The following is a 57,671-nucleotide window of genomic DNA, read 5'->3' on the forward strand; positions in this document are numbered from 1 at the left end:
CGGCTTCTTGGCCTCTTTCAGCTTCTCTTTGTCTTGGATCAGCGACAGGTCTTCCGGAGGCGGAAATCCGGCCGGCTTTTCAGTCCCGAAATCGAAATCGATCACGGGATCAACGCGAGTGTAGACCAGATCGTCTTTCGCGCGACGACGACTCTTGTAATAGGTTCCGGTCAGGCCATGCTCCTGACCCGCATCGTTGGTTCCCCGGAAGATCGCCAGCAGATCCGCGACGGCCTGCTGATGCTGCCGGACGGTGAGTCGCGACAGTTCGACGGTCGCCGGGCGATTCCGTTCCTGTGCGAGGACCGAATAAAACGCCCCGTGAATGAAGCTGGCCACCTGTTCCGCGTCGGGACCAACGCAGGCGCCGGGATCATCTTCCGGCATCGTCTTTTCGATCAGCGTCTTCAGCTCGCCCAGTGAACGATCGCCGCGGAGGGGGCGGGGATAATCGGTGGTCCCGTTTCCGTCAGCTCCATGACAGCGGCTGCAGTGTTCCGCATAAAGCTTGGCGCCGGGATGCGTGTCGGCAGCGGACGCGCTGCAGGTCAACAGGAGCAGCAGGGCCAGGGTCTGGAGACCACTCGCAAGCACGGCTCTCAGTCGATCGGGTCTGACCGGTTGCATGGTCAACTCCGGAGGGACAACACGCGGGGCTTCGTCGGAGTGTGAGGCGTACCAACGAGGCGGGAAGGTGGGAAACGCGATCAGGATTGTAAGGTCGGGGTCAGTGGCAGGTCAAATTCAGTTCCCCGTGGGCGACCGTGAGGCGGGGCCTCATGCCGGAATGGAATGCCGCAGTCTCGGCAGAACCGGAATATTCGCTGAGGGAGAAAGCGATTTCCTGGATGGTTTCCGGTGTGAATCTGGCACGGGAACTGGCGTGTCAGGCGTCGGCGTCCGCAGCACCGTTGGAGTCAGTGGAGACGGGCCGACCGGGGACCGGCTTGTAATTCAGTGCGGCCCGGGTAAGTTCAGGTAACGTTTTTGCTTGGGCGCTCTTTCGTCGTGTCAAACACATTCGGAGAGAAGAGATGAAAACGGTTGCGAGGGCGGTGGTGTTGGGGTTGGGGCTGGCACTGGTCTGTCAGATCTCACAGTTGACTGCGGCTGATAACGATGCGGCCGCTCCTTCGGCCGCTGCTGCGAACGGTGTTCGCAAAGGTCCGTTGCCGGCCAACTTCGGCAAGCTGGGGATCAGCGACGATCAGCGCACCAAGATCTATGCGATTCAGGATGTGTACGATGCGCGCATCGAGTCGCTGAAGAAAGAGATTCAGAAGCTGGAAGACGAGCGGTCGCAGAAGATCGAACAGGTCCTGACCGCCGGTCAAAAGCAGCGGCTGAAAGAGCTGCGCGCCGCCAAGACCAAAAAGGATGCCACGTAGGCGTCGTTCTGCAACAGCTGAGAGGACCGCTGGGCTTGCGGCTCCGCGCACTGGGGATGTGGAGCGCAGTCCATCACTGCGCGCGTGACGGCGAGCGGAATGCGCGCAGAGGGCTTTTTCCCGTCCCCGCGCAGCCCGCGTTTCTTAGGCTGAAAGTCTGACATCCGCGCTGCGCGAATGGAGCAATCGAAAGTCGAAATGCTCTATTTCTGTTCCTTCCGACCCGGCTTCGCAGTGCGGGGATCATCCGGCCACGAGTGTTTCGGGTAGCGCCGGGCCAGTTCTTTTTTCACGACGGGATACGTGTTCGTCCAGAAACTGGAAAGATCGTCGGTCACCTGCTGCGGTCGCATGTTCGGCGCGAGGAGGTGCATCAGCACCGTCACTCGTCCGCCGGCAATCCGTGGAGTCTGTTCCAGTCCGAAGATCTCCTGAATCTTGACCGCCAGCACAGGGGGGCGACCTTCTTCATAGTGAAACGGAATGCTCCGGCCACTGGGAGCCCGCCACTGGAGCGGAGCCTCCCGGTCGAGAATCTGTTGCTGCGACCAGTCCAGTAACTGTCGCAGTTCCTCGACCCAGTCTGCTTTTTTCAACTCCGCGAATGAGCGGCAGCGCTGGCAGAGTTGTCGGAGAATCACTTCCAGTTCCGGTTGAGTCGCCTGCGGCAGTCCCAGCTCGGGCATCCACTGCGCGAGACTGCGAAGCCGCGCCAGAAAGCCCGTGACTTCGGGAGTCTGGGAAGGGAAGATCTGGTCCCATTCCTTGAGAGCTTCGCGAAACAGCAGTTCCGCCGGTTCGGAATTGTCGGGAAGTGCCGCCGGGGTCTCTGACAGGATGAGATCTTCAAAGTATTCGCGTCGACGGGCCACGACCTGTCGGGTGCTCGGATGGAAAAAGACTTCCACGCTGGCACGCAGCGCGTTCTGCGGCAGCCAATCCGGCTCCACTGCCGATGCCTGACGGACTAGGGCATCGGTTTGCCCGGCATCGACATCCACGCAAAGAAAGAGCGCTCCTTGTCGCACTTCCGAGGCCGGGGCCAGCTTCACTCCTCGCCCGCCGACCATCAGTCCTTTCTCGCTGCCGACATCACGTCGACGGGCCACACGGTCCGGAAAGGCTCGAACCAGCGACCGCAGCAGCGCTTCCTCCGCGTCGATGGCCGTTTCTGTGGATTCCTGAAAGAGTTCCTGAATCAACCGGGTCAACTGGTCCCGCGACTGCTGAATCATCCGCGCCGACTGACGATTGAGGGTGCCGAAAGGAAATTCCGTTTCTCCTTTCTGTTCCGCAGCCATCAACGCCAGCAACCGGTCGAGAACATCAGACCGGGAATGCTGCCGCTGGTGACTGGGAGTGAGTCGAGGGGGGCCCTGCCGCGACTGGAAGAATGGATTCCGTTCCGACAGCAGCGCTGCCAGCCACGCCCCCTCGCGAGGAACTCCCAGCCGTCGGCTTTCGAGCAGCAGTCGAGCCAGGCGGGGATGAACCGGTAACTCGCACATCGTCCGACCGAGGGCGGTCACTTCGTTCTGTTCATTGAGTGCATCGAGTCGACGCAGGAGCAGCTCGGCCTGTGTCACGGCATCGGCACGAGGCGGTTCCAGCCAGGGAAACTGCAGCACCTCGTGCTCTCCCCACGTTTTGAGCTGCAGAACCGGACCGGCCAGGTCGACGCGACGAATCTCAGGATCGGTGAAGGGGGGCCGATGCCGCTGGGCCACTTCGTCCCACAGCCGCAGACAGATTCCGGGCTGAGTGCGGCCTGCCCGCCCGGCACGCTGATCTGCGGAGGCCTGCGAGATCGGTTCCAGTTCCAGTCGATCGAGTCCGGCCTGCGGGTCGAAGCGCATCACGCGGGCCATGCCGGTGTCGACGACGGCGGTAATGCCGGGAATGGTGATCGAGGTTTCAGCGACGTTTGTCGCCAGCACGATCTTCCGGCTCGCGTTCCAGTTCAGAACACGATCCTGTTCTTCCGCGGGCATGTCTCCGTAGAGCAGGAACAGCTCCGCTTCATTCTTCCTCGCGAACGCTTCGAGCTCGCGTGCCGTTCGGTGAATCTCTCCGACTCCCGGCAGAAAGACGAGAACATCCCCGGTCGTCTTCCCGAACATCAGCTGCGCCCCCTCCGCAGCCACTTCCGGCAACGGACGAGTGTCCCGTTGTTTTAAATACCGGATCTCGACCGGATACGATTTTCCGAGACTCTCGACCGCAGCGGCATCCTGCAGGTAGGCGACGAGTGGCGCGGGGTCGAGTGTCGCGGACATCACCACGATTTTCAGGTCGGGGCGAACGGTCTGCTGGATCCGACGCACCATGCCGAGAGCCAGATCGCTATCCAGATTCCGCTCATGAAACTCGTCGAACACCACAATCTGGATGCCGTCGAGAAAGGGATCGCGCTGCAGGCGGTTCAACAGGATGCCTTCCGTGACGACCAGCATCCGGGTCTCGCGCGAGGACCTTGCGTCGAAGCGGACTTGATAGCCGACTTCCCGGCCGAGCGTGGCCCGCTGTTCTACCGCGATGCGCCGCGCGGTGCTGCGAGCGGCCAGCCGACGGGGCTGCAACATCACGATCTGCCCGTTTCCTGCCAGTCCGGCCTGCAGGAGTGCCGGGGGGACGCGTGTTGTTTTTCCGGCACCGGTTGGCGCTCGCAGAACGGCGCTGCTCTGCTGTTTCAGCCCGGTGATCAACTCCGGAAGAACATCATCGATGGGGAGCGGATCAGGATGAGTCATTGCGGAAGGGGGGACGAATTCGAAGTTCAGAAAAGTGGGAGCGGTCGTGGATTGTTGCCGGTTCCGGCGGGGATTGTAGCGGGGGGCGGGGTCTCCGACAGGTGCGTGTGCCCTGTCGGGAGGTGGACGCGAAAGATCGTGGGGAAGAGGGCGGTTTGATTTCGAAGTGCTTTGCTGGCAGTGAGCTGGGGGCGGTCCGAAGCAGGCGAAAAAATATCCAGGAGCCTTGTCCGCTGCCGGGGCCGTCGCCGTTCAGTCTTCCGGAATGAATGCCTGCTCGCGGGGGACACCAGCAAGAAGTGTCCGGCGGGAGCGGGTCGCGGGCGAGTTTGCTCCAGGGAGTCTGGCCCCTCCGGAATGGGCCGCGAAATCGAGAGGTTAATGATGATTCGGCTGAAGAACCTTCTGGCAGCTTTCGCGATTGGTTCGTTGGTGGTCGGAGGAACAGCACAGGCCCAGTTCAACGCTCCGCGGTTCAAATCTCCTTCGGCCCCAGCGATGAATCGCTCCCAGTTCGGTGGTGGTCCGCGGATCGATGGCCGCGCTGCCGGGAACGCCGTGGGCGGACATTATGGGGGAGAGCGGGGGGCCAGGGTTGGTCAGACGGTGGGGGGCGGCATGCCTTCCATCAAGCGGGAAGTGATGGATGGCCGGAACATCGGCGGGGCTGTGGGGCGTTACTATGGCGGGGAACAGGGGGCGCAGCATGGTCGGACGATTGGCGGAGGAATGCCGGCCATTCGCAAGCAGTACGGAGATGGCCGCAACGTCGGTGAAATGGTCGGCCGCCACTATGGAGGAGAATGGGGAGGCGATGCCGGCCGGGTGGTGGGGGGCGGGATGCCTGCCCTGAAAGATGGCCGGAATATCGGCGGTCTCATTGGCGGTTACTACGGAGGACGTGAAGGGGCTCACAACGGCCGCGTGATCGGGGGCGGCATGCCCGCCATCAAGCGGGAACTGGGTGATGGCCGGAACGTCGGCGGGATGATCGGCGGTTACTATGGTGGTCAGCAGGGGGCACAGGCGGGTCGGATCATCGGCGGAGGACTGCCGGCTCTGAAGGATGGTCGGAACATTGGCACCCTCGTGGGAGGCTACTACGGAGGGGCCACCGGTGCCGAAGCGGGGCGGATTATCGGTGGGGGCATGCCCGCCCTCAAGGATGGTCGCAACGCCGGTTCGCTGGCGGGTGGAGCTGTCGGGGGTTACTTCGGTGGTCCAGCGGGTGCGGCCGCCGGTTCAAAAATCGGCCGCACGATCGGCGGCGGCATGCCGGCGATCAAGCGGGATACGGGACTCGACAACGTGAAAGCCCCCAAGATTTCGGCCCCGAAAGTGAGCATGCCCAAAGTCGACGTGCCGAAGGTCTCCGTTCCCAAAGTGAATTTGCCAAAGGTGGAGGCTCCCAAGGTGAGCCTGCCGAAGCCGAAGCTGCCCAAGTGGTAGGCCGGTAAGGAATGAGTCGGATGCGGCAAAACGCCCGGAGTCGTCAGCGACTGCCGGGTGTTTTTGCGTTGAGAAAGGAGTGCATGTCCTCTCTCCCCCTTCCCGTCAGGGCTCTTCACTCTCCGGAGCAGTCAGCGGGAGAAGTGAGGCCTCAAGCACCCGTTGCCTGCGGACCTTGCGGACCAGAATCCGCAGTGAGCCGGTAGTGAGGATCTCTCCGCCGGAGGGAGGATGTCCCAGCTGTTCGATGATCCAGCTGCTGAGATTTCTGGGAGTCGGCTTTGCATCCGCGGGAGCGAGTTCCGTTTCGGTCAACTCCTGCACCCGCAGCAGCGAGACTCCTCCCCCCATGACCCAGCCGTCGCCGGACTGGACTGCGTAGGCCGGGAGCAGATCCCACTCATCCTGAATGTCACCGATCAGCTCTTCGAGAATGTCTTCGAGTGTGATCAGTCCCACGATTTTCCCGTGTGCATTTTCCAGCAGCGCAATGTGAGAATACTCGTGCATCAGACGTTCGAGCACGGTCGAGATCGCCAGATCTTCCGGCAGCCGGACCAGCTTGCGGATGATCCCGCGCAACGACGAGGTTTGCGGACTCAACCGGACGAGCGCCACGATATCCTTGAAGGTGGCATACCCCATGATCGCCTGCGGATCGCCCGGTCGTTCCGTCACGGGGAAGCGGGTGTGCATATCCAGGTGGGCTTTGATCAGGCAATCCGCCATCGAGTCGCTGACATTCAGCATGCTGATATGTTCCGCAGGGAGCATGATCTCGCGCACGGGTCGACTCGACAGCCGGACTGCGCCGAGAATGATGCGTTCCTCACGGGGGCCAATCAGACGGGCGGTCCGGGCCAGACTGGCGACCGCCCGCAGCTCCTGCAGTTCCGTCGCCTCGGAACGCATGTCGTATCCCTGAGCCCGTTGCAGCCGCTCCGCGAGCTTCATGACGAGGCCGGCAGAGGTCTCCAGCAGCCAGACCGCCGGCCAGATCAGCCGGGCAAACCCCTGCATGACGGGGGAAAGAGTCAGGCAGACGAGTTCCTTATTACGGATCGCGAAGAGCTTGGGGACCAGTTCCCCGACGACGATCGTGAAGGCCGTCAGCGGAACGGCGACGCACGCGAGTGCCAGCGCATCAGCCAGACCGTGAGAGAGCCCCAGATTTTCAAAGAGTGGGGCGACCCGTTCCTCGGCACCGGCACCGCTGGTGGCGGCGGCAATGACTCCCACCAGAGTAATCCCCAGCTGAACGACCGCCAGACTTCCCTCGAGGTCGGTCTTCATCGCGCTGGCCGCTTTGGCTCCCCAGCGCTGTGCCTGTTCGAGTGACTTCAGCCGGGTGATCGAAACGGAGGCGAGTGCAATTTCGTAGCTGGCGAAAATCGCGTTGATTGCCACCATCAGAATGACAACCAGAATTTCAAAACCGAAAATGCGGACTTCTCCTGCTGTGACCAGTGAGTATGACCGGCGGCGGGCTGGAGCGTCGCTCGCTCCGGGCAACCGGATTCCCGATCTTCAGGGAAACATTCTCGTCCCGCAACGGTTCCGGCTGCGGAAATCGAACTTTCAGAGTCGCGGCAGTCGGTGCTGTTCGCCGGCGAAAGCACCTTCTGGTGGCCCGGATTGCGGTGCACAACTTGTGTCAGAACAGCGTCTTATGGATTGTTCCGCAGAGAGGTTTCCGCCAAGTCACGCTCTGCAGGACGAGGAAAATTCCGGGTTTTCGGAAGGGCTGGCACGAGGGAGTTTCGACTCTGATTCGACCAGTCCAATCCACTCGCAGCGGACGTTGTTTTCAATCGGGAAGCGCACTCGCGTGCAGGGAAAGCGCAGCCTCGTTCAGTCGAGGTCGCGACGGGCCCGCTGATACCGGGGCTGTCCGTGCCAGCCCAGCTTGCGATGGAGCACGCTGTAGAAATTGTGTCCCTGCAGTCGCACGAGCTGAAACGCGACCGGGGCTTTGCGGATGGTGACCTCATCACCCGGTTCAAAGGGAACGCGAATCTGACCATCGATGACGAGCATGACTCCCGGCGGAGGATCGATGGCGGTCAGCAGATAGTCGGAGTCGGCCCGGTCGATGATCGGCCGGATGGTGAGGGTGTGCGGACAGATGGGGGTCACGACGAACGCCTTCAGGTCCTGCCGCAGGATCGGTCCGCCGGCGGAGAGGTTGTGAGCCGTCGATCCGACCGGGGTGCTGACAATCAGTCCATCGCCGCTGAAGGTGGTGACCACTTCACCGTTGATCGACAGCATGACGTCGAACAGCGACAGTGACCCTCCGGCCAGTATCGCGGTTTCATTCAGTCCCAGATAAGTGGTGCTCGCGCCGCTCGCTTTCTTGTGCACGCATTCGAACATCAGGTGCGAGACAATCTCGTACTGACGGCTTTCCAGCTGCGGCATCAGCGTCTTGAATTCATCAGGCGAGAGGTCTGCCAGAAATCCGAGCCGTCCGAGATTCAGCCCCAGAATGGGCCGCTGCCGATGGCCGAACATCCGGCAGGCCCGCAGAATGGCTCCATCGCCACCGAGCACGACCGCCATGTCAGCGTCGGCACAATCCGAGCAGTCCTCATCGGTCCGCAGAATATCGACGATCTCGATCGCGGGACGTTCATCCAGAAACGCTTTCAGATCCTGCAACGCGGTCTGGACGCGGGCATTCGAATCGCGGGCGATCAACAGCAGTCGAAGTGGGTTCTGAGACATGGCGACATCTTATCGTCAGCCTCCATCCGGAACAAATTGACTGCCGGGATTTCCCCGATCGTCATCACCGCTCCCCGCAGCCGCGAAGGACCGACAAGCCTCAATCGGGAATGCCGACCGGCTTCTTCTGGAAATACCACCATTCCGCCAGCAGCAGACCAAAGGCCACGAAGGCAAACTTCGGCCACAACGGCTTGTCTTCCTGCAGGCGTTTCTCCTCCGCAGCGACCGACAGCTCGTTGAACTGGATTCTGTCGACACTGGCCAATGAGGTTTCACCAGGATTCAGCAGCGAGGCTCCGATCTTCTCCAGGGCATGTCCCCCGGAGTCAATCTCATACATGCCGACCTGCGCAGCCTCAATTCCGAGTAACTCTCCCTGATCGTTGGCTGTGCGGGTTTCCTTTGTTCCATTTGGAAAGCGGACCTGATACTCCCCCTTGGGGGTCACCGGGATCGGCGGGAGCACGCCGGTCGTGACCGACTGCAGTTCGCCGATCGAAGCGAGTTGCATCGCTTCCTTCAGCAGATTGGCGATCAGCACTGGAAAGCCGACCCGATACGGGAGGGTCGACCGATCGGGGTGAAACAGGAGATAGTACGTCAGTCGCGAGCCTTCCCGCTTGCGCAGAATGGCGGGAGCTTCGCTGCCAAACGCCAGCAGATCGAACCCCTGTTTTTCCAGATCGGAATTGGGGAGATCGGCACGTTTCTTGATCAAATTGGAGATCAGTACGTTCTTGAGCTGCACATGCTGCAACAGCGGAGCTTCACGCTGCCAGTCGATGATTTCGTCCGCTCCTTCTTCAATCTTCAGGCTTCCCGCGAGATCACGGGGGATCACCCCCAGCATCAGGCGGAGTGGCGATTCCCGGGACTCATCCTCAGCCTGATCGGAGATCAGCATGTCAAAGACCGAGGATGTCGGGGTCTTCCCCGGGGCGGGCTCCAGCCGGATTCCTTCCGTGGCTTCGAGGGCATGCCGAAAGACGGTGAGCGATTCCGGACAGTAGACCACCAGCTCCCGTCCCGGTGGCAGATTGAGCCAGGCCTGATTGTCGGAGGCGAGTGAGTCCAGCCCCTGTGGCTTCAGTGTCGCCACGAGTCGACTCGCCGAAGTTGCCGGCACTTGAAACGCGAGTCGCTGAGATTCTCCTGGTGACACAATGACATGTTCTTCGCCGACCACTTCGCCATTGGATGTCAGCGTGACGTCACCTTCCGAGCTGCCATGTACGGAACCATCGATACGGAGAAACACATTCCATTGGTCCACGGAAGCCCGGCGGGCATTGAAGGCGGTGATCCCCAGGTTGCGGCCTGCGGGAGGCGTCGGCAGAAAATCGACTCCCAGCGAGAGATCGATATCGACCTGTGCCTCCGGTTGACCGGTCACCGGGTTGGGACGGGTCGGCAGATTGCCGTCTGTATACAGGCGGACCCGCTGGATCGGCTGGGTCCGGGACAACGCCTGACAGAGCCGCAGTCCATCTTCCACACGGCCGGGGGCATCTTCCACCCGCAGATCATTGAGTGTCTGATGCAGCAGCGGCTTGTTGTCTGTGAATTCGGTGAGCCGACGGGTCGTGGCCCCGATGGCAATCAATGTCAGCTGCTGGCCGGGGAGCAGCCCGTCCACAACCCGCCGGATTTCTTCCCGGGCGAGATCGAGCCGCGATTTTCCATTCTCGTCCACGGCGGCCATGCTCGCGGAACAGTCAATGAGAATCGGAAGGTACAGCTGATCTTCGGCATTCCCCGGGACGAAGGGCTGCATGGCTGCCAGCGCGACCGCCGACAGCAACAGAATCTGCAGGAACAGCAGGATGTTGCGTTTGAACTTCTGGAAGGGGGAATTGACCCGTTGGTCGTTGATGACCCGACGCCAGAGCGCCAGCGACGACACCTCCACCCGACTGCGACGCAGTTTGAGGAAGTAGAAGATGATCAGCGGCACCAGCAGCAGAAACAACCACGCTCCGGAAGGAGCGAAGAAGTGCGGGAACCAGGCTGACAATGTCAAAGGCATTTCAGAACCTGCAGGGACGCGGTAGGGAAAACATGGGATCGAACCTCATCAGCGGACCCAGCCGCGACGCACAAACTGATCGAACAGAACATTCTTCAAATCACTGTCGCTCGACAGCGACAGGAAGCGGCCGGCACGTTTGCGGCATTCTCCCGCCAGAGATTCCTCCAACCCGAGGCGATGCTGGTGATACAGGCCGAGCAGCTCTCCCACTGAGGAAACGTCGAGTGTCTGACTGGTTTCAGAATCGACAAACCGCAGGTCGCCGGTCAGCTCCGGATTGATTTCCGTCGGTCCGAGAATCTGGATGCCGTGAATCTCCAGCCCGGCTCCATGCAGCAGGTTGAAGGACCGGCCGATGTCCCCGAAGGTCAGAAAGTCCGAGATCACAATGGCGATTCCCTTACCCCGGTGATGCGCCAGCACGTTTTCAATCGATTGCTCGATCGGAACGTCACCTCCCGGCTGCAGATTCTCCAGAAAGGCGAAGAACCGCTTCAGGCTGGCCCGGCCGCTGCAGGGTCGCAGCAGCGGAGCGTCACCCGATTTGCGAGCGCAGGGGAACACGCTGATCTTTTCGACATTCATCAGCCCCATCACTCCCAGCGCGGCTGCCAGTTGTCGCGCCAGTTCGAACTTCCCTTCCGACTGCATGGAGCTGGAGGTGTCGAGAATGATCGGAACGTGCATCTCCTCTTCATGCGCGTACAGCTTGAGATAGGGCTGATTCAGTCGCGAGAAGATGTTCCAGTCGACATAGCGCATGTCATCGCCCGGAACATAGTCCCGGAAGTCGGAGAACTCGAGACTCGTTCCCCCTTTGCCCGAGAGATGTTCACCCCGCATGCGGTTGGTGCGGCGCCGCTGCGGATTGAGCCGCAACCGCTCAGCGCGGGCCAGCACATCGTTCGGGAGCAGCCTCGTAAATTGTGTTACCGCGACAGACATCTCGTTACCTGTTTCACGTCATCCGGTTCGCAAGGGGCAAAGCCGACTCTCCCTGTCTTACGCCGCCTGTTCCGGCAGAACCTTCACGCACTCCTCGATCAGCTTGCCGACCTCGATGTTCTCCGCCTGCCCGTCGTAGTTGAGCAGGGCACGATGCTTGAGGACTTCGTCAGCGAAGTGACGAATGTCGGCAAACGAAACGTGAGCCCGTCCCTGACTCAGAGCTCGCACGCGGGCAGCGCGGATCAACGCCTGGGCTGCGCGAGGCGAAGCTCCCCAGCGGATAAACCGCTTGACGCCCTCGGGAGAAAACTCGGTCTCCGGATGTGTCGCCAGCACCAGTCGGCAGGCGAAATCGCGAATCGGTTCGGCGACGACGACCTTCGCCAGCACGCTGCGCAGATGCATGATCCGTGGACCATCGAGCACCTTGGCCACCGTGACCTGCTGCCGGAGGATCGTCCGGTTCACAATTTCATTGAGCTCTGTCCGGGTGACGAACGGAACATCGATCTTGAAGAGAAAGCGGTCCAGCTGCGCTTCGGGGAGGGGATAAGTTCCCTCCTGCTCCAGCGGGTTCTGTGTCGCCATGACGAAGAACGGCTGTTGCAATGTGTACTGCGTTCCGGCGGTGGTGACGGTTCCTTCCTGCATCGTTTCCAGCAGGGCCGACTGGGTCTTGGGGGTGGCCCGGTTGATTTCGTCCGCCAGCAGCAGCTGGGTGAAGATTGGACCTTTGCGGAACTCGAAGTGATAGCGTCCATGGGAGTCCGACTGCATGATGTTGGTGCCGATGATATCGGCGGGCATCAGGTCGGGAGTGAACTGGATCCGGCGAAACTCGAGGTCGAGCACCTGCGACATCGCCTTGATCAGTTCGGTTTTCCCGAGTCCCGGGACCCCTTCCAGCAGCACGTTTCCCCCGCAGAAGATCGCGGTGAGCGCAGCTTCGATCACCCGTTCCTGACCGACAATCACCTTGCCGATCTCGCTGCGCACGAGATTGAACGTTTCACGAAAGTCATCGGCTTCCGCCTGCAAGGCTTCAAGTTGAGGTTCGCTCATGGCGGTTGGTCCTGATCGAGGGAAAGTGCTGATCCATGCCTGCCGGGAACGGTCACAGCGACCGGCCGGATTATTTTTCTTCTTCGCGTTTTCGTTTGGCCCGCAGCAGCCGACTGGTCATCGACTCCTCTTCGCCGTCTGATGCCGGGGGTTTGGGAGTTGAGGGGGGAGTGATCGTCCGAGCCGTCGGTGCCGGTGGGGCGGTGCGTGGCGGAGGCACCCCCGTGGCGGGAGTCAACGGTGGTCCATCAGCCCGTTTGAGAGTGCTGCTGACCTGTTGCTTACGGGCCAGCAACGCTCCCATCGTGCTGCCGCTGTCTTCTTTCTTTCCCAAGCCGAGCTTCTGCCGGATGACCGACCAGTCGATCTGCACTCGGCGGACCGCCACGTCCAGCGGAATCAGACAGGCCAGAGCGATCAGGAACCAGTCGAAGATCGGACGTGAACTCTGCTTCGGCTGGCGACGATTGAAGATGTCCGCAGCGGTCGAACCGGCTGTGAGTTCTTCTCCCCCCGTCGACTGCTGGATCTGACGGAGGTTGCTCCAGTTGGACGTGAACTTCAGAAACTCGGGCGAGTAAGCCACGACAAACCCACCCAGCACCCGGTCTTCCCGTTCGCCCGCCTTGCCGATCGCCGTCACCTGATAGCGTCCTTCATCGGTGACCGGAAAGGTCCCCTGATAGCGTCGCGGTCCCACCTGCTTGAGCGGAATCGATTTCTGCATGTTCCGGGGACCGCTGACCTGCGCCACCACATCCAGGAACTGCTCCTGGGGGGCGAAATCTTCAACCGTGATTGTCCCTTCCCCCCCGGAGTTGTAGGTCCACATGCGGAGTTGTCCGGCCCGACGGACCCGCGAGACCCGGGACATCAGTTGTTTCACAAAGGCGCGATACTGATCCCAGCGGACCCAGTCGCGGGCCCACTGATTCGAGAGTGATGACGTAAAGGCGGCTGTCGTCCCCAGCCCATATCGCCAGATTGCCAGCACGGGATCTTTCTCATCCATTTCTTTTTCATTCAGGACGGTAAACAGCACATTCTCCGTCAGCGCATTCTCTTTGAGCGTTGTCAGCACCAGCCCATGCAGGGGGGGCATCGCTTCGATTCCTTCCAGGATCACCGACGGATAGCCGACCTCGGGCCGCAGTTCCTGCTCCTGAATCATGCTGCGCTTCAGGGTCTTGGCTTCCTTGATGAAGATGGAGGGCAGCTCATTCGGATCGGCGGGGAAGTAGTAGCGGCCCCCGGTGGCGTTCGCGATGCTGCGGAGCAGGCCGACCTCCTGCCCCCCATGCGGAAAGATGGCGACGGTCGAAATGCTGATCATGCTCTTTACATAGGAATTGAGCAGCGCGGGGGGTGGAGGACTGGGGTCTCCGTCCGAAATGACAATCAGATGCTTGGTGGCGGCATCGCTGTTGAGGAGTCCCTCGTAGGCCATCTGCATCGTCGCGCCGAAGCCGGGCATGTCGCCGATGGAAGCGGCGTTGATCTGCGGCACCAGCCTGTCGTATTCCCCCGCCGGTGTGAGCCGGAAGATCCATTGTTCCGGCGGACCGTAAGCGATCAGGCCGACCTCATCCTGTGCTCCCAGCACTTTGATCGCCTGCTTTGTGATCCGCTTGGCCCACGTGTTCCCTTCGGGGAACTCGCAGGTATGGAGAATGATGGCGAGCGCCCCTTTGGGAAGAATTTTCTTCTTGGTGATGTCCATCGTGACCGGCAGCATCTCTTCCACCACTGTCCGGTGATATCCCCCCGGGCCGAAACTGTTGCGGCCTCCGACCATGAGGAACCCGGTTCCCTGATTGAAGACCGCATCACGAATCGCAGCCAGCACGGTCGGGTCGACAAACGCATCCTGTCCGACATTCGCAAAGATGATGCAGTCATAGGGCAGATAGGAGAGGGGATCGTTCGGGCAGTCGAGGGCGTCCAGGAAGTCGACCGAAAGATCTCCCTCTGAGAGTGCCCGCGCCAGCTGCGCGAAGTCGCGATCATCTTCCCGGAACGGGTCGCGGACGATCAGGACCTTGCCTTCGCCTTCCACATAAATATAGCCGACCGCCCTGTTGTTCTCGGCACGGCCGTCGGTTCCCTCTTCGGGAATCAGTTCCGCCTGATACTCGTAATACCCCGCCCCCCGTAGGAAGATCGGGATATCGATCCGGTTCTTCCCCTCTTTGAATTCGATGTCGAAGGGCTTGTCGGCGACCGGCTTGCCGTTCTCGGTCAGCTGGAGCTTCGCCTTGCCCGCTTTCAGCGAATTCAGCACGATCGAGGCTTCGTACGTCTCGCCGATTTTGACCGTCTGCGGCAGTTCCATCCGCTCCAGCCAGACTTCATTCTCATAGTGATACGTGACCGGCAGGATATCGACGGCAATGCCCCGCGACTGCAGCTGGGCAATCACCGGTTTCAGATTGCCCGCCGTCTCCGAGCCATCGCTGATCAGCACGATTCGTCCCCGGGTTTCTTCGGGCAGAATGGCTGCTCCCAGCGCGAGGGCCTGTTCCAGATTGGTGGCGTCGCGGTCGATGCGGGAGTTGAGATAGATCGTCCCCTCGGGCGAATTCTCATCCAGCGGGAACGATTGTTCGGGGGGGAGTTCCACGGCCGCCGAGCTGCCGAAGATCACCAGCCCCGCCTCATCTTTTTCCGGCTTGTCGACCACGGTTCGACTGACGAATTTCAACGCTTCGTTGACCTGATCGGGATGGATCGACGCCGACATGTCGACCGCGTAGACCACCGACAGGGTGTCACTCGTCCGCACCGCTCGCGGTTCCGCCAGCAGCATCGCAAACAGTCCGAGCAGCGAGAGTCGGACCACCAGTGCCTGCGCTGCCCGGCGACGATTCAAGCCACTCCAGCCGTTCAGGGACATCCACCAGACCCAGAGAGCGGTCAGCATCCAGAGAAATCGCCACGGCTGGGTGAAGGTCAGCCCTCCCAGCTGGAAGTCGGTCAGCCAGATCTTCAATCTCTGCAGCCGTTCCAGCAGACCGGCCTGACTGAGCAGCAGACGCAGCAGACCGATGACCCAGCCGACCACGACCGCGGCGGCGTGAGCGCAGGCGGTTAGCACGACATCGAAGTAAACGACGGCTGCCAGGCACGCCGTTTCCAATGCCAATCGCAGCCAGCTGCGCCAGTCGTGCAGCTGGCCGCGATAACGTGTGAACCAGTAGCCGGTCAGCGCCAGACCGGTTCCCAGCATCAGCCAGTGCTGACTGCGCAGGTAGGTCGCCGGTTGGGAGAGTCGCCAGATCAGCACGCCATAGGCAAACAGGAACAGCAGGAGCGGCAACATGTCGGCCAGCGTGATCGCTCCGCGCGAGGGCGGGACGAGTCGACGGACCAGCTGACCGACTTTCGCGAAGAGCTTCATGGCTGCAGCTCCACCACGCGTCGATTTCCCGTATCCGCCACGACGACTTTTCCTGTGCGGTTCACTGCGATGCCCCACGGTGTCCAGAACTGCCCGGCACCCCGCCCTTCCGAACCGTAATGCCCGATCAGTTTGCCCTCGGTTGTCAGCTGGGTGATTCGACCCGCTCCGTATTCTGCGACAAAGAGCGTCCCGTCCGGAGCCAGAGCGATGTCGTAAGGATATCGCAAATCACAGCTGTTGGCGTCTCCCACGACATTCAAAAAGGTCCCATCATCGCGAAACGCCAGCACGCGGGAATTCAGGGCATCGGCTGCGTACAGAATGCCGTCTTTCCAGCAGATAGAACTCAGTCGCTGAAACTCACCCGGCTCGGTTCCCGGTTTTCCGAACGCGCTGAGAAACTGTCCGTCCGCGGTGAATTTCTGGATGCGGTCATTACCGCCGTATTCGGCGACGTACAGGTTGCCGGAGGGATCCTGCACCACCGAGACGGTGTAGATGAACTGCCCGGGTCCTTCCCCCTGTTCTCCGAGTGTGCCGAGAACGTGCCCCTCCCGGTCGAAGAACATCACGCGGTGATAGTGGGTATCGGCGACGGCGATCCGGCCATCGAGCAGCAGCCAGGCCCCTTCCGGCTTGCCGACCTTGTATTCCGGCATCCACCAGCGACGGATCAGATTTCCGTTCTCGTCGTAGACGATCACCCGGCCGGCATTGTCGAGAATGTACAACTCTCCCTCGGGGCCGAACGTCATCCCGCGCGGTGCCGGAAGCATCGCCCCTTCCGCCGGCACGCAGTAGGTGCGGACCGGCTGCAATGAGAGCTGGGGGCTAGTGTCTTCATTTTCCACGCAGCCACAACAAAGGCATAGCATCAACCAGAGCCAGCAGGAGAGAATCCGCAGCGAGATCGACAGTCCCGGCTGCAATGTGTTCCGACCGGCAGGGCGATGATAAATCGTGCGGGTCGACTGTGTGACCGCATGTCTGAGCCGGGTCTCGGCGACGGCGCCGGTAAACTGATGTCGTTCGACCACCAGCGGGGTTCCCGGCTGGGGAAGGAGCTGGAGTCGTTCTGGTCTCAGGCAGCCAGAGATCTGCTGAGGGAACCAGTGTCGAGACTCCTCCGCGGTGAACCAGTTACAGGGGCCGAGAAATCCCGCCGTGACTTCATCGGGGGGTGAGTCATAGAGTTCACTGATCGGCCCCTGCCAGAGAACTTTCCCGGCCTGCAGGCAGATCGCCTGATTGGCCAGCCGCAGGGCGACTTCGATCGAATGGGTGCTGAAGATCAGGGTGCTTTGCTGCTGCTGCAACGCCGCTTCGACAGCGTCCCAGTATTGGGGGAGTCGACGGCTGTCGATATGTGCCAGGGGTTCATCCATCACCCAGACTGCCGCCTGCGAGGCAATCGCCCGGGCGACCGCGAGTCGGGCGCGCTCTCCCATCGAGAGCGTTTCGGGGTACTGCTGCGCGATGCTGGCGAGGTCAAAGTCGGTGAGCAGTTGCTGCGTTCTGTCGGCTGACGCGGGCCCTTCCGGAATGACCACCGCAATCTGTTGCCGCACCGTTAAGCCGGGCCAGAGACCGGCATCGGCCGGAACCCAGGCCAGCGGCATTCCCGGGGCTGGCCGTTCCTTTGCAGCAGAGGCTGAGAATCGCAGCGTTCCTTGTCCCGGTTGCTCGAACCGCACCAGCAGGTTCAGCAGCGATGTTTTGCCGGCGCCCGAATCGCCGAGAAGCGCGGTCACTCCGGCGGGAATCTTCAGGTCCGCGATCTCCACCCGGGGCCTGTGCTTTGGCCCGAGTCGAATGTTCTCCAGTTGCCAGACATCGCTGACCATAGTCACCGCGGACGAAAGAGAATCGGACGGACCAGCAGCAGAAGACCTGTCAGACAGATCGGCAACGCAATCGCCAGCACCAGTTTGGCCCCCAGTGCGGAGATTCTTCCATAGTGCAATGCATTGTAAAGAACGAGACCGACCGGAGCCATTCCCGGCATCGCCAACAACACCGGCAGCATCGCCTCCAGATAAATCCAGAAGCCGGTCAACAGCGCCACCGCCAACCAGCCGAGACCCTGCGTTCTCCAGGCAATCTCCGCGGCACTCTGCTTCTGCGGAAGGCTGTCGGAAGCGCGCAGCAGTTCCAGCTGGTGATCCGCACTGTCGGTGGTCAGTTGTGAGAGACAGCAGAGCATGACGGCCGTTCGCGGCAACACCGCCAGAGTTTCACCCAGAATCAACGGGAACGGTGTTTCGTACGCCCAGCCCAGGCCGGGCGTTTGAAAAAAGGAGAGCCACAGCAGACCGCAGGTCAGATTTCCGAGCAGTCCGGGAAGCAGCAACGCCCCACCGCAGGCCAGCCGCAATCCCAGTCGCAGCGACCTCCTTCCGGCCGGGGCCGTTTCATCCTCCCTGTGCGGGCCTTTTCGTAGAATCAGCAACGAGCCGATGAGCAGCGCCAGTCCGCCGCTGGTGACCGCCAACAGCCCGGCGTCCCCCAGCTCCTCCCATGTGGAGCGCTGATGAAAGAGCGCCGGCCACCCCTGCCGGGCTCCCCGCCAGAGCTGCCGGGCCGGAAGCAGACAGACAACAACGAGCCCCAGCAGAATCCCGCCCCAGGCGAGCCAGTCCACTAACAAACCCGAAGCGGGAACGCGCTGCACCCGCAGCGAATTTCCTTCCCGCGTCGAACGCGCACTGCCTGCAATCCACAGGCCGACCGGAATCAGCGCGGGCAACTGGAGCAGCAGCGGGAGAACAGCCAGCTGAACGGAGGCCTGCCAAGTCAACCCGGCTGCGTGACGGGTAAACAGCCACTCCGTCCAGGACCGCGTCTGCATCAGGGCCGCCAGATCCGCCTCTTGAAATGCCAGGAGATAGATCGCAGCAGCGGCAGCGAGTCGGTTTCGCGCATGCGCCCGCAGCCAGAGCATCCAGCGACGAACGCCTCGCGGCTGATAAAGTCGCTGGCAGTACAGCGCTGATTCGGAAACCGCCGGTGCCGGGGCGAACCATAACATCAGGGCCGCCACCGGGATCGTCTGGGCGGCGACGATCACGGCATACAGCAGTTCCTTTCCCCACGGAAAGTGAATCAGCGACATCGCCGTGTCGCGATAGCAATAGCCGGTGACCAGCGACGGAGTCACGCAGGGAATCAGGAGACCGAGCCAGGCCATTCGTGCCTGTCCTGCCGACAATGTTCGCAGCCAATGCACCAGCCGGATTGCTGCGGCTGTGCCGATGACCATCAGGACCAGACTGCGCAGCAGCGACGATCCAACCGCTGCGACAAATGTCACGGAGCCGACTCCTGCAGCAGCCAGGCCAGACACTCTTCTCGTGCCTGGGCGAACTGCTTGATGTCGATGGCATTGGCCGACCAGTCGACCAACAGCTGCACATCGGCGGGAAGTTCTGCTCCCTCCACCGGCCCGAGGGGAATCTGTCGAGCCGCGGAATGCGCGAGTTTCAGTTCAACATCACGTGAGAGAAGATAGTCCACGAGCTGCTGCGCGGCCGCGAGGTTCTTCGACCCGCGAATGATTGCGACGCTGTTCGGAATACAGATCGTCTGACGTTCCACAAAAATCGGAAGCATGCCGACCGGCTTGCCGTCGTCGCGGCCCACGAAGAAATCGTCGGTGTCGGTCCAGCCCAGATCACAGACTCCCTCGGCCACCACGTTCTTGACGGTCGCGTTTCCGGGGACGATTTTGATTCCCCGATCCCGCAGAGACTGGTACCACGCTTTGGTTTTCTCCGGTCCCCAGAGGCCCCACAGAATGCTGAAGTGGGAGAGAGTCGTTCCGTACAACGGCAAGGCGATTGCCACACGTGAGAGATCGTTGTCTTCGAATCTCTGTTCGGCTGCTCCCTGATCGACCGGCAGTTTGTCTTGATTGATGATCCAGACCCGGAGCCGTCCGGCGAATCCGGTCCAGAGACCCTCATCATCTTTGTAGCGGGCTGGAATCCGTTCATAACCCGGCCCCTTGTAAGGCTGGAGGACCCCCTGCCGGGCCAGCTGCATGGTTCCCAGTGTCTGATTATTCCAGAAGACATCGCAGCGGGGCTGGTCTTTCTCGGCGATCAGCCGCTGCACCAGTCCGAGAGATTTGTTGGCTTCCGTGTCGGGAACCAGCACAACGGGAATTCCCGTTGAGCGTTCGAAGTCCTCAATGATCTCTTGGGAGAATTCGATGTCGTGAGCGCAGTACACCACCAGTGCATCGGCCCGACGCATCCCGATCGAGATCCAGCCGAACACCAGCACCGCGACGAGAAGTCCTCCCAGAATCCACCGCATGTTGGACTGATTCATCAAGAAGTGCCCGGTCGAGCCTGAGGAAACGTTGACGCCAGCTGCGTAGGGGAAACTCGCGGCCGTTACTTCTGCAGAGTATCGAAATACTTCTTGATCCCCTCAACATAGCCGGGGGGAATTTCTTCCTGATCGATGGCATCGTCGAGGTTCTGCCGGATCTCACTGACAGCACCGCTGAACTCCTGCTTCTGCATTTCGCCCGCTTCGGACAGCCCTTTCGTCTTGAGCGACATCAGGATCTTGCCTTTCTGAATCGCGGACTTCGATTTCTCGTCCACGAATTTCGTGTCGACGGAATCGTCTTCATCAACTTTGCTGCCATTCCCCATGCCCCTGCCGCCACTCCCTTCGCCGTCCCCTTCTTCACCGTCACCTGAACCGTTGCGCTGCGCCATGAGTTCTGCGTACATCTGGGCATAGTCTTCGAGCGACATCTCCCCTTCGCCGTTCTCACCCGGTTCTCCCTCGCCGGGCTTCTGGCCGAGTTTCCCTTCAGCGTTCAGCTTTTTGGCCATGCTGATGACTTCCAGCGCTTTCTCCATGTCCTTCAGGTCTCGGGCAGATTGAGCGAGCATTTTCATCTCCTGCTCTGCCACCTCGAGCGACTCCTGCAAAGCCTCCTGAGCTTCTTTGCTCATGCCGGTCTGCTTGGCGGATTCCAGTTGCTCCATCGCCCGCTGGAGTGCGGCGGTCAAGTTGGGTGAACCGGTCTCTTTGCGTGCGAAGTCGGACATCTCTTTCAGCTGTTTCTGGATCTTCCGTTCCAGCTCGGTCCTCTCCACCGGATCGTTCGTTTGCGCCAGTTGCTGCATCTGCTGCTTCAGCTCGTCGAGTGCCTGCTGCATCGCCTTGGTTTCCCCTTGCTGCAGTTCTTTCTGCCACTCGCGGAATTTGTCGAGGTCGTGCAGCTGGCCGAACTTCTGCTCACTGTCCATCTTCTTGAACAGGGGGCGTAGTTCACCGGCATTCAGCTTCCGATACATCTCGCCGATCTGTTTCTGCTGTTCGTTCAGACGATCGAGATTCTGTTTCTTCTGCTGCGGCTCGGTTTTGGCCAGTTCTTTCTTCAGCTGGGCGACCGCCCGCTCCACTTCTTCCGAGTTCTCTTTTTCAACATCTTTCTGGGCCAGCTGCGCCTTGCGTTCTTCCGTGCGGGCTTTGGATTCTTCGAGCAGCTTCTGTGCAGATTCCACCTGCTTCGCGCTGGCAACCTTGCCGAACGGATCGAACGTCGGCACAAAGAACGCTCCGATCAGCAGCAGAGAGAGTGTCGCCGCTGCAGCCCACGAGGGACGTTCCCACTGAAAAGGAACAACCTGTGCCGGCTGGACTCTCCGGGCGGCTGCTTCGACATCCCGCTCGACCAGTCCCCGATAGTCGGATGTCGACTTGTCCAGCGTCAGATAGGTGAGGAACAGATCGTCGGTTCGCGTCGAGACATCGACAGCGCGGGCGGCATCCGGGCGCTGCACGCGGCCGGGCCAGAGAAGACCGGTCAGGAGTGCCAGCACCGGAACAGTCGCCACGGACCAGGGGCTGAACCATTCCGGGAAGGCTCCTGTCAGACGGCCCACCAGCAGCAGCACCGCATACAGCGCGGCAAAGATCAGCAATGCGCGGAATGCCCGTGCGCTGATCTGACGAAGAGTCAGCCGTCGCTGCACCCGTTTGAGCACCAGTTCTGTCAGTGAGCTCTGTGACATGTTCCGCCCTCCCCCGCGTGTGCGGTGTGCGCAGGGTGTGGTTCACCGGCTGCCGCAACACGTCTTACGTCTTCGAGAATACGACCTGTTGGGGGAATCGGCAATCAATGAATCGTGTTCTGCGACAATGCGAAGCGCGCGGACTCACCGGTCGATCGCCAGAGCCCCGAGCACAATCAGCTGCTGCAACAGTTCCGCCAGAGCGTGCCGCTGTCCCGGATCCACACGCCCGAGCACTTCTCCAATGGTGATCTCCTCGGTGGTCAGCAGGCGGACCCAGCGTTCCGTTGCCGCGTCCATAGCAATGGTCCGCACCTCACGTTGGGCAGGGAAGAGGAGCGCCCGCAGGGGCGTGCCGTCTTCCGCTGCGGGAAGAACTGCCCAGACATGACACGGGTTGAAGTGCAATCGGGCTCCCGGATCGCGCGCAGCGAGCAATTCGCGTGAACCCGGTTTTTCGACCAGCAGTTGAAACCGGATGATCGCCAGCTGCCGCTGCAGCAGAGAGTATTCTGTCGGCTGCCGCAGACGCAGCGAGATCAAGACCTCTTCCTGCTCACGAGTCACTTCGATGTTGTCGTAAAGCCAGTCTATGAAACCGTCTGCGTCGCTGTGGACGCAGTGGGTTCTCCGTGGCGGCACCGAGCGCAGATAGGTTTTGATCAGTCGGTGGAGCGACGGAAACGTCTCGTGGAAGGCTTCCGGTTCTGGAATGAGAGACGTGAGCGAGTCGTGGCGGGATGTCGTAGACCGGAGGGAAAAGAGGGGGACCGGAGGGGCGGCTGCGAGCATGCGAATTCCTGTCACGGAAGGAGGCGGTGGAGGTGCCGCGAGTGCGACGATCGTGACGGGCGATTACGTCGACGCTCCACGCGGCACCTGGACATCGCAAAAACTTGGGTGACTTGTCGGGGCTGGCAACGAGCGGCACTCCTCGCCCACTCGCCACACAGCCCCTATGGGAACATGCCTCTGGGAGAGACATGGTTGATTGCACAGAAGGAGAGAAAGCAGGCGTGATGCCGAATTCTGTGCTGCGGGTTCCGTGTGGCGCAAAGTTATTCTGCGAAGAGGGTTGAGGAAATTCTGTGGTTATTGAAACCCAGCGATTGTGTGTTCAAACCCGCACCGGGCGCCGTCAATCTGACGAATCGGCCACATCGCGGAGATAAGAAGCAACCCTGCTGTACGAACAGCGGAAAGAGCAGCCTGCTCTGGTGCGAATCTCACTGACGTTGGGCGTCCTGGCGGGGGAAAACAAAGCGTTCTACAAAGATTTTCCACGCAAACGCCGCCAGGCTTCCCCGGGATCGGGGCTAGAAGTCGTACCAGATGCCGACGCCGACCTGACGTTCATACAGGTTGTAGAAAGAGAACTGCGGGCTCTTGCCGTCGTACACAAACAGCCCGGTCCGGAGTGTTCCCGACGAGATGCTGTCTCCGCGCCAGGCCCAGCCCGCCTGCAACGCAATGTTGCCGCCGAAATCCACCTCCTGACGAAGGTGGACGTTCAGCGCCACAAACGGCTCGCCATAGATCTTGGTCGGTGCGGTCGGGCCGTATTCGAATCCGAACTGAAACTCCCACGGTTCGGAGACGTCCGTATTGAAGCCCCAGCCGATGTCGGCGTACAGACGGAGGCGATCGGTCGGGTAGAACGAGTAACCGACATCGAGAACATCGCGGACGAAATTCAGCCGGTCATAGCCCGGGTTTCGCAGCAGGAACTCATCCCCCAGATGCGAGCTGACGTGGTAATAGCCCACCTTGAAGCCGTGCACTCCCAGTCGATACGTGAGGGGCACATCGACCCGGAAATCGACGGCATCGACATCCCATTCCTGCTCGACGTTCTGACGGAGTTTGGCTCCCCCTAACACGTCCAGCTGCCAGCCTTCCAGCCGGTCGCGTGGTCCGTAACGGAAGAACCCCATTCGTCCCCCGACGGAAGAATCGAGCAGCGTACCGAGTTGATGTTCGGAGACCAGCTGCGTGCCGAGCCGGGTTTCTGCGGTGCTGGCCCAATAGGTGTGATACAGGAAGCCCTTGGGCATCCAGGTCCAGCGCCAGTCGGTCGGGGCGTAGAAGAGATTGCCATCCTGCGGGATGCAGTCGGCATAACTCGAACACTCTTCCGCCGAGAGCAGCGGCAGGAACGGATCCTGCGCACGGGCGGGTCGACACAGTGCAAGGAGCAGCAGCAGCCACAGAGCTGCTCTGAATCGCCGGTCAGGATGGTGAAGCGAAAATCGCATGGTGACACCGGGGCAGGCCGTCGGCCCGACTCGAAAGATCGTATGCGACTCGAAACCAGCCGGTCGACGGGAACCGTCGTTCTCCCCTCCCCAGAGCGGATTGACCCGCAGTTCCTGCCGGTCGCCGCCCGGGGTTTTCGCAACATCGGACCTTCAGCATGGGACCTCCGTGTGGCGGGGACGGAACGGATGAAATGCTTTAACATTCACCCGATGGACGATCGCACGGACCTTTACGATTTTATTCTGCCTCCCGAGTTGATTGCGCAAACCCCTGCCGAACAACGGGATGCTTCCCGCCTGCTGGTGATTCAGCGGGATCAGCAGGCGATCCGGCATCTCCGGTTTCAGGATCTCCCCGAACTGCTCTCTCCCGGCGACCTGCTGGTGATGAACGACACCCGCGTGGTTCCGGCCCGGCTCGTCGGACTGCGGACGTCGACCGGTGGAAAATGGGAGGGTCTGTTCCTCCGCGAAGAAGCTAGCGGCCTGTGGCGGCTGATGGGACGAACCCGGGGGCGGTTGAACGTGGGGGAAACAATCACCCTCCACCCCGCCGATCCCTCGAAAGAGACGGGAGAACTGCTCCTTCAACTGGAGAGCAAAGGATCGGGAGGGGAATGGCTGTGCCGGCCACTTTCTGATCTTCCGACGTTCACGCTGCTTGACGAGTTTGGTGCGATCCCCTTGCCTCCTTACATGCACCGGGAAGCGGGGGCTGCCGATTCGCTTCGCTATCAGACGACCTATGCAGCACGGCCCGGAGCGGTCGCTGCGCCGACCGCTGGACTGCATTTCACGCCCGAAATCCTGCAGCGCTGTGCCGACAGGGGAATCGAAACCGCCCGGGTGACGCTGCATGTCGGCCTCGGCACGTTTCGGCCTGTCAGCGTCGATCGACTTGGCGAACACGAGATGCATTCCGAATGGTGTGAACTCCCGGAATCGACCGCCCGTGCGCTGGAGCAGTGCCGACAGCGGGGAGGTCGCGTGGTGGCGATTGGAACCACGTCGGTCCGCACGCTCGAAAGCCGCGCGCAGAGCGGAACAGGTCTCGCCGGCAGCGGTGAAACCCGGTTGTTCATTCGCCCTCCGTACCAGTTCCAGCTGGTCGATGCTCTGCTCACCAACTTCCACCTCCCTCGCTCGACGCTGCTGGTGCTCGTCTCCACATTCGCCGGACGGGAACTGATTCTGCGAGCCTATGCAGAAGCGATCCGCGAACGCTACCGCTTCTACAGCTATGGCGACGCCATGCTCATTTTGTGAAAATTACAAATCACTGGCTTCTGGCCTCGCGGACGGGGAAACTGCTGTTCGCGCAGCGGATTTGCAGGAGTAAATTCCGCGCGCCTTCCGGGCGGAGTTCTCCCCTCGTCGTGACGATTGCAGGGAACGTTCGATCCCGGGATGCACGGACGTCAGCGACGCCGGAGAACGGATTCTCACGGCGGCCTGACCGAGATCGCGTTTCCAGCGTGATGCCGGTCATTTTCGATGGGAGTGTTCGACTCCCGAATCAGATCGTTCTCCGCAGGAGGCGGAAATGGATCGCGGACAATCCTTTCGAATTCTGGCACTGCTGGCCGGCCTGCTCTGGCTGACCGGTTGCCAGTCACTCGATTCTCTTTCCAGCGTGTCGCAGCGACGCGGCCTTCCCGCCCAGACCGATGCTCTGGAGTAATCCCCTGACTCCCCCGAGCATTCGCTCTCTTGCCTCGCAGTCCTTCCCGTAAAGCACCTCATTCACTTCCGCATCTTCCCGCCCCGCAGGACCCTGCCCTTTCCGAAAGCTCACTCCGCCTCCGTGGCTGCTGTCAGACAATCGATCGAAATCGGTTGCCCTCCCCGTGACTGAATCGTTCCCGGATTTATGAACACCTCGATTTCCCGGTTCGCCCGACATTCCCGATTCTGGTTGCAGGGAGTCTGCCTCCTCGCGGGAGTCGGTGCGTTTTCCGGTTGTGAGGTCGGCCGCACCTGGGGCACGATGAACAGCAATTCGCCAATGCCCTTTCTGGGCGTGGACCTGCTCCCGCGCAGGAAGACCAGTCAGCTCACCCCTCCGCAGGTTCACGACCGCAACAGCCAGAACGTGCCGAGTGATCCGAACGTGAAGCAGGTTGTTGACCGTCGCCCACAATCCGGACCTCGTTCGCGACCGCTGCAATTGCAATCGGTCACGCAGCTGCTGCAGGGGGCTTCTCAGGAAGAGGAACTCAGTTTTACCGGGCCGCAGTCGACGTTCTCCCGTTAGCGCGGCGAGGTCGTTCCGGGTGCACAGATTGAGTCAGCAGTAGTTTTTTCTACGTTGATTTTACGGCGTTTGAACTTGGCAACTTGACACCCCACGTCGTTGGCGCGCATCATTCTGTCTAGTGACTCCTCATCGAACAGGAGGTGCCATTGAAGTTTCTGATACCCCGGCAACACCCCAGAGGCGGGGATCACCACAGCCCAGCCGGGCAGGCGCTGACAGGAGCCCAATAGGGCAATCATCCGAGTGAATCGGATGTGGTATCGCGGCAAGGCATGTTGAGGACCACTGCAACCCCTGATCGGTTGGTGGTCCTTTTTTTGTCGCCATGCGCTGCCTGGAAAATTGCAGGTGAAGTCAGAAACGTGCCAGATCGCCAGTCTCGCCGCGTTCTCAATGGCTTTGCGGAGACCGGCAATCCGATTTCACCTCGCTGCTGCTGCGCAAAGAAAAAGCGGCCCGAGGAGTTCCTCAGGCCGCTCCGCGTCACCGACTGTCAGATCGGTCACGTGTTCACACTCTTTGTCCTGTCCGCTGGAACGCTGTCACGCGGTGTTGTCGTCGACACCTCGCAACTGCGGCTCCGGCAGACCTGTCCAACGGTCTGAACGGTTGAACTCTCCCGGGCCCGCAAACATCCACCGGGATCCGTCAACACACACAGCCAATCAGTTTCGGCTCCCGATTCTCGGCCGCCACACTTCCGCGGGATCGGGGCTAGAATTCCACTTCAATCAATCGTCCCATGATCAGTCGCACGTAGCGCTGTTCCATGCGGACCCCGTCCGGCCCGTCGAAGCGGGCTTCGATCCGGTAGATATGGGGAATTCCCGGCCACAGGGGCTGTGACTGGAAATGCCACATCGACGGATCATCAGGATCCTGGAACCCGTCCAGCGAATCTTCCGTGCGGAACTGGTTCATGTCGTGGACCAGCATTTCACTGGCCCCCTTGACCCTCACGTCCAGCATGGCTGTGCGTGGGTGCATTGAACTGGGAACGGGACGGGACTTCATCTGGTAAGTCCGACCCAGCGTTCCCGGAGGCGGCTGCACCATCGGAGCGGGGGGAGGTGCATACACCGGGGCTCCGCTCAAGCCTCCCGGGACCAATCCGGTCATGGGAATGGGGTCGACTGTCTGCATCGGGATGGGGGCGATTTGCCCGCCGCCTCCACCCTGACAGGGACAGCCGGCTTCCACCGGCAGCGTTACGGTCGTCATCGAAACGGCCAGCATTCCGCACAGTTGAATTGGGCGTAGAGGTTTCATGAGTGAGCCTGTCCGTTCGTCGCCCGTGAGCCGGAGCAATCTGCTCCGCACCCGTCACGCATGGCCAGCGGGCGTTCAAGCCGGAGGTGCTGCGTGACAATCGGACGACATGTCCGAGGAAAACAGTTCGAGCCACCTCGCTCTTCTGCACTCGCCCGCCGCGCTGCTTCGAGCGATACGCCGGAGAAGCGGGGACAGGCCCTGAGCAAGCTGCTCACAACCCGCAGCGACGGATGATTGCCCGCTGGGTGAGCCAGTTCCATTCCCCAACAAAACCGGCCAGCCTGACCACGGGCAGTCATCCGTACGCCGACGGGTGAAGTTGTTCCATGTTGCGAAAACCGCTGCATGGAACCGAGGTAGACAGGCAAACCTATCACGCGGTCGGGAGCGCGGATTTTTTTCCCATCCCGATCCATGAAAAAGTCCGCTCGTTTTTGAGCGGACCCGGTCCGTACCGAAACCTCTGGCAGTGTTTCGCCAGACGGTGCGACGGGTGTGACCCGACTATTTTCTGTCACCGCGCGCGATAAATGTCCGCGGTTCCCCTTCCGGACCAATCTGAACGGTAAAGCTTCCCCCGCCGGGAGCGACCGAAGCCTTGATCCAGACACCCTGGCAGTCTTCCGTTGTTCCGCTGTTGGCGATGAACTCCGCCGGAGCCTGCTCTTCTGCCGTCAGTGCGGTGTTGCGGTGCAACTGAAACAGCGCGGCCAGCGACGGGCAGCTTCGCAGCGTCTGAATCGTTTTGCGATGCCCTCCTTTCGTGGGGCCGTTGCACATCACTGCCACGATCGGATCGATCGCTTTCACGAGTGTTGGATTATTACTTGCCGGCAGACCGTGATGAGTCACCATGAACAGATCGATTTTGCCGATCGGGTTGTTGGGGGTCACGAGGGCAGCCTCGGCGTTCCAGGTCAGATCGCCGCAGCAGAGAAACCGGAACTTGCCAAATTCGAGCCGGGAAACGACGCTGGCGGCGTTGTCGGAGTTGTCGACCTTCCCTTCTTCATTCGCCGCTGCGAACGGATTGGGGGCGCCGGTGTTGGGAACATTTTCGCGGCTGGCTGCGAGGATCTTGATGACGAGCGGAGTTCCGTCGGTCTCCAGTTCAATTTCATCCCCGGCGCGCAGGGTCTGTGACTGATTCTGAGAGGCTCCCCGATAGGCGGCAATCCGCTCGTGGAACTGCTTGTCCTCCTGCACGGCATCGGGAATGCCCCGGTCCCAGAATTTTTTGATCGGAATGACCGCTGCCAGCGCGGCGTGATTGCCGTAATGATCCAGATGCCAGTGAGTGACCACGGCATGATCGATGTGGTTCAGATGCGCGACATCCCGCACGACTTTCAGAATCCGGTCACGATCGCGGTTCTGGGCCTCGGGGTAACCGGAGTCGATCAGGATCGATTCCCCTTTCGGCGTCACGATCAGGGTCGAGGCTCCCCCTTCCACATCGATGAAGTAGATGTCGAGCCGGCCATTCTTTTCGTCGGCACGCGCCGCACTCAACCCCCCCACCAGACAGCAGCCGACAGCCAAAATCCGAAACAGTCCGTTCATGAAGCTTTCCTGTTCCCATCCGGAGAAAGTGACTTTGTGTTTCTGCACCACAGAATCAGGAGTGCCAGCATGATCAGGATTGCCGCACCCACTGGAGGATAGTTGTATCCCATGAACAACCCCAGCGTGCAGAGGGGAAACAAGAATCACACCAAAAGAATGCGCCGTCGTTGTTGACGCATTCCCTGGAGCACGCGGGGGGCCGGTCTCCGTGTGGACGATGCACCAGGAGGTTCTCTCCCCGAAGTCTCTTGTGGGTCTGTGGGATCATCAAACGTCCAGCCGCATCTTCCCCACGGCATCGCAAACTCGCGGGCAGGAGGGAGGTATCGGGTTCAGACGCCAGGTCTTGATTCGGCGATGGACCGGGCAATCAGGCTGCCGGTAAAAAGAATTACTCCCCCGAGACCGTAGAAGGATTTGTCGGTCCCCGAGCCTGCGATTCCGATCAGGACACCGAATAGGCCGATGCCCATTGAAACGCTGCAGAGTATTCTGGTTGCCACTGCGTGCGCCCCTTCAGCCAGAGGTGGTCGATGCTGTGATGCGGAGTTCGCTGCGGAAGCCCGCGGCAATCAGGTTGGAAGTCTCGCGCTCTGTATCCCTTTGTCTGTTGGCCGCTAAGCGGTTCCTTCGGTGAGGGAACTCCGCACCCTCGCATGGGAGAATGTGCCTTGTATCACTCAGGAGGAATGCCCTCACGACCGAGTGTGCAAAATGCAGCACCTTGGAATCAACAGCAATTCGGGAATCGGGGTGCTGAAGGGTTGGAAAAATCGTGAGCGAACTTCCGGTCGGGGGAGATTGTCAGTGACGGGGATCGACATTAAAATTTGTCAACTTTGACGCATGGCTCCCTGGGCGTGATAAGTGCTCGCGCTCCCCCGAATGGGTTGTTAATGCGTCCGTGTTGAGGAGCATGCATGTTATCCCTCGCACTGGCCAATCCGCCCGACGCGGTTTCCGCCGACAGCCCTGCCCGCGGCTCTGGGGCAGCATCGTCGGCGGCGATGCAGGCCAATGTTCTGGCCCTGAACCGCAATTTTCTCGCGGTCCACGTGATCTCTGTCAAACGGGCTTTCTGCCTGTTGTGTAAGGGATTAGCGGAGGTGATCCACGTCGAGGGGGGAGTGTACTGCGCCCATAGCTTTGAATCGTGGAAAGAGCTGAGCGAACTGAAAATCGCGCTCGGGGAAAAGCCGGATCACGAAGACTGGATCCGCTCCGTCAACTTCGACATTCAGGTGCCGCGGGTGATCCGCCTGCTCACTTATGAACGGGTTCCGCGAAATACGGTGAAATTCAATCGCCGGAATATCTTCCTGCGCGATGGACATCGCTGTCAGTATTGCGGGAAACGCTACAGCACCCCCCGGCTCAGTCTCGATCACGTCATGCCCAAAAGCCGGGGTGGGGGGGACACGTGGGAAAATATTGTCTGCGCCTGTCTGAAGTGTAATGTCGACAAAGGGGGCCGCACCCCTGCGGAGGCAGGAATGAAACTGCTGCAGAAGCCGATCAAGCCGAAGCGCAGTCCCCTGCTCAGTCGGCAATTGACGCTCAGTAAATACGAGTCGTGGCGCAATTTCATTAACCATTCGACAGACTGAGCTCTGCTGGAAACCGAAGCGTGAACGACACACCGCGTGGCGTTCACGCTTTTTTGTTTTTCTGCTGTTCCTTCCGCCCACGTGTCGAGCGAACGAACCTGTCTCGCCAGGAGATTGTCCTGCTGGTTCCGGAGATTCGGGAGCCCTTTCCACCACTCCGGGCGATTGCCTGCTATGATGGTTTCTGACAGCTGTCTTCCGGCGGCCCGCTGCTGCGAGCCGTCCGGATCAATGCCGACAGTATTCGCCAGCGGAATGCCGTGAAGGTTCTCGCGTTTCTTTTTGCTTCCCGCGGAAGGAGCGTTTCGCCCGGGCGCCCGAAATTCACCCCTGCCGATCCATGACCGACGTGAACGTTCAACAGCACCGATCCCATCCCCGGCAATACGAACAGAACAAGTTCGTTTATCCGGTCGTCTCCCGACGAAGCCGCGGGATCTCAATCGGTGTGAACCTGAACCCGGACAAAGTCTGCAACTTCGACTGCATCTACTGTCAGGTCGATCGTCGCAGCGAAGCGGAAACCCGCTTTGTGGAGCTTGATCGACTGCTGGGGGAAATTGAATCGACACTGCAGCTGGTGACCAGCGGTGAGATCTATCAGGATCCGAAGTTCGCCACCGTTCCTCCTCCGCTGCGTCGACTCAATGACATTGCCTTTTCTGGCGACGGCGAGCCGACGACGTTCCGTAACTTCGATGAGATCATTGAGCGGGTTGCCGGACGGAAAGCGGCGTTCGGGCTCCACGAAGTCAAGATGGTGCTGATCACCAATGCCAGTATGTTTCACCGACCCCGGGTCCAGCGCGGGCTGGAACTGCTCGACCAGAACAGCGGCGAAATCTGGGCCAAGCTCGACGCCGGAACGGCGGAGTATTATCACCTCGTGGACCGGACGAAAATCCCCTTTCAACGGATTCTCGAGAACATCACCGCCGCCGCCCGGGTTCGTCCGCTGGTGATTCAAAGCCTCTTCATGAATGTGCAGGGAGAGCCCCCGTCTCCCGCCGAGATCGATGCGTATCTGCAGCGACTGATCGAAGTGAAACAGGCCGGTGGCCAGCTGAAGCTTGTGCAGGTCTACACCGTCGCCCGTCAGCCGGCGGAAAGCTTTGTGACGCCTCTGAGTAACGTGCAGGTCGACCAGATTGCCGAACGTGTCAGACGCGAAGCGGGACTCCCTGCGGAAGCGTTCTATTCGTAGGCTCCGGCAGACCCTGTTCCTTCCGGTCTCGGTCTCCCTCCGCGCTGGGGCGGGAGAGCTGCTGTCATTGCCGCTTGAAGACAACGTCTCATTGTGAGACTCCGCCGTCGACTGCGACCGAGACCCCTGTCGGAAACACGCACGGCCAAGCAATCTCACTCCACCATCGATTCCGATGCTTCGCAAACTTGGCGAAAGCGGAGAGGGCGGGTATCACATGCTTCCGCCGATCGTTCCCCATGCAGAGGGCCACGAGGGGTCCACGTCCGTGCTGGGAGGAACGACGTGACGCATCCGGTCGTCAGACAACGTTTTCTTTCTGGCCAGGCCCGACAGAGGATGTGGGAGTACCTGAAGCAGGTTGCCTTGTCCCGTGCCCGGGCAGCGACTGGCTCAAGTGATCATGAGCAGAACCCGGTGTGACGGGAACGGGTCGATGAGAAATCAAATTTCTCTCACGGCATCATGTGCGGATCACCCGTCTGCGGCAGCGGAGTTTCCACGGGGTGGTCCGGCGGTCCTCTTCTGATTTGCGTCATTACCGCCACGTGCACCCCGGCACGTGTTTGGGTCTTCCGTGGGGAGCAGAAGAGGCGACCTGCTCAAGCGCACGCTCTCCGGGGTTCGACTCACATCTTTCTCTCGCGACCGGTGTCTCTTCGCTATGCCCTCGAACTGGTACTGCTTCACAGATGAAGAACATGGGCCGTTTCCGTTCAAAGAGCTCACCGCGCGGGCTGCGCGGGGAGAACTCCTCCCTTCCGATCTGGTTCGGCCAGAGGACAAGGAGGACTGGGAGCGAGTCGACAACATTCCGGGTCTGCTGCCCGTCCCGCAGCCACAGCCGGAGGCATTCTTCTCGCCGAGAGACCAGTTCCCTGTCCAGCCATGTTCTGACCTCTTCCCGGTCAAGCGAGCGTTGTGTCCGGACCGGCATCGAATCGTACGAGGGGGAATCTTTCTGGTGCTGCAACTCTGTCTGCTCGAAGCTTACTGGCAGCTCCGTTCTCCGCGGGTTGTGGCGTCAGTCATGCCGGACCTTGAGTTGCAGATCGAAGCCGGGGAGGGGCTGCTGCAGGCATCGCCGATGGGAACCACCCGCTTCTCGCAGCGGCCCTCGGAGTTGGAGCCCGGCGCGTCAGCCGATGACGTGACCTTCAGCTCTGATCGGCTCTGCGCAGTGTACTCTCAATATTCCGATGGAGAGGGCTTCGAAGATCTGTTTCTCGCGGAGCGTCCTCATCTCCTCAGCGATTTCTCTCCTCCACGTCCCCTGCGTGCCGTCAACAGCACCGCCCGGGAATCAAATCCCACTCTGTCTCCGGATGGACTGGAGCTGATTTTCGCCCGGGCCGGTGAACTGTCACTCTTTCAATCGCACCGAGTCGATCGCATGTCGGAGTTCGAAAGCCCGCACCCACTCTGCATTGCAGGTGTACCGGCGGCACTCGATCGGCAGGAATCGGCACAGTTTATCGATCAGCTGACCCTGCAGTTCACGGCATTCGATTCAAGGCGTGGGCGCCCGATGCGTCATCTCGCCCGACGGGAAGATCCCACCGCTCCCTGGCACTACAGCCAGCCGGTGGCAAACACGGGAGTCCGTTCCTGCCGGATTATTCTCACCGAAAGCAATTCAAAACGCTCGGCCACGAGTCCGGCTGATCATCCCTCTGTTCTGAGTCCCCCGGGGCAGGGATCGGAGTGCAGTCTGTCAGGCTCTGGAGAGCGTTGAAGACGCATTCGCGACGAGACCATCTGAGTTAGGATCACCCCCATCTCTCGATGCGGAACGGTTCTTTTGTTTCGGCAAGAATCGTGCTGCAAGGGGATCAGAGCGAGCCCTCGGCACTATCGCGCTCTGCGGAAGAGTCCCGCTGCCAGATGGCCCCCGAATCCGAGCGACACTTTCAGGACGTGATCGAAGGGACGTCGCCGGGTGGCTGTTGTGAAGCGGAGGCCACAGTCCGGATCGGGCTCTGCATGGTTGGCAGTGGGGGGAATCAGCTGATCCGCCAGCGCCAGCACGCAGGCAGCCGACTCCGCGGCTCCCGCTCCTCCCATCAAATGTCCGATCGCCCCTTTCAGGGCAAAGCAATCCAACCGGCTTTGCAGCGGGCCGAACAAACGCTGCAGTGCGTGGGCTTCCGCGTGATCGTTCAATTTCGTGGCTGTCCCATGCAGATTGACGACATCGACAGAGTCCAGGTCGACGCGGGTCCGGAGGATCAGTCTTCGCAGTAATGCGGCGAGTGCTTCTCCGGAAGTGTCCACTCCGGTCAGTCCACTCGGATCGCTTCCCACGAGTCCGTCGACCCATTCCGCCAGTGGATGACACCCACGCTCGATCGCCTGATTCCATTCTTCGAGGACGAGAACTCCGGCCCCTTCACCGACGATGAATCCGGACCGTCGGCGATCAAACGGCCGACAGGCGGAAGCGGGGTCGGGCTCGGGGCGGGCGAGAACTCCGAGTCGACGATAACTGGCCAGCAGACCCCGATGCAGCGAGGCGTCGGCTCCTCCAGCCAGGACCGTTGTCGTGACCCCTTCGCGAATCAGATTGGCACCGCGAATCAGACTGACAAGCCCGGTTGCGCAGGCGGCCACGGGAGCCAGTGAGCCGGCTTTGCAGCCGAATTCGGCGGCGACCCTGCTCGCGGCCGTACTCGGAAGGAACGAGTGGCACAGTTCAGTTGTATCCGTTGCGTCGGGACATCGCCAGAGATCGTCGACCTGTTGCAGATCGACCTTGCTGGTTCCGATCACCACGGCGGCCTGTTCGAGTTGCGCGCGGGTGAGCTTCGCTTGCTGGACCGCCTCCCGCGCTGCGTGGCTGGCGAAGGAGATCAGACGGGCCTGTCCACCGAAGTCGCCGGGGACGGGGGCTCCGAACAGTCGCGGTGCCGGATGCTGCTCCGGAGAATCGGGGAGCCACACCCCGGCCCGTTCCGCAGCCAGCAGGCGTTTCCAGGAGTCGACGCGGCTGGCCCCCAGCGGCGTCACGAGTCCGACGCCGGTTACGGCTATGCGAACCCGATTCAACAGGAGACCCCCACGCTGGCAATTAAAGCAGAGTTGATGCGACAAGGAATGCAAACATCAACTATGGACTCACCGGCGGGCGAAATCAACTTCACCGATTTCCCGGGCGGGCATCTTTGTTTGCCCTCTGCCGGGCGTGAGGGTTCTCCGGTGGTCGGCGTCTCAGGGGCGGTAGTTCAGGTAGTCGTCGACAGAAACATCTGACGGTGCTCCCGAGGGGGCAGGAACCGCTGAGGCTTTGGCGAATTGCCTTACCGTCATACCCGTGCTGAGGAGAACCGGCAGGAGGACCAGTGCAAATCTCATGGCTTCCCGTCTGCGGGGGGATGCGGTCCTGAACAGCAGATCACACCACACACTGAGCCCCAGCGGTCCCCAGAACACTCCGGCGGTTCGAAGTGGCAGTTCCCCAAAGGCGACTCCGATTGCGAGGATCGAGAACACCCCCACGACACCGAAGCTCGTCGCGGCTCGAAAGTCAGGCTTCTTCCAGATCAAAGCCGCCAGCCAACAGCCCGCGATCGTACCCGAAAGAGGAAAGGCGAGGACCCCGCCGCTGGCGTAGCCCGACAGCATGACCATGAGGCCAGCGGCGACGAGAACCACGCTCACCAGCAGGACGTTTCCTCGACCTCCTGATTTGGCGTTCGACCATAACAGCCCGAACCAGACCGCCGCCAAGGCTGCAGCCGCTGCAGTCAGCAGGCCGATGAATTCCGGCCAGCTCGTGGAACTGCCCGAGAACGTGGCTGGGACGTATACGCTTCCCCACAGCAGAACCGGTAACGTCACCACACTGAATCCCAGTCGCAGCACGTGGCCGAGCCATTGGTGGGACGAAGTCAGTCCGGCAAGCAGTTCCAACAGAAGCAGGCCGGGCAGGAGCAGCAGCGCCAGGCGGTCCTGATCTTCCCGGGGAGGCCAGTGCGGGCGGAAGGACATCCAGATCAATCCGGCGATCAGCCCCAGCGCGAGACCGACAATCGGGACGATCCGGCGCACGGCTTCTGACCGTCTGACCGTCAGCAACGCACCGCAAAGGTCCACAACGAGTGAGACCAGCAGAGCGACGCCAAAGGTTCCGAGGATCAGTTGCGGAGTGGGCATGGAGAGACCTGATTCAGCTGGAATGGCAAATCGGCACAGGGCTTCCTCGTCGTAGCCAAAGAAACAGGGCCCAGTCCTTTTCGACTGAGCCCTGTCCCCCTGTCAGATCACTTGGCTTTCGTTCCTTCGAAGCTGACCGAGGCCGCCACTTCATCGCCGACCACTTCAGCGAACTTGTCGATACCGAAGTCCGACCGCTTCAGGACGAACTCGGCGGTGTAGCCGGTTCGCTGCACACCGGGAGGGAATTCTGCCGCTCCCCCACCCTGCAGTCGAAGGGTCACCGGCTTGGTGACCCCGTGGAGAGTGAAATCGCCGGTGACATCCAATCCCCCGTCAACCGCTTTGACGGAAGTGCTTTTGAACGAGGCGGTCGGATACTGCTTCACATTGAAGAAGTCAGGACTCTTCAGGTGCTCATCGCGCTTGGGTTGGTTGGTGTCGATGCTGTCGGTCTTGATCGTCATGACAAACGAGGACTTTTGCGGGTTGGCGGCATCGACCTCGAAACTGCCGCTGATGTCGTTGAAGCGGCCCAGAATGCGGGCCAGTCCCAGGTGAGAAATCTTGAACGAGACATCCGAATGCGCCGGATCAATGTTGTATTTCTCGCCCGCGAAGGCGGATTGACCGGCAGCAAGCACCAGAGCCAGCAGGGAAACGCGAGTCAGCAACTTCATGGGATTCTCCTGACAGAGTGAGTGTGCAGACAAGTAACGTGATTTTAACGGACAGACTTGGGTGAAAGCTCCTGCAGCGACCCCTGCCGGATTTTTTCCAGCAGCAAGATCATTTGCTGTTGTTCAGCTGCCGAAAGAGATCCCAGCAACTGTTTCTCCCGTTCCAGCAGCGGCCGTTCAATCTTCTTGAGCAGTGACTTCGCCTTGGGGGTGATCGAGACAAAGATCACCCGCCGGTCTTCGGTGGACCGGCTGCGCTGAACGAGTTCTGCTTTCTCCAGCCGGTCGATGAGTCCGGTGATTCCGGGAACGACCTGGATGGTCCGGCTGGCAATCTCCTGCACCGGCAGGGGACGTCCTTCGCCGTTCAGAATGCGCAGCACATTGAATTGCGAGCCGGTCAGGCCGTAGTCAGCGAGCAGTTTTTCCAGCTGAAAACCGAGCCGATCGGTGGTGCGTGCCAGGCTGATCATCAGCTCCTGTTCGCGTGAAGCGAAGGGGCCTCGCTTTTTCAGATCTTCCCGCAGGGAGGTAGTCATGGTGAGGTGGTCATGCTCGTCTATTTGTGTGACGCATCGATATCTTACGTGTCAGATATTGATGTGTCAAGAGATTTCTGGAGGTGGTCTCGGGAGATTGAAAGCGACGGGATGGGGCTGCTCACCTTCTTGCCGGGCAGAGTGGTTTTGGCAGCCCGCAGGCAAAGATTCTGCGCAGGTTTAAGCGATCGCTCCCGAGACTCCCTGCGGGGTGGCGAAGATTTTAGAGTCGCCTGCGATTGGCGGCGGGGAGCGACTTCGACTCGCACCACAAGTCACGGTGGCGACGTGTGGAGCCGTCGATCCGGATTCAGAATGAAGCGAGACGCAACTGGCACAGCCGCAACCGGCGTTGCGCGCATGGAAGAATGGCGACGCCGGCCGGGCGGGAGAACTGTGCGTCCGAACCGCAGCTCAGTCGCCCAGTCCGTAGCGGACAATACAGTACAGAGCCTGAAAGCCGTCCTTGACTCCGATCTTCTTCCCCTGCGCGTAGGTGCGGCCGTCGTAGCTGATCGACATCTCGAAGATCCGGCACTTCAGTTTGGCGACGCGGGCGGTGATCTCCGGTTCGATTCCGAAGCGGTTCTGCACCAGCTTCGGCTGAATCTTCTGAATGACCTCGCGCGTGAAGAGCTTGTAGCAGGTCTCCATGTCGGTGAGGTTCAGATTGGTGAAGCAGTTAGAGAGGGTCGTCAGCACCTTGTTGCCGACATAGTGCCAGAAGTACAGCACGCGATGCGGCTGGTCTCCGAGAAAGCGGCTGCCGAACACCACATCCGCGCGACCTTCCACAATCGGCTGCAGCAGCCGGGGAATTTCTCCCGGGTCATATTCGAGGTCGGCATCCTGAATGATCATGACATCGCCGGTCGCTTTGCCGAGACCGGTGCGGACCGCAGCCCCTTTCCCCTGATTCACATCATGAAAATGGACCGACATCTTGTTCAGCGGATCATTCCAGTCCCGCTCGGCATACTCCTTCAGCAGATCGCGTGTGCCATCCCGGCTGCAGTCATCGATCAGGACGATTTCTTTCCGGATCGGGACCTGTCGGACCCGCTCCAGCAGCACCGGCAGTGTATTGCGTTCGTTGTAGACCGGAATCACCACGGACAGCACAAAGTTCTCCGGCAGGGCGTAAATGCCCAGCTGCCGGCAGGGCCCGGCGCCGAGAGTTCTTTCCAGGTGCTCATACCAACTGCGGGTATAGGGCTGGGAAGAGGGAGGAGTATTGAAGTCGGTCATAGATGGGTGTCCTGGTCGCTGCGATCTGGCTGACTGACAGTCGGGGCGACCGCAGCACTTTACCATTGCTGCCGAAATATTGGTTTCGCAAGCATTCCGTGAGCATGAATTTCAGGAATTCGACTCTCCGCTTGGATTCCCCGGAAAACGTAGAATAAACTGCAGGAATCGTGATGCGGGTGGGACCGCCGACCGATTCCTGATCAACTTCTGAGAACGCTATTCTTCGATGCATTCCTGAAAGATGCAACCGGCAGAACCCTTTTAACCAGAATGATCTTCCGGCCTCTGTCGGAGGACTGACACGTCTGCGGATGGCTGATGATTGATCGCGATGCGGCTTTGACCTTGCTGAGTCCGCAATCCAGTCCCTCAGAGACGGCTCTGCAGGCGTTGCATTCGGTCGCGTTTGAAGATCTGCCCGGAGCCCTGCTCCGTTTTCAGTCCCTCTGCCAGACCGAGGAAGAACGGGAACTGTGTGCGCGGATGCTGCCGGCGCTGCTGCACACGTTGACCGAGGCCGCCACCCCCGATGGCTCACTCCTCAACTTTCAGCGTTATCTGCAATGTGTCGAGAGTCGCGAGCACCTGTTCCGCACGCTGGCGGAACAGCCGCGCTCCATCGAAATTCTCGTCAAGCTGTTTGTCGGCAGTCAGTTTCTGACCGAAATCCTGCTGCGGACCCCGACTTACCTCGATCGTCTGACAGAGCATAAACGCCTGGCCGAATTCAAGAGCCGGTCAGACTTTGTCGAGCAGGGGCGACTGGAACTGCAGCAGGCAGGGACTCTCAAACAGGTGATGAATGAACTGCGCCGGTTTCAGCAGTGGGAATTGTTGCGGCTGGCGGCCTGCGACACCTTCGGATTGATGGACCTGAAGACGGTGACGTTGCAGCTGGCCCTGCTCGCCGATTCACTGGTACAGGTTTCGCTCGAACAGGTCGCCGCACTGGAAGGACTGCCGGTCGACGATTTCTGCGTCCTCGCCTTCGGCAAGCTGGGAGGCGAAGAACTGAACTACAGCTCCGACATTGACCTCGTCTTCGTCTGTGAACAGGGAGCGGAACGTTACTGGAACCTGGGGCAGAAGCTGATCCGGACGCTGGCGGACGTCAGCGAGCTGGGCTTTCTGTATCGGGTCGATATGCGGCTGCGTCCCTGGGGGAATGCCGGCCCGCTCGTCACTACGGCCGATGCCTATGTCGACTATCTCCGCAAGCATGGGCAACTCTGGGAAAAGCAGGCGCTGCTGAAGGCCCGGCCGATCGCAGGCAACCTGACGGTGGGACAATCACTGATCGAACGGCTGCGACCGTTCGTGTTCGATATCGATCCCGATGCCGCCCGGCGGAATGTCCGTCAGATGAAGCGCAAAATCGAAGAGCATCTCGAACGTCGCGGCCATCGCTGGGGGGAAGTCAAAGGGGGGCCGGGTGGCATTCGCGATATTGAATTTGTGACGCAACTGCTGCAGCTGATTCACGGCAGTAACACCCCCGAGATTCACAGCATCAACACGCTCGACGGTCTGATTCGACTTGTGGATGCCGAACTGATCCTGCCGGAAGAATACCGTCGGCTGACGGGTGGTTATCTGCTGCTGCGGACGATCGAGCACTCGCTGCAGCTGATGCATAACCAGCAGGAACACCTCCTACCCAAGTCACCGCGGGGACTGGCGTATTTGGCGCGACGGCTCGATTTTCCGAACTCTAAAACGTTTGTCGAGCAGTATGAGCTGCACACGCGGTCAGTGCGGGAGATCTTCGAACGCTACCTCGACCCTCGCGCGTCGACCGACAGCACCACGCTGCAAAGCCCGGTCGATCTGCACTTCGGACAGGCGGCCGCCAGTTATCACGAGACCTTCACTCCGGAAGATGCCCATCAGCATGTGCTGCTGCTGAATGAGCTATCGGCCGACCGCAGCATTCGGGTTCAGGCCAAGCGGCTGGATGCGGAGAGACAACAGGTCACCATCGTCGGGTTCGATCGGCTCGGAGATCTTTCCGCCATCTGCGGACTGTTCTTCGCGTACGGCTACGACATTGAATCGGGAAATGTGTTCACCGGAGCCGACGTGGAGACGTCCGCCGTCAAATCGGCATCCGGCCCCACGGAACCGTCACGTCGATCGTCGAGAAGTCGAAAACGGAAGTTTGTGAATGTCTTCCGGGTCCGCAAGACGCAACCTGTAACGGAGGAACAGGACTCGACCTGGCTGCGGTTCGAACAGGAGTTGCAGGAACTCGTCCGTCTCGCGGGTGAGGTGGGCTTTCGGGAATCACAGGGTCGACTGGCCCGGCGAGTGGCTTCTGCGATTGAAGGCTCCCGGCCTGCAGCGATTACGCTGCTCCCTGTGGAGATCGAAATCGAAGATCGTCCCGAAGAGGAAACGACCATTCTGAACATCCGGGCGGACGACACGCCGGGGTTCCTGTACGAACTGACCAATGCCATCGCCGTCAGCGGATGGTCCATCAACCGGATGACGGTGCAGTCGGTCGGTCATCAGGTGATCGATACCCTGCACGTGGCACACAGCCATGGTCAGCGTGAGCGTTCACACGCCCGGCTGAATGAACTGCGCGCTGCGATCGTGTTGATCAAGCACTTCACTCATCTGCTGCCGCAATCACCGAATCCCGAAGCGGCGCTGGTCCACTTTCAGGAATTTGTCGAGAACCTGTTCCGTCAGCCGAACTGGCTGGATCAGCTCGGTTCTCTACAGGATTCGGAAGTTCTTGCGGCACTCGCCAAACTGCTGGGGATCAGTGATTTTCTGTGGGACGACTTCCTGCGGCTGCAGCACGAAAATCTGTTTCCTGTGGTCACCAACGTGGAAGGTCTGCAGCAGGCCCGCGACCGCAAATCGCTCGCCCGGGAGCTGAAAGGACTGCTGGCTGCGGCGGTTCCTGCTGAGCGGCGCCAGGTGCTGAATGCCTTCAAAGACCGCGAAATGATGCGGGTGGACATGCGGCACATTCTGGGGCTGCAGGACAAGTTCGGCATGTTTGCCCGTGAGTTGACGCACGTGGCGGAGGTCGTTGTGGAAGCGGCCTGCCGCATCTGTCATGAAGAACTGGCTGAAGTCCATGGTGAGCCCCGCACGACGAGCGGTGCCTCAGCCCTGAGTGTCTGTGCGTTGGGAAAATTCGGGGGACGGGAACTCGGCTATGCGTCCGATATTGAACTGATTTTCATCTACGATGGGGAAGGCGAGACGACCGGTCCGCAGGTCATACCGAATCTCGAGTTCTATCAACGGCTTGTCGAACTGTTTCAGCACAGTATTCATTCCAAGCGCAAGGGGATTTTCGAAGTCGATCTGCGACTGCGTCCCTTCGGCAAGGCCGGGAGCCGCGCGGTCTCCTTTGAGAGCTTCGCCAAATATTTCGACCCCGCAGGTCCCGCGTGGCCTTACGAACGGCAGGCGCTCGTCAAACTGCGTCCGATCAGTGGTGACAAGGGTCTCGGGCAGAAGGTGATTGACACCCGCGATGCCCTGATCTATCGCGGCACCCCCTTCGACGTCGCTGCCATGCGGGCCATGCGTGAGAAGCAGAACCGTCAGCTCGTCCGGGCGGGAACGTTCAACGCCAAGCTCAGTCCGGGGGGACTGGTCGACTGCGAGTATCTTGTTCAGGGATTGCAGATCACGTTCGGGCATCTCGATCCGTCGATCCGCGAACCCAACACCCGGGAAGCGATGAAGGCTCTTGAGCAGCATGGGCTGCTGACAGGCGATGTCCGTGTGCGCCTGCGGGATGCTTATCGGTTCTTCCGGAGACTGATCGATGCCCTGCGGATGGTCCGGGGCGATGCGAGCGATCTGGCCGTTCCCCCCCAGGGGAGCGATGAGTTTCTCTACCTCGCCCGGCGACTGAATTACGATTCCAAGGTCGATCAACTGCAGGTCGACCTCGAAACGCATACGCGGCACGTCGTCGAGCTCTCGAAATCGCTCGAATCGCTGATGAAACGTACTCCCCGGACACGACGACCGCGCGACGACTCCGCCAGCGAGCGACGCCTCTCGCATTGAGTCGCCAGCTTTCTCAAGCAGTCAGTCCTCCGCGGGGAGCGACACCGGGAAGGCCGGATAGCTGACCCAGCCTTCCAGCGGTTCATCGGTCATCACCCGTTGATCCGGAGGGAGATAACGGGGGCTGGACGGTTCATCGAACAGATCCCGACGGCCCCAGATCTGGGCGAGCGGATCTTCATACAGCTTCACCCAAGACTCCGTCTGGCTTTCCATGGTCCGGACCGAAGGTTGTTGCCGACGACTGACAATCACGATCTCAGGGTCGCCCGTCGTCAGTGTTTCAGTCGGATCGATCGGCCCCGACAGAGGACTTCGATTGCGCGGACCGGTGTAGTCGGCGCCGAAAATGAAATCGAAGTGACGATCCTGCTCCTCGTGCGAATAACAGGTGTGCAACCGGCCGTCGAAACTGACCGTCGAATCGAGTCCCGTGGCTGCGAACAGGCCGATGGCATACTGTGCCCAGTTGAACGTGACGATCGTGCGGCCAGCAAGTTGCCGTTCGGTCAGGAACCGGAAGGCGTCGACCGGATACGTTTCGCGCGGAACTTCGATATGGGCCAGACGGGGCCAGGTCAGCACCGCTGCCGCGAGAATCCACAGGATCAACAGGATCGTCAGCACGTTCTGTCGGCCGGAAGAGACTGTCGCCGGCGCGGCATCTGCCGTTGAATGAGCCTGCAGCTGGCGGCTCAACGTTCGTCGCAGCTCTTCCAGCGGCAGGGCGAAACAAAAGCCCCACATCATGGCCAGCATCGGCAGGTGCCGGATATGTCGAATCGATTCCCAGGCAATCAGCAGGAAGATGATGATGTTCGGCCAGTCCCGGTTCCGGCTCTGCCAGACTGCCAGGCCGAAAGTGAGCAGGATGATCCAGCAGCACAGGCTTTCACGTGATGCGGTCCAGAAGGGCAACCAGCCCCAGTCCTGAATCTCCGGACGAGGGACACTCAGGGCTTCCCACATCCAGCGATACATTCCGAACCAGTACGGATTCACCAGGGCCGCTCCGATGACTCCCAGTCCCAGCGCCAGTAGCAGCGCGTGCGTGCCCCACCCAGTTGCTGCGGGTGCGGCTTCATCAACCGTGCGGTGCTGGACTTTAAAAACCAGAACTTCGAGCGAGCGGAGCGCCAGCATGGCGATCGCAACACCGACGCCGGCGGCGATACTCCCGTGGGAATTCGCCCAGAGAGTCATCAGCGGCAGGAGCAGAAACAGCCAGTGCAGCCGGCTCGTGCGGAATCGTTCCTTCGGCGTGGCGGGTCGCCAGTCTTCGAAGCACCATGACAGCAATAGAATTTCCATCGCAAAGAAGAGATAACCCAGCACCTGTGGACGAAAGTGCCAGTGAAACTCCATGGCCAGCGCGGAGACAAGACAGATGAACCCCATCAACCAGCTCTGCACTCCACGGCGTCGACCGTTCCAGTAAATGAGGCCGATAATGAACAGGCTGATCAGATACTTGCCCACAGTCAGGCCGACCGTTCCCCACTGGTCGAGCGCCCAGGCGGTGGTGATCTCGGCGATCAGTTCGTGATTCACCCACGGGAAACCAACCGAGGTGTAGGTCCAGGTGGCGGTCTCTGGAAGAGTCCCCTCCCGCAGCAGGTCTCTCCCATATTGGGCATGTCCCCACAGGTCGGGGTCTGTCTGGTTCATGGCCATGATCCGACCGCAGGTGAGCAGCACCGCGACTGCAAACAGCCACCGGACCCACGGCGATTCGCGTGTTGCAGACTGGTCCGGTAACAATTCAGCAGCAGGAAGATTCATGGAGAGGATGGTGCTATCGAAGCGGGTTCATGCATTCAGTTTGCGGCAGCCGGGACCGGACAGGGACATGGCTGCGGGCCGGCGCCTCGGGCCGTGGGAAGGGAGTGAAATTAACGTATCGGACCTGTTTGCGGAAATCCCATGATCATTTCGCCGGGACCCTTCGCTCATCGTCCGGCGACTGTCTGCCAGAGGATGTATGTGAATCAGTAGTGACCTGCGGAGCGGATGACGCAATGTCGGTCGCTTGTGTGCGGTCACGATCCAAAATGGGGGCGGACCTGACTGCAGGCGATGCAATTTTCTGTTAATCTGTGTCGAATCAGCTGCGGCTGATTCAAGAACCTTCGGGTTCATTCTGTGGCGAGATCTCTGGAAGGAATGGGAACGGTGTTGAGCGGAAAACACTTGCGGCAATCGTTGTGGATGATCGGGCTGATCCTGTCGCTGGCCGTCGAGTGCCGCGCTGCAGAGGGAACACCTCAGTCGACGTCAGAACCGAAGAAAATCGAGTTTGAGTCGACTCTGGCGACACCGGTCGAGCTGATTCAGGTCCGTCCGGGATTCAAGGCGGAGCTGCTGTATTCGGTCCCGCGCGATCAGGAAGGCTCCTGGGTCTCGATGTGCACGGATCCGCGCGGCCGCCTGATTGTCTGCGATCAGGATGGGGGACTGTTCCGTGTCACCCCGCCCGGGATTGAGAACACCACCGAAATCAAAATCGAAAAAATAGATGTCCCGCTGGGTGAGGCTCAGGGATTGCTGTGGGCCAACAATAGCCTGTATGTGGTTGTGAACAAGGCGAAGAATTACACGTCGGGTCTTTATCAGGTGCTCGACACCGATGGCGACGATCAGCTGGACACCGTCAAGACCCTGCGGGACTTCGGTCCCGGTTCCACCGGAGAACATGGCTTTCATGCTGTGCGGTTGGCTCCGGATGGAAAGTCGCTGTACATCATCTGCGGCAACAAGTGCCCTCCCAGGGATTTTACGTCTTCGCGTGTCCCTGCGATCTGGGATGAAGATGTCCTCCTGCCGCGCATCTACGGTAAAGGCTTCATGCGTGATGTTCCCGCGCCGGGAGGCTTTGTCGTCCGGACCGACTTCGAAGGCCGGGAATGGGAAATGGTGATGACCGGCCTGCGCAACACCTACGACATGGACTTCAATGCCGACGGTGAACTGTTCGGCTTTGATGCCGACATGGAATGGGATGTCAACACCCCCTGGTACCGGCCGACACGGGTCTGCCATCTGCTGAGCGGTGTCGATTTCGGCTGGCGGAACGGGAGCGCCAAGTTCCCGGAATATTATGCCGACACCCTGCCGCCGGTGGCCAATATCGGACCCGGATCTCCCACCGGCGTGAACTTTGGTTATCAGGCAAAATTTCCCGCGAAATATCAGCGGGCCCTGTACTGTGCCGATTGGTCGTACGGGAAGCTGTACGCACTGCACCTCGAGCCGAAGGGTTCCACTTATGGGGCAACCTTTGAAGAGTTCGTTTCCGGAACGCCGCTCCCCTTCACCGATGTGGTTGTGAACCCCGTCGACGGCGCACTGTACTTCACGACCGGGGGTCGCAAGATCCAGTCCGGGCTCTTTCGAATTACCTATACCGGATCAGAATCCACCGCGCCGGTGGATGGCCGACAGCCCGAGTTTGCAGATCAGCGCCAACTTCGCCACACGCTCGAAGCCCTGCACGTGGGTGATCACCCGAACGCGGTTGAGATCGCCTGGCCCTCCCTGAATCATGAAGATCCGGCCATCCGTTACGCGGCCCGCACCGCCATCGAACATCGGCCTCAAGCCGAATGGGCCACCCGGGCGCTGAATGAAACCCGGAAGCGCGCAAAGATTGAAGCCTTGATGGCGCTGGCCCGCAAGCAGACCCGTCCCACCAAAGATCCGGAACTGGCGGTCGATACTCCCCTGCCGAAATGGGACGGGACCGACGTCGGCCCGACCGGGATGGCGACTGCCCTGCAGGTCGGAATTCTGACCTCGCTGGGCGAATTGAAACTGAGTGAGCTGACTCCGGAGGAGAAGCTGGCGGCGTTGCGGGTGCTGCAGTTGACGCTGTTGCGGTTCGGTGCTCCTCAGGAAGAGGTTCATCAGGCACTGGTCAATCAGTTTGAAGGGACACTGCCGGCCAAGTCCTTCCCCGGCAATGCCATGCTTCTCGATCTGCTGGTGTTCCTGCAGGCGCCGGGAACTGCTGCGGCGGGTGTTGAACTGCTGGAATCGGCACCGTCTCCAATCGAACAGGTGCAGTACGCCAAAGCGCTCAGTCAACTCCGCACCGGCTGGACTCCGGAACTGCGCGAACGGTATTTCAACTGGTTTGTGAAATCCCGCGGCTTTCATGGCGGGGCGAGCTTCCGGCTCTACATCGACGATATCCGGAAGGCAGCCACCGAACCGCTGACGAAGGAAGAACTTGAACCTCTTCAGGCCATTATCAAGGACGCCACCAAGAAGAATTTCGAGGCTCCGGTGGAGACCCGCCCGTTTGTGAAGGACTGGACTCTGACCGAGTTGCAGGAGCTGGCCAAGGCCGGGCTGAAGGGACGCAACTTCGAACAGGGTCGCAAGATGTTCGGCGCCGGGCAATGCTTTTCCTGCCATCAGATGCAGGGGAACGGGGGCGCCCTGGGGCCCGACCTGACCGGTCTTGCCGGTCGGTTTGATGCCAACGCGATTCTGGAATCGATTGTCGAGCCGAGCCGGGCCATCAGCGACCAGTACGCCGCCGTGCAGATTCTGACGACGGATGGCAAGGTCATTGTCGGGAGAACCGCCAAGCACAATGGCACGACAATTTTCATTTATCCGGATATGTTGAACATGAACAATATTATCCCGGTCAAACGTTCCGAGATCGAGCAGATCATGCCGTCCCCGGCCTCGATGATGCCCAAGGGACTACTCAACACGATGTCCGAGGAAGAAGTTCTGGACCTGCTCGCGTTCCTGCTCTCGCGGGGAGATGCCAACGCTGCGATGTTTCAGGCCCCTGTCACGCCCCAGGCCGGGCGTTGACCGGAATGTTCACGATTCCCGACCTGTACCCGGAATGCAACTGCTTCATGGTCCGTGAGAGATCGGAGCCAGTCCCGGAAAGGTTCTCAAAGAGCGGCACCCCGACAGGTGCTGCTCTTTTTCTGTACTGGCCCCCCTCTGTGGGCGGCTGGGTGAAACGAACGGGGGGGCCCCGTCGGGGGGAAGTCGAAAAGTCAAAACCCCCATTGCTGGATTGTATTTTCCATTTACGATGAAACGACGTCGCCCACCTTGTCACCAGGCTAGCTTGAAATCCGTATGCGTCCGGTTCGACCAATCGTCTCAAGTGCCGCCGTGGCAGCTGCCTGCGTCTTTGCGGCGACCTTGCTGCGGGTCTTGCTCGGTCCGATTGTGGGTGACGATATTCCCTACATCACGCTGTTGCTGGGGGTCGCGCTGGCCGCCTCTTATGGTGGATCGAGTGCCGGTTTCATCGCGATTGCCCTCAGCTGTCTCTCCGCCGGAATCTTCATTCTTCCCCCGAGTGATTCCTGGCTCCCTTCCAATGGAGCCCAGTGGGTCGGAATGGTGGTCTTCATTGTCGTCAGCTCCATTGTGTCGCTCCTGGCCGAGCGGACGTTGCGACGGGGCCGGCAGCTGAACGAAGAACATGAACGGTTTCAGACCACGCTGGCCAGTGTCGGAGACGGCGTGATCGTCACCGACACGCAGGGACGCGTGCGGTTCATGAACACTGTTGCGGAGAATCTGTGCGGCTGGACGCTGAAGGACGCGGAAGGAGAGCCGCTCCATCGGGTCTTCCGCATTATCAATGAAGAGTCCCGACAGCCGGTCGAAAGTCCCGTCGACAAAGCCTTGCGGGAAGGGCGGATCGTCGAACTGGCGAACCACACGATCCTGCTGTCCCGCTCCGGCGCCGAGTTTGCCATTGATGACAGTGCGGCCCCCATCCGGGATGAAGTGCAGCAGCTGATCGGTGTGGTGCTGGTCTTCCGCGACGTGACCGCGCAGCGGGAGTCACGGCGGGCGCTCGAGAAGAGCGAGTTCCTGTTCCGCACGCTGGCTGACAGTGCTCCGGCTCTGGTCTGGATGACCGGACCGGACGGGCTCTGCGAGTTCGTCAACCGACCCTGGATTGAATTCACCGGCCGACCGGTGTCGCAGGAACTGCAGCACGGCTGGCTGTCCCGGATTCACCCGGACGATGCGGAACGCAGTATTCAGATTCTCAAGCATGCTTTCGAAACGCGAGTCGATGCCCGGCTCGAGTTCCGCTATCTGCGACGGGATGGCGAATATCGCTGGCTGCTGACACGGGGGCAGCCCTATTTCAACAGTGAAGGGGACTATCTCGGCTTCATCGGCTCCTGCCTCGACATCTCGGAAAAACATCAGGCCGAAATTGAAGTTCGCGAGAACGAAGACCTGTTGCGGGCAGTCTTTGAATCGTCCAATGTCGGAATCATTCTGAATGATCCGGTCACCGGCCGGTTTCTGCGTGTCAACGACAAGTTCTGCGAGATCACCGGCTATTCGGCTGCGGAGCTGGCTGACAGAACATTCCTCGAAATTGTCGACGTCTCCGATCACGAATCGATCCGCGAAATCTTTAGCCGGCTGCTGGCGGGGACCATTTCCGAATACTCGGTCGAGAAACGTTATCTCCGCAAGAATGGCGAGATCTTCTGGACCCGCGTCAACAGCGTGATGCTTCGCAATCCGGACGGCAGCCCCCGCTACAAGCTGGCGGTGATTGAAGAGATTCAGGCTCGCAAGCGGGCGGAATTTGCCCTGCGCGAAAGTGAAGAACGTTTCCGGATGCTGGCGACCAACGCCCCCGCCGCCATCTTCGTCAAAGATGCAGAGGGGAAGTACACGGTGGCCAATCCGCCCACGGCGGAAGCACTCGGCCATCCTGAAGGGGTTGTCGGGAAAACCGACTACGAGCTGCTGCCTGCGGAACTGGCCGACACTCTTCGCAGCCACGATCTGCAGGTCATGGCCACGGGCGAAATCTGGAGTGGCGAAGACGTGATCGGTCCTCCGGGCGCAGAACGCTACTTCCACACGGTGAAATATCCTGCGCTCGATCTCAGCGGTGAACGGGTCGGTGTTTACGGGATTGCCGTGGATGTCACTGAACGGAAACGCGCGGAACAACTCCTGCAGCAAAGCGAGGAACAGTTCCGGCTGCTGGCCAACTCGATTCCCCAGCTGGCCTGGATGGCGGATGCCGACGGAAATCCCTTCTGGTATAACCAGCGCTGGTGTGATTACACCGGACTCACCGCAGCGGAAATGCAGCGGACCGACTGGGAGTCGGTACACGATCCTGCCGAGCTGCCCAGGGTGCAGAACAGCTGGCAGAACGCTGTGGCTGAGGGAGAAAGCTGGGAAGACCTTTATCCACTGCTCCGTCACGATGGCGTCTATCGCTGGCATCTGGCGCAGGCGGTGCCGCTGCGGGATGCCGATGGCCGCATTCAGCGCTGGTTCGGAACGAATACCGATATCACTCAGAGTCGCCAGACGGAGGCGATGCTCCGTTTTCTGGCCGACGCCAGCCATGCGCTGGCGGCGCTGGTGGATGACCGCAGCGCCTTGCAGAAAATGGCGCATCTGGCGGTGCCGAACTTCGCCGACTGGTGCACCGTCGACATGTTCGGAAGCGATGGCGATTTGCAGCGTGTGGCGATTGCCCACGCCGAAGAAGAGGCCATGCACTGGGCCTTGGACCTACGCGATCACCGGAAGCCCCGGGCGACCGATCCGTTCGGAGCGGGGGTGGTCCTCTCGACCGGCGGGCCTGTGCTCATTCCAGAGATCACGGATGCCATGCTGGAGACCTTTGCCGAAGGCGATGCCGCGCTGCTGGCAAAGCTGAAAGAGCTGCGGCTGAAATCGACAATCAGTGTCCCGCTGACAGCCCACGATCAGCAATACGGGATTCTCAGTTTTGCCACCGCCGAGTCGGGGAGGGTGTTCGGATCCGAGGAGCTGCAGGTGGCGATGGATCTGGCTCACCGGGCGACCATCGCCATCGAAAATTCGCGTCTTTACGACCGGATTCGGGAAGCGGACACCCGCAAGAACGAGTTTCTGGCGATGCTGTCGCACGAGCTGCGCAATCCACTGGCTCCGATTCGGAGCGGGCTCGATGTTCTGGCGATCGAGAAACAGGGAGATCCCGAAATGCTGCATGTCATGCAGCAGCAGGTGGATCATCTGGTTCGGCTCGTGGATGACCTGCTGGATGTGACCCGTATTATCCGCGGACGAATCGAGCTGAAGCAGGAACCGGTCGAGCTGTCGCAGCTGGTGCACCGTGCGGTCAATACCATGCGAACCATGCTGGAAACGCAGGGACAAGCGGTCAGCATCGAGTTGCCCTCCACACCGGTCTGGCTCTACGCCGACCCGGTGCGACTGGTGCAGGTCATCGAGAATCTGCTGAGCAATGCCGCCAAGTACTCCGAACATGGAACATCGATCCAGATTATTGCCGAGTCCGTCGGCCACTGGGTCAAAATCACCGTCCGCGATCATGGCATCGGAATCGAACAGGAACTGCTCCCGCGAGTGTTCGACCTCTTTACTCAGGCGACACGATCACTGGATCGATCTCAGGGAGGACTGGGAATCGGACTGACGCTGGTGAAACGACTCATTGAAATGCACGGGGGATCCGTGTCGGTCCACAGCCAGGGAGTGGGCATGGGGAGTGAATTTATCGTGAAGCTGCCGACGACCGAACTCCAGCAGGAGCCGGACATGGACGACACCCCCGACACCGGACACCGCAAGTTGAAGATCCTTGTCGTTGATGACAACATTGGAAACTCGAGAATCGTTTCCGGGCTGCTGTGCAAACTCGGCGATCATGAAATTCAGACCGCACATGATGGGCAAACGGCCCTGGAGCGGGTCGCGGCGTGGCGTCCGGATCTCGTGCTGCTCGATATCGGACTGCCCGGAATCGACGGTTATGAAGTGGGACGGCGGATTCGGCAGGATTCCTCGAATGACGCGCTGCTGCTCGTGGCGTTGACGGGCTACGGACAGGAGGATGACCGGCGCCGCTCGCGCAGCATGGGATTCGATGAGCATCTGGTGAAACCGATCTCCCTCGCAGAACTGCAGCGGGTTCTGACTCATAGCAAGCTGCGTCGCAAGTCGTCTCCCCGTCCCCCGTCGGAATCGTCGGGTTGATAAGAGGCTCTCCCGGCGTGACGTTCAAGCTGTTGCTCTGCCTGTTGTCTGCGCAGCCTGAGTACAACTTTGCGGGCCGAAAACGGACCGAGCGGAATTCAGAACTCTCTGATGACCGACGTCGTTCGCCGCGCGGAGCGTCGTCGCTCCCGGTGATCGACGCCCCGCGCAATCCCCAGGGCCGGATGTTTCGAGAATAACGATGCCTCACCGTCCTCATGCATTTCTGTTTTTGATGCGGCATGCGAAATCCAGCTGGAAAGAAGCCAGCCTTCCCGATCATGATCGGCCGCTCAAGAAGAAGGGGTTGCGACAGGCGGTCGCGATGGCTGAATTCCTGAAATCGCAGCGATTTCCTCTGGATCGGATCGTGACTTCGTCGGCAGTCCGCGCCTTGCAGACGGCGGAACTTGTCGCGCGGACGTGGGGCTTGCCTGCGCCGACCGTCGACCAGCGGCTCTATGCCGCCAGCCAGGAAGTCTGGCAGCAGGTGCTGACGGAAATGCCCCGCCGGGGAGGGGTGCTGCTGGTCGGCCACAACCCGGAGCTGGAAGAACTCCTCTTCTCAATTTGCGATGAGCCGGTCCTGATGCCCCCGGCGTCGATCGCCTGTTTGAGGATTCGCCGAGACATCCTGTTTCCGACTCGGGAGGGGCTGGAGCTGGCCCATGTCTGGCGGTGGAAGGAAATCTGAGTGGCTCCTCGGCCAAGTGACGATCTCCTCCAGTCACCCGAGTGCCGACAACGGTACACAATTCGTGTGGATTATCTATAATCGGGCCTGCGGTGGCCCCGGCGGTGATGGCCGGAATGGTCCGACACGACCTGCCCATCTGATCTTCGAACGAAGCGAGAGCCCCATGCTGCGAATTCGCCTTGTCGCACTACTCCTGCTGGTTGTGATCGGTCCTGCGACGCTGCTCCCCGCGCAGGAACAGCAGGTCGCCCCGTTCCCCGGGAAGGACTGGCCTCAGGCGACCCCCGCGGCGATGGGATTGAACATCTCCCGGCTCGAACAGGCTCGCGACATCTCACTTCCCGGTGGGGGGGCGGGAATCATCATTCGGCGGGGCCATCAGGTCTTCTCGTGGGGCGACATCGCCCAGCTGTTCGATCTCAAGTCTTCCACCAAATCGTACGGAACCACCGCACTGGGGATGGCAATTCTCGACGGCAAGGTGCAACTCGATGACCTGGCTGTGAAACATCATCCCCGCTTTGGCGAACAGACCCTCTCGCGCGGCGGAGAGGAGTGGTTTCGCGAAGTGACCTTGCGGCAGCTGGCGACCCATACCGCCGGCTTTGAAAAACCGGGAGGCTATTCGGAGCTGTTCGCCAAACCGGGAACGGTTTACATGTACAGCGACTGCGGTCCCAACTGGCTCGCCGAATGCCTGACTCTGGCTTACGGCCGCGATCTGAACGAGCTGATGTTCGAGCGGATCTTTACGCCGATCGGTATCACGCCGCAGGATCTGGTCTGGCGGAAGAACGCGTATCGACCCGAGCAGATCGACGGCATTGTCCGTCGCGAATTCGGAGCGGGCATTCACACGAATGTCTCTGCCATGGCCCGGCTGGGCTACCTCTATCTGCGCGGAGGAGAATGGAATGGTCTTCGTCTGCTCCCGGCGGATTACGTGCGAGAAGCCGCGCATCAGCCGCAACTGGCGACTCTGCCGATGTCCGAGCGAGACGCGCGACACGGCCGCGCCAACAAACATTATGGCCTGCTATTCTGGAATAACGCGGACGGATCCCGCTCGGGCGTCCCCCAGGATGCTTACTGGGCGGCTGGGCTCTACGACAGCCGGATTGTGATCATTCCCAGTCTCGACCTCGTCATCGCCCGCGCAGGCCAGACCATTCCGGGCGAGATTCAGGGACAGGCTCCCATTGGGGAAATGGTCCGCCTTGTCGTGGCAGCGGTTGAGTCGGCGGAGTAGGCCTCCTGCTGTGAACGCGAGAGAAACCCCTCGACTGTCGTGGACGCCGGTCGGTTCCTGTTGAAAATCCGCATTCAGGAGAGATTCTTTTCTTTTGCCACTGCGCAGCGGACGTATGATTTCCCGGGAGAGATGCATTACCGTGAGGGGGACTTGCAATGCCTGTGGACTCATCGGCCGTATCCATGCCTGAACAGCAATCTCCAAAGCGTGAAGCCCCCTCCTCGCGCAGCTTCCGTTCCCTCTTTCTTTCGCAACTGCCGCTGGAGCGCGAAACCAGTTTTTTTATTCTGGCGAACGTGCTCGACTTCTTCATGACTTATCTGCTGCTCTGGACGGGGCATTTCAAAGAAAGTAATCCGTTTGCCGCCTACTTTCTGAATCACTGGGGGCCGATCAAGGGGATGCTGCTGTTCAAGCTCTGTCTGGTGACGTTCGTCTGTCTGATTGCACAGATCGTCGCCGTGAAGCAGCTGAGATCGGCCCGGTTCCTCCTGCTGCTGAGCACGGCGATCACCGCTGGAGTTGTGCTGTACAGCCTGGTTTTACTACTGCAGATTGAAGGGTTTCTTCCGGGCTGGCATCCTCCGGCACCGACCCTGATGGACGAATTCGACCTGTAGTTGACCCAGCCTCACCCCGCTGCCGCCAGGCTCGACATTCTCCACCCCTCCGGGACCCGGAATTCCGCGGAAAATTCGGGGAATCTTTTCACGATCCTGTCGGGAAATGCCGTAATCTGCAAGGAATTGCGAATTCCTGGCGGGGAGAGGCTGCATGTTTCATCTTTCACGTCGTGACACGCTGAAGCTGCTGACAGCCGGATTCTCGACGACCTCCTTATCCGGCTGGTTCCCGACCTTCGCCGGGGAAGCGGCTGCACGCATGCAGCGACCCCGCTCCTGCATTCTGTTGTGGATGCCCGGTGGTCCCAGCCAGCTCGACACCTTTGATCTGAAACCCGATCACGAAAACGGCGGGGAGTTCAAAAGCATCGAGACGTCGGTCCCCGGAATCCGGATCAGTGAACATTTTCCCCTGCTCGCCCAGCAGGCCCAACATCTGGCCATTATCCGGTCGATGAAGACCAAAGAAGGGGATCACGGCCGCGCCGCATTTCATCTGCGGACGGGCTATCGTCCCACGGGCCCTCTGGAGTATCCGACACTCGGCTCGCTGATCGCGCACGAAGCCCTGCCGAGTTCAACGGGTCTTCCGAACTACGTCAGTATCCTGGCAGAGAACTCGATCAATCCCGCGGCCTTCAGTCCCGGGTTTCTCGGGCCGCAATATGCACCGCTGCAGGTCGGCCAGCCGGCCCGGCAAGCCCGGCGAGGGCAGGAGCTGGAATCGGAATACGGAGCGCCCTTGTCCGTCAACAACGTAGCGCTCCCGGCAGGAGTCGACGCACAGCGGACTGCCGGTCGACGCGAGCTGCTGCAGTTTGTCGATCAGGAATTCGCGATGCAGAGGCCCGGTCTCCCGACAGCCAGTCATCAGTCCGCGTACCTGCAGGCGGCCACCATGATGCAGTCGACTGCCATGAAGGCCTTTGAACTGGATGAGGAACCCGCCAGCCTGCGGGCTGCTTATGGAAAAAATCGCTTCGGGCAGGCCTGCCTGCTGGCGCGGAGACTGGTGGAACAGGGAGTCCCGTTTATCGAAGTGACTCTCAGCAGCCCCACGGGGAATGGGGGACTCGGCTGGGATACTCATCAGGCGGGCTTTGAAACGATCCGGAATCTGAGCGCTGTTCTCGATCCGGCCTGGGCGACCCTCATCTCTGATCTGCGGGACCGGGGACTTCTCGAAACGACCACCATGCTCTGGATGGGAGAATTCGGCCGAACTCCGACCATAAACGGAACAGGGGGACGTGATCATTTCCCCAATGCGTGGAGCACGGTGCTGGCTGGAGGAGGAATTCAGGGGGGGCAGGTGTACGGAGAGACCGATGACTCCGGCATGGAAGTGACGGAGAAGCCTGTCGCTGTCAACGAACTCCTCGCCACGCTGATGAGCGCCATCGGTGTGGATCACACACACCAGAATCTGTCGCCGGTGGGGCGTCCGATTCGGCTCGTCGAACCGGAGGTCGAGCCGATCGCGCAGCTGCTCGCCACGAACGCTCAAAAACAGAAAGCGGCCCCATAAGTCTGGAGCCGCTCTCGGTCATGTCTGGCGGGCACTCACGGAATGACGTGAATGATCTTCCCGCACCTTGGCAAATCAGAGCGTTGTCATTATCGCTGTGATTTGGCTTTTTCCTGATGAAGGTCGTTCATCAGTTGGTCAATATGATCCCGATGTTTCATCGTCGATTGCAGACCATCGTGGACGATCTGTTTGAGTTCTGGTGAAACATGGTTCTCAGCTGCGGCCAGCTTGGCCTGCATTCCGATGTGGGCACCGCATTGCTGTCCCAGGAAGGCTTTGTCGAACTTGGCTCCCTGTTCTTTCTGGAGAGCTTCTTTGGTCAGGTTCAGACAGTTGCGGACCGCGTCTCGTTCCAGCTGGTACATTTCGTCCTGCTGGGGAGCATAACCCGCTTTTACGGTCACGCGCGCGTTGTTGTCATTGCGGGTTTCCTTACTTTGGATTCGCACTCCTTCCCGATCAACCTGAATGGCCGCCGTGGTGTGATCAAGTGGTTGCAGAGTCCCGGTCTGTCCGGAGAACTTCTGCAGCCGCTGAATGAAACCTTCATGATCGTTGATCATCTGCTGAGCCAGTTCTTTCACACGATTATCCTGAGCGTGCTGGAGGGCGAACTTGCAGAGCTCTACCTCTTCCTGATTGCCCAGCAGCAGGCAGTCGACAACTCGTTGATCCAGCGAGGCTCCCTGCACGGCTCCCGTCCGGCGATCGACCTGAACAGGATTTTCGACAAGTTCATTCGCGTTTCGTTGATTCCGGTTCAGGTCCCGTTGAACCTGCCGCTCTTCGCGCTGCTCCTGCCGGATTTCACGTTGTTCCTGTCGGATTTCCCTGGGAGCTTCCGGCTTTACTTTGATGTTCTGGGCCAGACCCGTCTGTGCGCCCAGAAGTGCGGTTGCGATTGCCAGATATTTCACGTTCATTCCCCTACTCCTCTTGCTGCAAGACTCTTGTGAGATTCAGTCAGGTCTCGCTGCTCTGAGCAGCGATCCTGTGTCTCCACTCTGACCCGTGGACGCAAGCGCCAGTCGAAGCGGGTCAGGGGCCTGAATGCCCGCATTAAACCAACGCGGGAAAAAGCCGGTTCAGCAAGCGCTATACCAGACGGCCTGCTGCGAAGCCGGTGGCGCCGCTCTGGTTGACGCAGCGAGCAATGGGAAAAGCATCAACAGAAGGGCAATCTAATATCCCGACCGGACACTGTTGAACTGCAGATTATCCCGGAGCATGGTTCGTGGAGCTCGAGGCAGTCCATAGAGGATTGGAAGTCGCGATCTGCAGCGATCGTCCTCTGAACGACTCCCGAAGATTTTTTTCTTTTCAGACGATCTCGCAAGAGTCGGGGGATGGCTGAGCGTCCATGCTGTTCAAAGAGCGGACGACGAGTCATTTTCCCGGAAGGACTCTGGACACCCGCCCGGCAACTGTTAGGTTGAGAAGTGAGCGGGGGCCGTTCACGGTTCGCGCACAGCCCCGTCGCCCGATCGGCGGCCTCATTTCGAATTTCTCATGCAGCGACGAGTCGATCGCGAAGCCAGCGACTGCTGGAAGCCGGCGGTCAGTGCTGCGGTGCCCGACAGCAATTGGGATGACAGAGCGGTGCATTCATTGGGGGGCAGGCACCACCACTGATGGGCAGGCTGCGGTTGCCGGCGACATGCCCGGCTGGGGCGCTCATCAGCTTCTCCAGCTTCTGGCTGGAACAGTTTGGGCATTCGGGCGAAGCCTGGGCCCGAACGAAAATTTCGGATTCTGAACCACACTGGGTGCAACGGTATTCGTAAATTGGCATTGCGAGTGAAATCTTAATGTATTGAAGCTGACTGAACCCAAGGAACATTGCGACGTGGTGCCTGCCTTTTTTCAGAGAGGGATGTCTGACGCATCGGTTGCAGGAGAAACCACCCCACCCTCGCAGAAACC

40 protein-coding genes (2 of these 40 only partly in view) are annotated in these 57,671 nt (G+C 60.3%); 16 read left to right on the forward strand and 24 right to left on the reverse strand.

What is annotated here, in order from left to right; translation table 11 throughout:
- A protein-coding gene (locus SH664x_RS01115) for a DUF1592 domain-containing protein (protein ID WP_437204289.1) crosses the window boundary here: on the reverse strand, nt 1–627 show its 5' end (the start). 1,773 nt of this gene lie to the left of the window's left edge; 627 of the gene's 2,400 nt are visible here — the first part of the coding sequence; it begins with the start codon at nt 625–627; its stop codon lies off the left edge, out of view.
- Nucleotides 628–1,034: 407 nt separating this feature from the next.
- On the opposite strand from SH664x_RS01115, the gene SH664x_RS01120 reads away from it, so the two are divergent.
- On the forward strand, nt 1,035–1,388 hold the full coding sequence (locus SH664x_RS01120; protein ID WP_437204291.1) for a hypothetical protein: 354 nt from the start codon (nt 1,035–1,037) through the stop codon (nt 1,386–1,388).
- 203 nt (nt 1,389–1,591) lie between these two features.
- Here SH664x_RS01120 and hrpB read toward each other — a convergent pair whose 3' ends face one another.
- Nucleotides 1,592–4,138: an ATP-dependent helicase HrpB gene (gene hrpB, locus SH664x_RS01125; RefSeq protein WP_437204292.1), complete on the reverse strand. Its 2,547-nt coding sequence runs from the start codon at nt 4,136–4,138 to the stop codon at nt 1,592–1,594.
- 381 nt (nt 4,139–4,519) lie between these two features.
- On the opposite strand from hrpB, the gene SH664x_RS01130 reads away from it, so the two are divergent.
- Nucleotides 4,520–5,587, forward strand: a complete 1,068-nt coding sequence (locus tag SH664x_RS01130; RefSeq protein ID WP_437204294.1) for a hypothetical protein — start codon at nt 4,520–4,522, stop codon at nt 5,585–5,587.
- Between the two features lie 105 nt (nt 5,588–5,692).
- Here SH664x_RS01130 and SH664x_RS01135 read toward each other — a convergent pair whose 3' ends face one another.
- The 12 genes from SH664x_RS01135 to SH664x_RS01190 all read right to left on the reverse strand — a co-directional run bounded on the left by SH664x_RS01135 (nt 5,693) and on the right by SH664x_RS01190 (nt 24,049).
- The gene (locus SH664x_RS01135) at nt 5,693–7,099 is read right to left on the reverse strand and encodes a hemolysin family protein (protein ID WP_437204296.1); all 1,407 of its coding nucleotides are present in this window, start codon (nt 7,097–7,099) and stop codon (nt 5,693–5,695) included.
- Between the two features lie 339 nt (nt 7,100–7,438).
- A complete protein-coding gene (locus SH664x_RS01140; RefSeq protein ID WP_437204298.1) occupies nt 7,439–8,314 on the reverse strand; it encodes an NAD(+)/NADH kinase in 876 nt (291 codons plus the stop codon).
- A gap of 100 nt (nt 8,315–8,414) precedes the next feature.
- Nucleotides 8,415–10,343 (reverse strand): BatA domain-containing protein, encoded by a 1,929-nt coding sequence (locus SH664x_RS01145; protein WP_437204300.1) that lies wholly within the window; start codon nt 10,341–10,343, stop codon nt 8,415–8,417.
- A 48-nt stretch (nt 10,344–10,391) separates the two neighbouring features.
- Nucleotides 10,392–11,291 carry a DUF58 domain-containing protein gene (locus SH664x_RS01150; RefSeq protein ID WP_437204302.1) on the reverse strand — a complete coding sequence of 300 codons (900 nt, stop codon included), beginning with the start codon at nt 11,289–11,291 and terminating at the stop codon, nt 10,392–10,394.
- A 57-nt stretch (nt 11,292–11,348) separates the two neighbouring features.
- Nucleotides 11,349–12,356 carry an AAA family ATPase gene (locus SH664x_RS01155; protein ID WP_437204304.1) on the reverse strand — a complete coding sequence of 336 codons (1,008 nt, stop codon included), beginning with the start codon at nt 12,354–12,356 and terminating at the stop codon, nt 11,349–11,351.
- A gap of 70 nt (nt 12,357–12,426) precedes the next feature.
- Entirely contained in the window at nt 12,427–15,753 is a 3,327-nt protein-coding gene (locus tag SH664x_RS01160) for a VWA domain-containing protein (protein ID WP_437204306.1), read from the reverse strand.
- Nucleotides 15,750–17,600 carry an ATP-binding cassette domain-containing protein gene (locus SH664x_RS01165; RefSeq protein ID WP_437204307.1) on the reverse strand — a complete coding sequence of 617 codons (1,851 nt, stop codon included), beginning with the start codon at nt 17,598–17,600 and terminating at the stop codon, nt 15,750–15,752. Before SH664x_RS01165 ends, SH664x_RS01160 begins: the two co-directional genes overlap by 4 nt.
- A 2-nt stretch (nt 17,601–17,602) precedes the next feature.
- A complete protein-coding gene (locus SH664x_RS01170) occupies nt 17,603–19,066 on the reverse strand; it encodes a hypothetical protein (RefSeq protein ID WP_437204309.1) in 1,464 nt (487 codons plus the stop codon).
- Complete coding sequence (locus SH664x_RS01175; RefSeq protein ID WP_437204310.1) at nt 19,063–20,088, reverse strand: extracellular solute-binding protein; 1,026 nt, start codon at nt 20,086–20,088, stop codon at nt 19,063–19,065. The genes SH664x_RS01170 and SH664x_RS01175 overlap by 4 nt, the downstream gene beginning before the upstream one ends.
- Nucleotides 20,089–20,153: 65 nt before the next feature.
- Entirely contained in the window at nt 20,154–21,794 is a 1,641-nt protein-coding gene (locus tag SH664x_RS01180; protein ID WP_437204312.1) for a hypothetical protein, read from the reverse strand.
- Between the two features lie 144 nt (nt 21,795–21,938).
- Complete coding sequence (locus SH664x_RS01185) at nt 21,939–22,586, reverse strand: hypothetical protein (RefSeq protein WP_437204313.1); 648 nt, start codon at nt 22,584–22,586, stop codon at nt 21,939–21,941.
- Nucleotides 22,587–23,110: 524 nt separating this feature from the next.
- Nucleotides 23,111–24,049: a DUF1207 domain-containing protein gene (locus SH664x_RS01190; protein ID WP_437204315.1), complete on the reverse strand. Its 939-nt coding sequence runs from the start codon at nt 24,047–24,049 to the stop codon at nt 23,111–23,113.
- Between the two features lie 42 nt (nt 24,050–24,091).
- Here SH664x_RS01190 and queA point away from each other — a divergent pair, with 42 nt between their 5' ends.
- The 3 genes from queA to SH664x_RS01205 all read left to right on the forward strand — a co-directional run bounded on the left by queA (nt 24,092) and on the right by SH664x_RS01205 (nt 26,306).
- The gene (queA, locus tag SH664x_RS01195) at nt 24,092–25,318 is read left to right on the forward strand and encodes a tRNA preQ1(34) S-adenosylmethionine ribosyltransferase-isomerase QueA (protein WP_437204317.1); all 1,227 of its coding nucleotides are present in this window, start codon (nt 24,092–24,094) and stop codon (nt 25,316–25,318) included.
- Between the two features lie 277 nt (nt 25,319–25,595).
- Entirely contained in the window at nt 25,596–25,733 is a 138-nt protein-coding gene (locus SH664x_RS01200) for a hypothetical protein (protein WP_437204319.1), read from the forward strand.
- Nucleotides 25,734–25,922: 189 nt separating this feature from the next.
- The gene (locus SH664x_RS01205; RefSeq protein WP_437204321.1) at nt 25,923–26,306 is read left to right on the forward strand and encodes a hypothetical protein; all 384 of its coding nucleotides are present in this window, start codon (nt 25,923–25,925) and stop codon (nt 26,304–26,306) included.
- Between the two features lie 717 nt (nt 26,307–27,023).
- On the opposite strand, the gene SH664x_RS01210 is transcribed toward SH664x_RS01205, so the two are convergent.
- Nucleotides 27,024–27,578 carry a hypothetical protein gene (locus tag SH664x_RS01210; protein WP_437204322.1) on the reverse strand — a complete coding sequence of 185 codons (555 nt, stop codon included), beginning with the start codon at nt 27,576–27,578 and terminating at the stop codon, nt 27,024–27,026.
- Nucleotides 27,579–27,671: 93 nt separating this feature from the next.
- Between SH664x_RS01210 and SH664x_RS01215 the strand changes: the two genes are divergently transcribed.
- Complete coding sequence (locus SH664x_RS01215; protein ID WP_437204323.1) at nt 27,672–27,815, forward strand: hypothetical protein; 144 nt, start codon at nt 27,672–27,674, stop codon at nt 27,813–27,815.
- Nucleotides 27,816–28,085: 270 nt separating this feature from the next.
- Here SH664x_RS01215 and SH664x_RS01220 read toward each other — a convergent pair whose 3' ends face one another.
- The gene (locus SH664x_RS01220) at nt 28,086–29,144 is read right to left on the reverse strand and encodes a ComEC/Rec2 family competence protein (RefSeq protein ID WP_437204325.1); all 1,059 of its coding nucleotides are present in this window, start codon (nt 29,142–29,144) and stop codon (nt 28,086–28,088) included.
- 923 nt (nt 29,145–30,067) lie between these two features.
- Here SH664x_RS01220 and SH664x_RS01225 point away from each other — a divergent pair.
- The 3 genes from SH664x_RS01225 to SH664x_RS01235 all read left to right on the forward strand — a co-directional run bounded on the left by SH664x_RS01225 (nt 30,068) and on the right by SH664x_RS01235 (nt 33,693).
- The gene (locus SH664x_RS01225; RefSeq protein ID WP_437204327.1) at nt 30,068–30,754 is read left to right on the forward strand and encodes an HNH endonuclease; all 687 of its coding nucleotides are present in this window, start codon (nt 30,068–30,070) and stop codon (nt 30,752–30,754) included.
- A gap of 340 nt (nt 30,755–31,094) precedes the next feature.
- Nucleotides 31,095–31,958, forward strand: a complete 864-nt coding sequence (locus SH664x_RS01230; protein ID WP_437204329.1) for a radical SAM protein — start codon at nt 31,095–31,097, stop codon at nt 31,956–31,958.
- Between the two features lie 664 nt (nt 31,959–32,622).
- Nucleotides 32,623–33,693, forward strand: a complete 1,071-nt coding sequence (locus SH664x_RS01235) for a DUF4339 domain-containing protein (protein WP_437204331.1) — start codon at nt 32,623–32,625, stop codon at nt 33,691–33,693.
- A 116-nt stretch (nt 33,694–33,809) separates the two neighbouring features.
- On the opposite strand, the gene SH664x_RS01240 is transcribed toward SH664x_RS01235, so the two are convergent.
- The 5 genes from SH664x_RS01240 to SH664x_RS01260 all read right to left on the reverse strand — a co-directional run bounded on the left by SH664x_RS01240 (nt 33,810) and on the right by SH664x_RS01260 (nt 38,577).
- On the reverse strand, nt 33,810–35,003 hold the full coding sequence (locus SH664x_RS01240) for a beta-ketoacyl-[acyl-carrier-protein] synthase family protein (protein ID WP_437204333.1): 1,194 nt from the start codon (nt 35,001–35,003) through the stop codon (nt 33,810–33,812).
- Nucleotides 35,004–35,165: 162 nt separating this feature from the next.
- Nucleotides 35,166–36,110, reverse strand: a complete 945-nt coding sequence (locus SH664x_RS01245; RefSeq protein ID WP_437204334.1) for a hypothetical protein — start codon at nt 36,108–36,110, stop codon at nt 35,166–35,168.
- A 107-nt stretch (nt 36,111–36,217) separates the two neighbouring features.
- Nucleotides 36,218–36,790, reverse strand: a complete 573-nt coding sequence (locus SH664x_RS01250) for a YceI family protein (protein ID WP_437204336.1) — start codon at nt 36,788–36,790, stop codon at nt 36,218–36,220.
- A gap of 44 nt (nt 36,791–36,834) precedes the next feature.
- Nucleotides 36,835–37,329 (reverse strand): MarR family winged helix-turn-helix transcriptional regulator, encoded by a 495-nt coding sequence (locus SH664x_RS01255; RefSeq protein ID WP_437204338.1) that lies wholly within the window; start codon nt 37,327–37,329, stop codon nt 36,835–36,837.
- A gap of 414 nt (nt 37,330–37,743) precedes the next feature.
- The gene (locus SH664x_RS01260) at nt 37,744–38,577 is read right to left on the reverse strand and encodes a glycosyltransferase family 2 protein (RefSeq protein ID WP_437204339.1); all 834 of its coding nucleotides are present in this window, start codon (nt 38,575–38,577) and stop codon (nt 37,744–37,746) included.
- Between the two features lie 321 nt (nt 38,578–38,898).
- On the opposite strand from SH664x_RS01260, the gene SH664x_RS01265 reads away from it, so the two are divergent.
- Complete coding sequence (locus SH664x_RS01265; RefSeq protein ID WP_437204341.1) at nt 38,899–42,624, forward strand: glutamine synthetase adenylyltransferase; 3,726 nt, start codon at nt 38,899–38,901, stop codon at nt 42,622–42,624.
- A 21-nt stretch (nt 42,625–42,645) separates the two neighbouring features.
- On the opposite strand, the gene SH664x_RS01270 is transcribed toward SH664x_RS01265, so the two are convergent.
- Nucleotides 42,646–44,406 carry a hypothetical protein gene (locus SH664x_RS01270; protein WP_437204342.1) on the reverse strand — a complete coding sequence of 587 codons (1,761 nt, stop codon included), beginning with the start codon at nt 44,404–44,406 and terminating at the stop codon, nt 42,646–42,648.
- A 390-nt stretch (nt 44,407–44,796) separates the two neighbouring features.
- Between SH664x_RS01270 and SH664x_RS01275 the strand changes: the two genes are divergently transcribed.
- From SH664x_RS01275 to SH664x_RS01300, 6 genes are all read left to right on the forward strand, one after another.
- Nucleotides 44,797–47,454, forward strand: a complete 2,658-nt coding sequence (locus SH664x_RS01275) for a c-type cytochrome (RefSeq protein ID WP_437204344.1) — start codon at nt 44,797–44,799, stop codon at nt 47,452–47,454.
- A gap of 279 nt (nt 47,455–47,733) precedes the next feature.
- On the forward strand, nt 47,734–51,645 hold the full coding sequence (locus SH664x_RS01280; protein ID WP_437204346.1) for a PAS domain S-box protein: 3,912 nt from the start codon (nt 47,734–47,736) through the stop codon (nt 51,643–51,645).
- A 202-nt stretch (nt 51,646–51,847) separates the two neighbouring features.
- Nucleotides 51,848–52,339, forward strand: coding sequence for a SixA phosphatase family protein (locus SH664x_RS01285; RefSeq protein ID WP_437204347.1), 492 nt, complete (start codon nt 51,848–51,850; stop codon nt 52,337–52,339).
- Nucleotides 52,314–53,591, forward strand: coding sequence for a serine hydrolase domain-containing protein (locus SH664x_RS01290; RefSeq protein WP_437204348.1), 1,278 nt, complete (start codon nt 52,314–52,316; stop codon nt 53,589–53,591). The genes SH664x_RS01285 and SH664x_RS01290 overlap by 26 nt, the downstream gene beginning before the upstream one ends.
- A gap of 185 nt (nt 53,592–53,776) precedes the next feature.
- Nucleotides 53,777–54,214 (forward strand): DUF5658 family protein, encoded by a 438-nt coding sequence (locus tag SH664x_RS01295; RefSeq protein WP_437204349.1) that lies wholly within the window; start codon nt 53,777–53,779, stop codon nt 54,212–54,214.
- 154 nt (nt 54,215–54,368) lie between these two features.
- On the forward strand, nt 54,369–55,745 hold the full coding sequence (locus tag SH664x_RS01300) for a DUF1501 domain-containing protein (RefSeq protein ID WP_437204350.1): 1,377 nt from the start codon (nt 54,369–54,371) through the stop codon (nt 55,743–55,745).
- A gap of 89 nt (nt 55,746–55,834) precedes the next feature.
- Here the strand turns inward: SH664x_RS01300 and SH664x_RS01305 are convergent, their stop codons facing one another.
- The gene (locus tag SH664x_RS01305) at nt 55,835–56,671 is read right to left on the reverse strand and encodes a DUF4142 domain-containing protein (protein ID WP_437204351.1); all 837 of its coding nucleotides are present in this window, start codon (nt 56,669–56,671) and stop codon (nt 55,835–55,837) included.
- A gap of 635 nt (nt 56,672–57,306) precedes the next feature.
- Nucleotides 57,307–57,671, reverse strand: partial view of an FmdB family zinc ribbon protein gene (locus SH664x_RS01310; protein ID WP_437204352.1) — the 3' portion only. 25 nt of this gene lie beyond the right edge of the window; only the last 365 of its 390 coding nucleotides appear in the window; the start codon falls outside the window, past its right edge; its stop codon occupies nt 57,307–57,309.

Origin of the sequence: Planctomicrobium aquicomposti (genome assembly GCF_051466325.1) — a bacterium.
In the GTDB taxonomy this organism is placed as follows: Bacteria; Planctomycetota; Planctomycetia; order Planctomycetales; family Planctomycetaceae; genus Planctomicrobium.

Excerpts from the sequence above, each read along its gene's own strand:
- SH664x_RS01150 (WP_437204302.1), bottom strand. The coding sequence starts at position 11,291 with ATGTCTGTCGCGGTAACACAATTTACGAGGCTGCTCCCGAACGATGTG.
- SH664x_RS01140 (WP_437204298.1), bottom strand. The coding sequence starts at position 8,314 with ATGTCTCAGAACCCACTTCGACTGCTGTTGATCGCCCGCGATTCGAAT.
- SH664x_RS01305 (WP_437204351.1), bottom strand. The coding sequence starts at position 56,671 with ATGAACGTGAAATATCTGGCAATCGCAACCGCACTTCTGGGCGCACAG.
- SH664x_RS01250 (WP_437204336.1), bottom strand. The coding sequence starts at position 36,790 with ATGAAGTTGCTGACTCGCGTTTCCCTGCTGGCTCTGGTGCTTGCTGCC.
- SH664x_RS01295 (WP_437204349.1), top strand. The coding sequence starts at position 53,777 with ATGCCTGAACAGCAATCTCCAAAGCGTGAAGCCCCCTCCTCGCGCAGC.
- queA (WP_437204317.1), top strand. The coding sequence starts at position 24,092 with ATGCGACTCGAAACCAGCCGGTCGACGGGAACCGTCGTTCTCCCCTCC.
- SH664x_RS01190 (WP_437204315.1), bottom strand. The coding sequence starts at position 24,049 with ATGCGATTTTCGCTTCACCATCCTGACCGGCGATTCAGAGCAGCTCTG.
- SH664x_RS01180 (WP_437204312.1), bottom strand. The coding sequence starts at position 21,794 with ATGTCACAGAGCTCACTGACAGAACTGGTGCTCAAACGGGTGCAGCGA.
- SH664x_RS01255 (WP_437204338.1), bottom strand. The coding sequence starts at position 37,329 with ATGACTACCTCCCTGCGGGAAGATCTGAAAAAGCGAGGCCCCTTCGCT.
- SH664x_RS01270 (WP_437204342.1), bottom strand. The coding sequence starts at position 44,406 with ATGAATCTTCCTGCTGCTGAATTGTTACCGGACCAGTCTGCAACACGC.
- SH664x_RS01155 (WP_437204304.1), bottom strand. The coding sequence starts at position 12,356 with ATGAGCGAACCTCAACTTGAAGCCTTGCAGGCGGAAGCCGATGACTTT.
- SH664x_RS01160 (WP_437204306.1), bottom strand. The coding sequence starts at position 15,753 with ATGAAGCTCTTCGCGAAAGTCGGTCAGCTGGTCCGTCGACTCGTCCCG.
- SH664x_RS01235 (WP_437204331.1), top strand. The coding sequence starts at position 32,623 with ATGCCCTCGAACTGGTACTGCTTCACAGATGAAGAACATGGGCCGTTT.
- SH664x_RS01225 (WP_437204327.1), top strand. The coding sequence starts at position 30,068 with ATGTTATCCCTCGCACTGGCCAATCCGCCCGACGCGGTTTCCGCCGAC.
- SH664x_RS01290 (WP_437204348.1), top strand. The coding sequence starts at position 52,314 with ATGTCTGGCGGTGGAAGGAAATCTGAGTGGCTCCTCGGCCAAGTGACG.
- SH664x_RS01175 (WP_437204310.1), bottom strand. The coding sequence starts at position 20,088 with ATGAATCAGTCCAACATGCGGTGGATTCTGGGAGGACTTCTCGTCGCG.
- hrpB (WP_437204292.1), bottom strand. The coding sequence starts at position 4,138 with ATGACTCATCCTGATCCGCTCCCCATCGATGATGTTCTTCCGGAGTTG.
- SH664x_RS01260 (WP_437204339.1), bottom strand. The coding sequence starts at position 38,577 with ATGACCGACTTCAATACTCCTCCCTCTTCCCAGCCCTATACCCGCAGT.
- SH664x_RS01245 (WP_437204334.1), bottom strand. The coding sequence starts at position 36,110 with ATGCCCACTCCGCAACTGATCCTCGGAACCTTTGGCGTCGCTCTGCTG.
- SH664x_RS01280 (WP_437204346.1), top strand. The coding sequence starts at position 47,734 with ATGCGTCCGGTTCGACCAATCGTCTCAAGTGCCGCCGTGGCAGCTGCC.
- SH664x_RS01200 (WP_437204319.1), top strand. The coding sequence starts at position 25,596 with ATGGATCGCGGACAATCCTTTCGAATTCTGGCACTGCTGGCCGGCCTG.
- SH664x_RS01300 (WP_437204350.1), top strand. The coding sequence starts at position 54,369 with ATGTTTCATCTTTCACGTCGTGACACGCTGAAGCTGCTGACAGCCGGA.
- SH664x_RS01265 (WP_437204341.1), top strand. The coding sequence starts at position 38,899 with ATGATTGATCGCGATGCGGCTTTGACCTTGCTGAGTCCGCAATCCAGT.
- SH664x_RS01145 (WP_437204300.1), bottom strand. The coding sequence starts at position 10,343 with ATGCCTTTGACATTGTCAGCCTGGTTCCCGCACTTCTTCGCTCCTTCC.
- SH664x_RS01230 (WP_437204329.1), top strand. The coding sequence starts at position 31,095 with ATGACCGACGTGAACGTTCAACAGCACCGATCCCATCCCCGGCAATAC.
- SH664x_RS01285 (WP_437204347.1), top strand. The coding sequence starts at position 51,848 with ATGCCTCACCGTCCTCATGCATTTCTGTTTTTGATGCGGCATGCGAAA.
- SH664x_RS01220 (WP_437204325.1), bottom strand. The coding sequence starts at position 29,144 with ATGAACGGACTGTTTCGGATTTTGGCTGTCGGCTGCTGTCTGGTGGGG.
- SH664x_RS01205 (WP_437204321.1), top strand. The coding sequence starts at position 25,923 with ATGAACACCTCGATTTCCCGGTTCGCCCGACATTCCCGATTCTGGTTG.
- SH664x_RS01165 (WP_437204307.1), bottom strand. The coding sequence starts at position 17,600 with ATGGTCAGCGATGTCTGGCAACTGGAGAACATTCGACTCGGGCCAAAG.
- SH664x_RS01120 (WP_437204291.1), top strand. The coding sequence starts at position 1,035 with ATGAAAACGGTTGCGAGGGCGGTGGTGTTGGGGTTGGGGCTGGCACTG.
- SH664x_RS01185 (WP_437204313.1), bottom strand. The coding sequence starts at position 22,586 with ATGCTCGCAGCCGCCCCTCCGGTCCCCCTCTTTTCCCTCCGGTCTACG.
- SH664x_RS01210 (WP_437204322.1), bottom strand. The coding sequence starts at position 27,578 with ATGAAACCTCTACGCCCAATTCAACTGTGCGGAATGCTGGCCGTTTCG.
- SH664x_RS01130 (WP_437204294.1), top strand. The coding sequence starts at position 4,520 with ATGATGATTCGGCTGAAGAACCTTCTGGCAGCTTTCGCGATTGGTTCG.